The following is a 57,671-nucleotide window of genomic DNA, read 5'->3' as shown; positions in this document are numbered from 1 at the left end:
TGACGGATCGCCAGGTAGTCGGGGGTGGCGTAGTTCCACGGGGTCAGGAGCGGGCCGCCGAAGGCGAGCAGGAAGAGCAGCAGCACGATCGCGCCGCCGGCCAGCACGCCGCGCGAGGCCAGCATCCTGCCCAGCACCAGCCGCAGCCGGCCGGCCGGTGCGGCCTCCTCGGGCACCGGGGCCGGGAGGCCGTCGGCGATCAGCGCGGCCGTGGGGGGAACGGTGGGGGGAACGGCAGTCATACAGGTCAGCTCCTCAGGACCGTACGCGCGGGTCGAGCGCGGCGTTCAGCAGGTCCGCGAGGAAGCCCGAGGCCAGCACCACCACGGCGGCGAACAGGTTGACCGCGATCACCGAGTTGACGTCCTGCTCGTTGATCGCCTGGATGAACCACTCGCCCATCCCGTGCCAGCCGAAGATGGTCTCGGTGAAGGTGGCGCCGGTGAAGATGCCCAGGAAGCTGTAGGCGAACATGGTCGACATCGGGATGATCGCGGTCCGCAGCCCGTGCTTGAGCAGTGCCCGGTTGCGGGTCAGGCCCTTGGCCTCGGCGGTGCGCAGGTAGTCGGAGCCGAGGACGTCCAGCATGGTGCCGCGCTGGTAGCGGCTGTACATCGCCAGTCCGCCGAGGGCCAGCGAGAGCGTGGGCAGCAGCAGGTGCAGCGCCCAGTCGCCGAGGTGGGCGCCGATCCCGCCGGACAGCCCGGGGGTCTCGTACCCGGTGAACGGGATGACCTCGTGGCCGACGGCGTCCTTGGCGGCGATGGCGCCGTTCTTCAGCAGCAGGGCGAGCAGGAAGACGGGAGTCGAGAGCAGCACGAACGAGACCAGGGTCAACACCCGGTCGGATATCCGGTACTGGCGAATGGCGCTCCAGGCGCCGCCCGCCACCCCGAGCAGCATGCCGAGCAGACTGCCGATCAGCAGCAGGCGCAGGGACACCAGAATTCGGCGCCCGAACTCGGCGTTCACCGAGGTGTTGTGGATGGTCCGGCCGAGGTCACCGTGCAGGACCAGATCGCTCGACCAGGTGCCGAAACGTTCCACCACCGGGGTGTGGTCGTTGATGTTCAGCGCGGTCAACTGCCGGTCCACCGAAGCGGCGGACGGACGGGGCTGCTTGGCCTCGAAGTACGTCCGGGGGCCGAGCGCGGTGCTGGAGAGCGCGTACGCCAGGAAGACCGCGACGACCAGCAGCGCGGCGTAGTACGCCAGGCGCTTGGCCAGATAGCGGATCACCGCCCACCACCGGGGAAGCTGTTCGGGTGCCTGCTGAGCATGATCAATGGCCTTCGGTGAGGGGGTACTTGACGCACTTTCGCGCAGCAGTTCTACGGCACGAGCGGACGGCCGTCCAGGGGTTGCGGCGCCTGCGTTTCTTCCCGGGTGGGGGAAATCGCAGGTCAGAGTCTTTCAGTCGGGTACTTACGGAGTATTGCGCCGGTGTTTCGTCCTGTTGCGATTCGATCAGGTGCGAACACCTGCCCCTGGTGGCAGAACTGATCCGCTGTTACGTTCCTCCTCGCTGGGCACCCGAATTGGCTGCCCACGCTCAAGGCTTGCCATGCCCGGCGGCCGGAATCTGTCGAAGACTCTCCGGGGGAACCCCTCATGGACGCATCCAGCACAGCCCGCGGCCTCGGCCGGGCCGCCGTCGTCGCGATCGCCCTGGCGCTGACCGTCACCGGCTGCAGCTCCGGCGGCTCGGGTTCGACGGGTGATGTGGCCAAGACGGTCTCCCCCGTCCAGGATGCCGACGACATCAACGCCCAGCCGCTGGACAAGGTCAAGGACGGCGGCGAGCTGCGGGAGGCCCTGCAGCAGTGGATCACCCAGTGGAACCCGTACCAGGTGGACGGCCGCTACGGCGACGCGGTCGACATCATGGGCTATGTCGAGGCGAAGCTGTTCCGCACCGACGCCAAGGGTGTCTTCCATCCGGTGCCGGAGTACCTGACCTCGGCCGAACTCACCTCCACTTCGCCGCAGGTGGTCACGTACAAGATCAACCCCAAGGCCAAGTGGTCCGACGGCAAGCCGATCTCGTACGAGGACTTCAAGGCCGTCTGGCAGTCGACCAACGGCAAGGCCGCCGGTTACAACATCGCGGACTCCTCCGGGTACGACCAGATCTCCAGCGTGGCGAAGGGCGCCGACGACCAGGAGGTCAAGGTCACCTTCGGCAGCCCGTACGCGGACTGGCGGAACCTGTTCAACCCGCTGGTGCCGGCTTCCATGCTGGCCGACGCGGATGTGTTCAACAACGGCTCGGTGGAGAAGGTCTCGGTCTTCGGCGGTCCGATGAAGATCGGCGGTATGGACAAGAGCGCGCAGACCATCACCCTGGTGCGCAACCCCGACTGGTGGGGCACCCCGGCCAGGCTGGACAAGATCACCTTCCGGGTGATGGACCTGCCCGCGATGACCCAGGCGTACCTCAACAACGAGATCGACGAGGCCCCGGCGAGCAACACCACCGCCTACAGCCAGCTCAAGGACGCCAAGGACACCCGGATCAGCACCGGCACCCCGTGGGACGAGGTGCACATCTCCTTCGGCGGCAACGGCGCACTGGCCGACCAGACGGTCCGCCAGGCGATCGGCCGGGCGATCGACCGCGACGCGCTGATCAAGGTGGTCAACCAGGGCATGCCGATCCAGTTCAAGAAGCTGGACAACCACCTCTACATGACCAACCAGTCCGGCTACCAGAACAACTCGGGCGACTGGGCCAAGTTCTCGCCGGACGTCGCCAAGCAGCTGCTGGACAAGGCCGGCTGGAAGGAGGGTGCAACCGGCCAGCCGCGCACCAAGGACGGCCAGTCGCTGGAGCTGCACTTCGTGGTCAGTGACGGCACCACCCAGCAGCAGCTGGACATGGTCGCCGCCGTGCAGAACATGTTGCAGCAGGTGGGGATCAAGATGGACATCGACAAGGTGTCCAGCAAGGAGTACTTCACCAAGTACATCAACCAGGGCAAGTTCGACCTGGCGAGCTGGCGGAACACCGACTCCTTCCCGCTCTCCCAAACGGTGCCCAACTTCCGTGCGCCCGAAGGCGACAACGTGTTCGGGAACTTCTCGAAGCTCAGCACCCCCCGAGATCGACTCGCTGCTGAAGAAGGCCGCCGCCACCCTCGACAAGGCCGAGGCCGACAAGCTGTACAACGAGGCCGACGCCAAGATCTGGGAACTCGGCCACACCATCGAGATCTACCAGCGGCCCAGCATCCTGGCCGTCCGCAAGGGCCTGGCCAACGAGGGGGCCAGCAGCCTCGCCAACCCCGACATCACCAAGATCGGCTGGCTCAAGTGACCCGGAGTGCCCAGGCGGGCTGAGGGTATGACGAACAGCAGGCGGCGCTGGCGAGCAGCGCGGTGATCACGAGGCCGGTGGTGTGGACACGGGAGGGCGGTGGATCCGCCCCCTGTCCCACCATCGGCCTTGACCTTCCGCGTTGCTCGCAGACCGCCCGTGTCGTCTCTTTCCAACGTGGGAGGGAATCTATCGGGCCAATCGGGGCGGACAGGACGGCTTCCACAGGGCACGCCCGGGAGCGGTCGAGCTGTCACCCGGTTCGCGCACTGCATCGTCAACTGTCGTTGACGGGTGCGCAAAACGGTTGGAACCGGCCCATACGGCGTGCCGCAGCGGTGCGTGCGCCGGGGGTTTCGGGGTGCCAGGATCGCGCTGACGCGCCCACCCCCGCGCCCACCCCGAGCAAGGCGGAGTCATGAGCAGCGAGACAGCCCCCGAGCCGCCGTCCCAGGCCACGCCGAGGTCGGTGCGGCGGATGGCCAGGCGCAGTCGCGACGAGGCCCACCGGACCGCCACGCCATTGGAGTTGTTCTTCGACCTCTGTTTCGTGGTGGCCGTGGCGCAGGCCGGCCGGGAGCTCGCCCACGCGCTGGCCGAAGGCCACTACGGCATGGGGCTGGCCGGCTATCTGATGTCGTTCTTTGCGGTTTGGTGGGCGTGGACCAACAGAGCAACAGGTCGCTGACCTGTCCAGATCTGATAGTCCACGGGTGGGCCTGGATGAACTTCACCTGGTTCGCCTCCGCCTACGACGTGGACGACGTCCCGTACCGGATCACCACCCTGGTCCAGATCGCCGGTGTGCTGATCGTCGCGGCCGGGGTGCCGCGCGCCTTCGAGGACCGGAACTTCGTGCTGTTCGTGGTCGGTTACGCCGTGATGCGGGTCGCGCTGATCACCCAGTGGCTGCGCGCGGCGGCGGGCTGCACCGGGGCCGAACGCACCATGGCCCTGCGCTACGCGGGCGGCATCGCCCTCTGCCAGCTCGGCTGGTGGCCGGCGCTGCTGGTGCTCGACGGGACGGCCAGGACGGTCGCCCTGGTCGTGATGATCGTCGCCGAGCTGTCCGTCCCGGTTTTCGCCGAGCGCCTGGTCCAGACCACCTGGCATCCGCACCACATCTCCGAGCGCTACGGCCTGTTCACCGTGATCGTGCTCGGCGAGACGGTCTCCGCCGCAACCGTCGCCGTCCAGTCCGGCCTGGACGAACACGAGGCCCTCGCCCGGCTGCTGACCGTCGCGGCGGGCGGCCTGCTGCTCTGCTTCGGCGCCTGGTGGATCTACTTCGCCGAGCCGATCCACGACCATCTGCGATCCAACCGGCAGGCCTTCGTCTGGGGGTACGGGCACTACCTGGTCTTCGCCTCGGCGGCGGCGATCGGGGCCGGCCTGGAGGTCGCGGTCGAGTACGCCGTCGGCCGGGCGCACGTCTCCGGGGCGGCCGCGACCGCCGCACTGACCGTACCGGCGGCGCTGTACCTGTTCACGGTCTGGCTGCTGCACGCCCGGCACGTCAAACACGGAGCGGCCCAACTGGTCCTTCCCGTCACCGCGTTGGCGACCCTGCTGTGCACCCTGGCCGGCGCGAACGGCGTCCTGCCGGCCGGACTGGTGACGGCCGCCGCGGTGGCCGCCGGGATCACCCTGCGGGCCCGCCGGGGCTGAGCGGGCACGCCGCCGGCCGGGCGCCGGCGCTGCGGGTGCTCGGCGCGGGCGCTGTCGGCGGCCCGTGCGAGCATGACCTCCGCCGACCCGAGGAGAAGAGCAGCCGTGCCATCCGCCTACGAACAGATCTCCGACCTGCCCTACGGCCACCTGCTCCGCCCGCACGCCGGCCCGCTGCGCAAGGACGAGCGCTACGACACCGTCCACTTCGACGGCGGCAGCTACCAGGACCAGGCGGCGAACGGCGCGAGCTTCCTGGAGTGCGCCTTCACCGGCGTCGAGCTCGGCGGCGTCAAGCTCCGCCAGGCCAGGTTCAACGAGGTCTGGGTCCAGGGCAGCCGCTGGGTCGCGGTCGCCGCACCCGAGAGCGAGTGGCAGGACGCCCAGCTGCTCGGCACGGTGCTCGCCGGGGTCTCGGCGTACGGCTCCGCGCTGCGCCGGGTGGTGCTGCGCCACTGCAAGCTGGAGTCCGTGAACCTGCGCGGCGCCCTGCTGCGCGACGTGGTCTTCGAGGACTGCCTGCTGCGCGACATCGACTTCGGCGACGCCAAGTTGACGGAGGTCTCGTTCCCGGGCAGCACCCTGGACGAGGTCAGGTTCGGCACCGCGCAGCTGCGCCAGGTGGACCTGCGCGGCGCGGTCCGGCTCGGACTGCCCGACGGGCCGCAGGGGCTGCGCGGCGCGGTCATCTCCACAACGCAACTCTTCGAGCTGGCGCCGCAGTTCGCTCACGCCCTCGGGATCACGGTCCAGGACCGCTGACATTTCGTTCATCTGGCAGCAGAAAGGCTAAGTGCGTCTGAACAGTCCGACAATCCTTACTGCATAGCCATGGCATACCGCCCGGACCTGCGCAAAGATGCTGCGCGATCGGTGGCGTGGACACAACGTGTGTGCACAACATCGCGACTGAAGGGACGGTCGGCCCGAGATGGCTGAGCTGAGTCGTAGGAAGTTCATGTCGCTGTCCGCCAGCGCGGCGGCGAGTGCGGCGGTCGCCGGGTCGGTGGCCGGCGGCGCCGCGTCCGCCTCGGCGGCCGGCGGCGGTGCGGGTCTGGGCAGCACCGGTACCATCACCGACGCCCGGCACATCGTGATCCTGATGCAGGAGAACCGCAGCTTCGACCACTACTTCGGAACGCTCAAGGGCGTCCGCGGGTTCGCCGACCGCAGTGCCATCCAGATCGCCGGCGGCTACAGCGTCTTCAACCAGCCGAACGGCCTGTTCTCCCGCCAGTACCCGTGGGCCTTCAACCCCGCCAACTCGGGCCCCTCCTCCGGTGCGGAGATCAAGGCCCAGTGCAACGGGGACCTCTCGCACGCCTGGTCCGACCAGCACAAGGCGTGGAACGGCGGCAAGATGGACTCCTGGGTGTCCGCCAAGGGCACCGTCCGCACGCTCGGCTACCTGCAGCGCTCCGACATCCCGTTCCACTACGCGCTGGCCGACAACTGGACCATCTGCGACGCCTACTTCTGCTCGGTGCTCAGCGCCACCGGTCCCAACCGCACCTACCACTGGAGCGGGATGATCGACCCGGCCGGCAGCGCCGGCGGGCCGGCGTACGACGGCGGCGACGAGAAGGGCCTGCGCTGGCAGACCTACGCCGAGGCGCTGGAGAACGCCGGGGTGAGCTGGAAGGTCTACCAGAACGCCGCCGACAACTTCGGCGACAACGCCCTCGCCTACTTCAGCCAGTTCGCCAACGCCCCGGCGGGCAGCGCGCTCGCGGTCAAGGGCATGGGCTCCGTCCCCAAGGCCACCGGCAGAACCCCGGACGACATCGCCGCCGCCATCAAGGCCGACGTCCTGGGCGGCACGCTCCCGCAGGTCTCCTGGATCGTCGCCGACCAGCAGTCCTCCGAGCACCCGTACGCCACGCCCGAGGACGGCGCGCACTTCGTGCACATGGTGATGGACGCCCTGAACGCCGACCCCGACGTCTTCAACTCCACCATCCTGCTGCTCAACTACGACGAGAACGACGGCTTCTTCGACCACGTCCCGCCGCCCACCGCCCCCGCCGGGACGCCCGGTGAGTTCTACAACGGCACCAACATCGGGCTCGGCTTCCGCGTCCCGCTGATAGCCATCTCGCCCTGGAGCCGGGGCGGCTGGGTCAACTCCGAGGTCTTCGACCACACCTCGGTGCTGCGCTTCCTGGAGCAGTGGACGGCCGCCATCGGTGCGCCCGCCAAGTGCGCCAACATCAGCGACTGGCGCCGGAAGGTCTGCGGCGACCTCACCGGCGTCTTCGACTTCGCCAACCCGGTGTACGGGATGCCCGCACTGCCCGACACCTCGCAGACCATCGGCCTGGCCACCTGCGGCCCGCAGTTCAACCCGTCGCCGAGCAACAACGCGTTGCCCCTGCAGGAGCCCGGCAGCCGTCCGGCCCGCGCCCTGCCCTACCAGCCGAACGCCAACCTCGACCACCTGGAGTTCGGCTCCGGCGGTGTGATGAAGGTCTGGTTGAAGATGGCCAACGAGGGCGCGGCGGCAGTGAACTCGGCGCACTTCGCGGCCTACGCCAACGCGTACCGCAGCGGCGGCCCGTGGCAGTACACGGTCGACCCCGGCGGCAACCAGAGCGACTTCTTCAACTGCGGCACCAACTTCGGCAACGGCCCGTACGACCTGAGCGTCACCGGACCCAACCGGTTCCTGCGCCGCTTCAAGGGCGACGCCACCAAGCCCGGCAAGTCGGTCACCGTCACCGCGTCCTACGCGGACGCCCCGGACACCGGCCTGCCCGCGATCTGGTTCAAGCTCGACAACGCGGGCAGCGCCCCGGTCACCTTCACCGTCGCGCCCAACGCCTACCGCACCGACGGCCCCTGGACCTACACCGTCCCGGCCGGCGGCAGCACCAGCGACTACTTCAACGCCGTTGCCTACACCAACGGCTGGTACGACCTCACCGTCACCGTCAGCTCCGACCCGACCTTCTCCCAGCGCTTCTCCGGCCACCTGGAGACCGGCACGCCCAGCGTCTCCGGTTGACCCGCACCGAAAGCGGCCCCACCCGGGTGCACCGGAAGCCCCCGACCCCAGGGACGGATGTCCTCGGGGCCGGGGGCGCCCGTCGTCGTGGGCGTCCAGGGCTCCGGGTGCCGCAGCGTGGTGACCATCTCATGATCCGTTCGTTTGCCACCGGGGCGGACTCCGGTCCGCCGGACAGCATGAGCCCCCGGGACGGACCGGGAGAGTGGGGTGGCCCGGTGGCCGGTCGGACACGGTTCGAGGAGCAGCGGACGGACGGTGCGCCGCCTTCGCCCCGCCGACCGGGGTGTCCGGCCACCCCTCGTCACGAGAGAACCGCCATGCCCGGTATCCGCACCGCCAAGTTCGCCGCGCTGCTGGCGGGCGGCGTCCTCGCCCTCACCCTCGGTGCCTGCGGCGACACCGTCTCGTCCGGCCGCACCGGTTCGCCGTCGACGGCCGAGCCGACGGTCCCGACGGCGGCGTCCGCCCCGGAGCAGCCCTTCGGGCCCGCCTGCCCCGCCGAAGCCGGGAGGGGCGGCGCCGGATCGGACCCGGTGGTCACCGCCGCATCCCACATCCCGCAGCTCTCCATCCTGGTCGCCGCCATCGGGACCGCCGGACTGGCGAACACCCTCGACTCGGCCCAGGCGGTCACGCTCTTCGCGCCGACCGACGACGCCTTCGCCAAGCTGTCCGAACCCGAGCTGGCCGCGCTGCTCGCGGACCGGGACGAGCTGGCCAGGGTCGTGGCCTACCACGTCGTCCCCCGCCGGGTCGCCCCGACCGCGCTCGCGGGCGCCCACCCGACGCTTCAGGGCGGTGATCTCGTGGTGACCGGCGCGGTCGACGACTTCACGGTGAACGGCGGTGCCCAGGTGGTCTGCGGTGACATCGGGACCGCCAACGCCACGGTCTACCTCGTCGACACCCTGCTGGTGCCCCCGGCGCGCTGATCGCCAGCGCCCCGAGGCCCCCGCGCCCCGCGCCCTCCGACATGCGCCCCCGCAGCCCCGGTGCCACAGTGGTCGCAGCCCATCGTCCATCGCATCCCGAGGAGGAGACATGGGCCTCAGGGACAAGTTCCACGACAAGGCGCAGGAGCTGAAGGAGCAGGCGAAGGCCGCCCTCGGTGACAAGCCCGAGCAGGCGTCGGACGCGCTGTCCGACAAGTCCGCGAAGGCCAAGCAGAGCGCCGAGGACACCGTCGAGCAGGGCGAACAGGACCTGAACGACACCGACAAGCCGTGGTGACCCGAGTTCGCCGCGACGGCCGGGGCGGTCCCGTTCCGGGGCCGCCCCGGTGGCATGCGCGGCGGCGTAGTGTGACAGTGAGGGAAGCCCATCGTCCGATCGGACGCTAGGAGGAGACATGGGCATCTTGGACAGGCTCCGTGGCATGGCCCACCAGCATCACGAGGACCCGGCGCAGCGCGCTGCCATTGCCCACGACGAGGCCGCCGACGCCTACGGCGACAAGGCCGAGAAGGCCCGCGAGCAGGCCCGGCGGGCGGCCGAGCTCGAAGAGCAGGACGCCAGGCGGGCGGCGGACATGACCGCCGAGGGCGATCCCTGGGACTGATCGGCCCACGGGACTGATCAACCGGCGCGCAGCGGGGCGTGCCCCACCGGACAGGGCACGCCCCGCTGCGCTGTGCGCTGCTCAGCGCGGCGGCAGGGGCGGTCGGCGCAGGTCGGGCCGTGCGACGTCGGGCGGCGGCGGTACGGAGGCGGGGGCGTCCTCCAGCAGGTCCATCGCCAGCCGGACGGCGGTGACCAGTTCGGTGTGGTTGCCCCTGGCCCAGTCGTGCGGGGAGCGCAGCACCTGGACGTCCGGGTCGACCCCGTGGTTCTCCACCGAGAAGCCGATCCCGCCGGTGAACCAGGACGCGTTCTTCGGTACCGAGATCGCCGTCCCGTCGCCGAGCACATGCCTGCCGGTCATCCCGACCACCCCGCCCCAGGTGCGGGTGCCGACCACCGGGCCGATGCCGAGCAGTTTGATCGCGGTGATGATGACGTCGCCGTCCGAGCTGGTGGCGTGGTCCGCGAGCGCGACCACCGGCCCGCGCACCGCGTCCCTGGGCCAGCGGACCGGCTCCCTGCCCCGGCTGAAGTCCCAGGCCATGACCCGGCGGCGGAGCTTCTCCAGGACGAGTTCGGAGACGTTCCCGCCCGCGTTCCCCCGGACGTCCAACACCACGGCGGGGCGGTCGAGTTCGCGCCGCAGGTCGCGGTTGAACTGGGCCCAGCCGGAGCCGCCGAGGTCCGGGATGTGCAGGTAGCCGCACTTGCCGTCGCTGAACTCCCGTACCAGGTAACGGCGTTTGATCACCCAGTCCTGGTAGCGGATCGGCCGCTCGTCGGACAGCGGGGTCGCCGCGATCCGCCGCACCCGTTTCTGCGGGCCGCAGCGGAAGGTGAGTTCGACGGTGCTGCCGCCGGTGCCGGCCAGCAGCGGGCCCACGCCGCGCATCGGGTCGGGCGGCCGCCCGTCGACGGCCAGGAGCTCGTCGCCGTCGCGCAGGCCGAACCCGGCGAGCGGGGCGCGCGCCCTGGGGTCGGAGGACTCACCGGGCAGGATGCGGTCCACCAGCCACCGTCCGTCCGGCGCGCGGTGGACGTTGGCGCCGAGCAGGCCGAGCGGCTGCTGGACGGGCGCGGGGCCCTCGCCGCGCCGTGCCGGGGTGACGTACGCGTGCGAGGTGCCCAGCTCGCCGGCGAGTTCCCGCAGCAGGTCGGCGAAGTCGTCCGGGCTGGCGATGCGGTCCAGCAACGGCTCGTACTGCGCGACCAGTTCGGGCCAGTCCAGGCCGCACATCCCGGCGTCCCAGAACTGGTCGCGGACGATCCTGGCCGCCTCGTGGTACGCCTGCCGCCACTCCGGTCCCGGGTGCACGGTGTGGGTGATCCTGCGCAGGTCGACGTTCAACGGCGGGGCCGGTGATCCGATCTGGTGCAGGGTCAGCGCCCCTCCCGAGTACACCGAGACGGCGCTGCCGTCGCCGGAGACCGAGAAGCCGTCCAGCCGGTCCACCACGGTGCTGCGGGTGCCGTGGGCCAGGTCGAAGTACTCCAGTGCCGGCCGGCCCGAGAGATCGGCCGGATTGGTGAAGGTCTGCCCGAGTGCCCCGGAGATCGGCCAGCGCAGCCAGACCACGCCGCCGCGCACCGCCGCCGTGGCCGAGTACTTGGAGGCGATCACCGGGAACGGCACCAGCCGGGAGGCCAGCCCCGACGGGTCCACCCGCACCGTGCCGTCGCCCTGCGCCAGGTCCGGGTCGAGCCCGACCGGGGGCCGCCCCTCGGCCCGCGAGGCGAACGGGGACGGGGTGTCGGCCGCCAGCGGCACCAGGTAGGGGCGGCAGCCGAGCGGGAAGGACATGTCGCCGGTGTGCACGTCGTGCACCGGGTCGAAGCCGCGCCAGGACAGGAAGACCAGGTAGCGGCCGTCCCGGGTGAACGCGGGGTGCTCGTCCTCGAACCGCCCGCCGGTCACGTCGATCACGTGCTCCGGCGCGTCCACCCGGGCCAGCTTGATGCTGCGCAGCGAGCGGCCGGCGGCCGGCTGCGACCAGGTGAGCCAGTGCGAGTCCGGCGAGAAGGACGGGCTGCTCACCGGCCCGTACGAGGAGGCGGCCACCTGGCGGACGGTGCCGTCGGCGGTGGTGACCAGCAGCAGCCGCCCGTCCGAGGTGGCCACCGCCAGGGTGTGGCCGTCGGGGGTGGCCGCCAGTTCGATCACCCGGCCGATCCGCCCGGCGGCGATCCGGCGCGCCTCGGCGGTGAGCGGTCCGTCCGGTCGGTCCGGGCCGTCCGGCCCGTCGGGGCCGGCCGCCGTGCCGCCGCGCGTGGGCAGTGCGGCCAGCTCGACGGCGTCCGCGCCCTCGGCGTCGGTCACCCAGGCGACCTGGCCGGTGTGGCCGAGCAGGACCGGCAGCCTGGTCCGGACGCCCGGCGTGTCGGCGAGCACCCTGGTGGGACCGTCCCGGTGGCTCAGCCAGTACTGGCTGCCGCGCACGGTGATCACCCCGGCCCGGCCGGTGGTGTCGCAGACCAGGTCCTTCACCTGGGTGGCGGTCGTGACCTGGTAGGGGCGGCGCCCGGCCCGCGAGCCGCCGAGCGGGACCTCCAGCCGGCGCGGCTCCGGGGTGTCCAGGCTGTCCAGCAGCCAGAGGTCGCCCGCGTGCTGGTAGACGATCCGGGCGCCGTCGGTGGCGGCCTCGCGGGCGTAGTAGGTCGCGTGGTCCGTGTGGCGGCGCAGGTCGGAGCCGTCCGGGCGGCAGGAGTAGAGGTTGCCGACACCCTCGTAGTCCGACAGAAAGGCGATTCTGGGGTCGTCGGGCCCGCCGACCGGCATGGGGGAGGCGAGGTGGCCGGGGTGGTCGGGCAGCAGCTGGGTGCGGTCCAGCCAGAGCCGGCCGGTGGCGCCGCCCCGGTAGCGCTTCCAGGCGGCGGGTTCGTGCGGGGCGGCGGCGGTCAGCAGCACCGTGTGCTCGCCGCTCACCTGGGCGTCGTTGACCGGGCCCCAGGGCATCCGGTGGCCAGGTGAGCCGTCCGGTGGCAGCGCGTGCGCCCAGGTGTAGTGGCCGAACGGCTCGTGGTACGAGGTCACCGCGAGGATCTCGCCGTCCGGCAGCCAGCCGCGCACCCGGGTGTCCTGACTGCCCCAGTACGTCAGCCGGACCGCCTCGCCGCCGGTGGTCGGGGCGGTCCAGACCTCGGGGGTGAGGGTCTGCCAGCTGGTCCAGGCGATGGTGCCGCCGTCGGGGGAGAGCCGGGGGTGGCTGACCCTGGTCCGGTCGCAGCTGATCCGCCACGCCCGGCCGACCGTGCCGTCGGCGAGGAGCGGGGCGGCCCAGACGTCGTCCTCGGCGGTGCAGGTGAGCAGCCCGCCGCGCAGATGGGGGTACCTCAGATAGCCGGGCGCAGTCACCACTCCATGCTTCGGTGGGCTGCGGCGGCCCGCAACCCGGGCTGCTCCCCGTGCCCCGCCGGGTGGACAGAGTGCCAGAACGCCACCGCGCCCCGGCCATTGACACGTGATACGGGGCTTCGCTTCAGTGGTCTAGTCCACACGGGAGGCGATGCGCTCCCCGCCGACCCCACCGGCGCACGGACACCCCCACGTATCGAGGCAGGAGCATCCCCCACATGCGAACTCCCCGAACCACCCGCCCGCCGGCCGGCCGGCGCCTGGTCGCGGTCGGCACCGCCTGGGCCCTCGCCGCAGCCGGTGCCGTCGCAGTCGGCTTCGGCCTGGCCCCCTCCGCCGCAGCGGGCGAGTACCTGGCCAACGGCGGCTTCGAGAGCGGCGCCCTCGCCCCCTGGAGCTGCACCGGGAACACCGGCAGCGTGGTCACCGGCCAGTCCCACAGCGGCAGTTACGCCCTCGCGGGCGCGGCCTCGGCGAGCGACACCGCGCAGTGCTCACAGACCGTCGCCGTGCAGCCGAACACCACGTACACGCTCAGCGCCTACCTCAAGGGCTCGTACGTCTACCTCGGGGTGGACGGCGGCACCAGCACCTGGACGCCGGGGACGGGCGGGGCGTACCAGCGGCTCTCGGTCGGCTTCACCACCGGCGCCGGCCAGACCAGTGCGACTGTCTACACCCACGGCTGGTACGGCCAGGGCACCTACTACGCCGACGACGTCTCCCTCGACGGGCCGGGCGCCCCGAGCCCGCCTCCGACCTCCCAGCCGCCCACTTCGCAGCCTCCGACCTCCCAGCCCCCGACGTCCCCGCCGCCCAGCACGCCACCGCCCGGCAGCGGTCTGCCGCCGCACGCGCTGGTCGGCTACCTGCACGCGAGTTTCGCGAACGGCTCCGGCTACCTGCGGATGGCCGACGTACCGGATGCCTGGGACGTCATCGACCTCGCGTTCGGCGAGCCGACCTCGGTGACCTCCGGGGACATCCGCTTCAACCGCTGCCCGGCCACCGAGTGCCCGGGGGCCGAGTCGGATGCCGACTTCAGGGCCGCCATCGCCGCCAAGCAGGCCAAGGGCAAGAAGGTCCTGCTCTCCATCGGCGGTCAGAGCGGCGAGGTGCGGCTCACCACCGCGGCCGCCCGCGACACCTTCGTCAGCTCGGTCTCGGCGATCATCGACAGGTGGGGCCTGGACGGCCTCGACGTCGACTTCGAGGGGCACTCGCTCTCGCTCGCCACCGGTGACACCGACTTCAAGAACCCGACCACCCCGGTGATCGTCAACCTGATCTCGGCGCTGAAGACGCTCAAGGCCAAGTACGGCCGGCAGTTCGTCCTGACCATGGCCCCGGAGACCTTCTTCGTCCAACTCGGCTACCAGTACTACGGATCCGGTCCATGGGGCGGCCAGGACCCGCGGGCCGGGGCCTTCCTGCCGGTCATCTACGCACTGCGCGGCGACCTCGACCTGCTGCACGTCCAGGACTACAACTCCGGCTCGATCATGGGCCTGGACAACCAGTACCACTCGATGGGCGGCGCCGACTTCCACGTCGCGATGACCGACATGCTGCTCAAGGGATTCCCGGTGGCGGGGAACACCGGCAACATGTTCCCGGCCCTCGCCCCCTCGCAGATCGCCGTCGGGATGCCGGCCAACAGCTACGCGGGCAACGGCTACGTCAGCCCCACCGAGGTCGACAAGGCCCTCGACTGCCTCACCAAGGCCACCGACTGCGGCAGCTACGTCCCCCGCAGCGGTACCCAGCCCGACCTGCGCGGCCTGATGACCTGGTCGATCAACTGGGACCAGTACGGCGGCCAGGAGTTCTCCCGGAACTTCCACGGCTACTTCGGCTGAGCCGCAACGACCGAAGGCCCCTCGCTGCTGCGAAGGGCCTTCGGTCTGTCGGTGCGCCGCCAGGGACTCGAACCCCGGACCCGCTGATTAAGAGTCAGCTGCTCTAACCAACTGAGCTAGCGGCGCCTGCTGACGAAGAGAACATTACCTGGTCAGCGGCCGAAATCTCCAATCGGCCCGACGCGCCCCGCCTGCCCGGAGACGCCCGACCCGAGACACCCGCCCGGCCGCGTCCAGCTCGAAGATCGATGCCGGCAGCTCCGTCGTCCTCGCCTCTCGGCCGGCGGTCGGTCTGCAAGGTGAAGCGGACTTGAGATCAAGCGCGAATCCCGGCCGGACGAACCGGCCCGACGAACCAGCCGGACGATCGGGAACGACGGTTTGTCACATTTATGCTGAGTCGGTGACCCAACTGTCGCTGCTGTTCGTGGTCCTGCTCGCCTCGGTCGTCACCATTCCGCTGGCACGGCGGACCGGCGTGCCGCAGCCCGTGCTGATGACGGTGATCGGGCTCGTGATGGCCCTGGTGCCGCAGATCCCCAATGTGAAGGTCGAGCCGGAGCTGATCCTGCCGCTGGTGCTGCCGCCGCTGATCTTCGCGGTGGCCAGACGCTCCTCGGTGCGCTACTTCAAGGCCAACATCCGCTCGATCCTGCTGCTCGCCGTCGCCCTGGTGGTCGTCACCACCACGGCCGTCGCGGGCGTCTTCCACTGGCTGGTGCCCGCCCTGCCGGTGGCCGCCGCGGTCGCGCTCGGCGCCCTCGTCTCCCCGCCCGACCCGGTCGCGGCGGTCGCCGTCGCGGGCAGTATCGGCCTGCCCCGGCGACTGGTGGCGGTGCTGGAGAGCGAGGGCCTGTTCAACGACGTCACCGCGATCGTGATCTACTCGCTGGCCATCGAGGCGGTGGTCAGTGGCGACTTCTCGCCCACCCACGCGGCGCTGCGCTTCGTCCTCTCCGCCGTGGTCGCCGTGATCGTCGGCATCGCACTCGGCTGGCTCAACACCAAGCTGGCCGGCATGCTGGCCGACCCCACCCAGCAGGTCGCGCTCAACCTGCTGGTCCCGTTCGCCGCGTACGTCCTGGCCGAGGCGGCACACGGTTCCGGCGTGCTGGCCGTGGTGGTCTGCGCGCTCTACCTCGCCGACCGGGCCGCCGACGCCGACGAGGTCGCGTACCGGCTGGTCGGCAACGCCTTCTGGGAGATCGTCGAGATCCTGATCACCGGGGTCGCCTTCGGCCTGATCGGGCTCGAACTGGCCACCGTGCTCGCCGACGTCAGGGGCAGCTGGCGCGGCATGCTCGGCGACACCGCCTGGGTGATCGCCACCGTGGTCCTGGTCCGGCTGATCTGGCTGCTGCCAGCCGCCTGGATCTCCCGGCGGGTCAGCCACGGCGAGGAGGACACGCCGATCAGCTGGCGGGAGACCGTGGTCCTCTGGTGGTCGGGGATGCGCGGGGTGGCCACCGTCGCGCTGGCACTCGGTATCCCGCTGCTGCTGAACGACGGCCGGGACTTCCCCGGACGCAGCGAGATCGTCTTCGTCGCCTTCGGCGTGGTCCTGTTCACCCTGCTGGTCCAGGGCCTCACCCTGCCGGCGCTGGCCCGGCTGCTCAGTCTGGACGCCGGCCACGACCGGCACGAGCAGGCGGTCAGGGAGATGTGGTGGCGGGCGGCGAGGGCCGGCCTGCACCGGCTGGCCGAACTGGAGGAGGAGCGCCGGCTGCCGCCCGAGATCACCGAGCGGCTGCGCGAGCGCCAGCACGACCGGCTGGCCAGGCTCTGCCCGGAGAAGTACGAGCAGGAGGAGGCCGCCGAGTCGCAGCTGCGGCTGAGCCAGTGGCGGGCCGCCGCCGAGGTCGAGCAGGAGATGATCGCCGCCTCCCGCCGTGAGGTGCTGGCGGCCCGGGGCGAGGTCGGCGCCGATCCGGAGATCGCCGACCGGGTGATGCGGGGGCTGGACCTGCGCTCCCGGAGCACCTGAGGGCGTGGCGGACGGCGCAGGTGACGCTGTCCGGGACGGTGTGGCCAAGGCGCAGGTGACGCTGCGCCAGGCGAGTGGGCCGGACGCGTAGGCTTTGCCGGGGCAGGCCGTCAACGGAGTCGGCGCACAGCACCCCGTACCGCCAGACCCTCGCGCAACCCTCCCCGCTGGGCCCTGCCGGTATCTGAGAAACCGGATGAGTCAAGGAGCAACCAATGACGGAGAACCCTGTCGGCGGCCGTACCCCGCTGGACCGGCTGCCGCAGTGGGCGGCGCTGGCCAAGCACCGGGAGGAGATCGGGCAGCAGCACCTGCGCGGGCTGTTCGCGGCGGACCCGGAACGCGGCAAGCGCTACGCGCTCCAGGTCGGTGACCTTCGGGTGGACTACGCCAAGCACCTGATCAACGACGAGACCCTGCGCCTGCTGCGGGAGTTGGCCGAGGTCACCGGTGTCGCCGAGCTGCGGGACGCCATGTTCCGCGGCGAGAAGATCAACATCACCGAGCACCGTGCCGTCCTGCACACCGCCCTGCGCGCCCCGCGCGGCGCGGTCATCGAGGTGGACGGCGAGAACGTCGTCCCGGGCGTGCACGCCGTGCTGGACAAGATGGCCGCCTTCGCCGACCGGATCCGCTCCGGCGCCTGGACCGGCCACACCGGCAAGCGGATCAGGAACATCGTCAACATCGGCATCGGCGGCTCCGACCTGGGCCCGGCGATGGCCTACGAGGTCCTGCGCTCCTACGCCCAGCGCGACCTGACGGTCCGCTTCGTCTCCAACGTGGACGGCGCCGACCTGCACGAGGCGGTGCGCGACCTGGACGCCGCCGAGACCCTGTTCATCGTGGCCTCCAAGACCTTCACCACGATCGAGACCATCACCAACGCGACCTCGGCCCGGAACTGGCTGCAGACCGAGCTGCGCAGCGGGCTCGACGCGGTCGCCAAGCACTTCGTGGCCCTCTCCACCAACGCCCAGGGCGTCGCCGACTTCGGCATCGACGTGGAGAACATGTTCGAGTTCTGGGACTGGGTCGGCGGCCGCTACTCGTACGACTCCGCGATCGGCCTCTCGCTGATGATCGCGATCGGCCCGGACAACTTCCGCCAGATGCTGGACGGTTTCCACCTGGTCGACGAGCACTTCCGTACCGCCCCGGCCGAGCAGAACGTCCCGCTGCTGCTCGGGCTGCTGGGGGTCTGGTACGGGGCGTTCTTCGACGCCCAGTCGCACGCCGTGCTGCCGTACTCGCACTACCTCTCCAGGTTCACCGCCTACCTCCAGCAGCTGGACATGGAGTCCAACGGCAAGTCGGTGGACCGCCAGGGCAACCCGGTGGCCTGGCAGACCGGCCCGGTGGTCTGGGGCACCCCCGGCACCAACGGCCAGCACGCCTACTACCAGCTGCTGCACCAGGGGACGAAGGTGATCCCGGCCGACTTCATCGGCTTCGCCAAGCCGGTCGCCGACCTGCTGCCCGGCTTGGTCGCCCAGCACGACCTGCTGATGGCCAACTTCTTCGCCCAGACCCAGGCGCTCGCCTTCGGCAAGACCCCGGAGGAGGTCGCGGCGGAGGGCGTCCCGGCCGAGCTGGTGCCCCACAAGACCTTCAGGGGCAACCACCCGACCAGCACCATCCTGGCCGCCGAACTCACCCCGTCGGTGCTCGGCCAGCTGGTCGCGCTGTACGAGCACAAGGTCTTCGTCCAGGGTGCGATCTGGAACATCGACTCCTTCGACCAGTGGGGGGTCGAGCTCGGCAAGGTCCTCGCCAAGCGGATCGAGCCGGTGCTGCTGACCGGTGAGGGCACGGAGCAGCTGGACAGCTCCACCGCAGCCCTGGTCGAGGGCTACCGTTCGCTGCGCGGGCGCTGACGGACCGTTCCGGGTGGGCCGTCCACAGCGGGCGGCCCACCTCGGGGCACCGTGCAACCGGAGAAACGCCGAAGGCCCCTCGCTGCTGCGAGGGGCCTTCGGCCGTCTGTGCGCCGCCAGGGACTCGAACCCCGGACCCGCTGATTAAGAGTCAGCTGCTCTAACCAACTGAGCTAGCGGCGCCTGCTGACAGAGAAGACTCTAGCAGTGCCCTCGGGTGGAACCAAAATCGAATACGGTCCCGGGCCGGGTCGAGACCGCGGCTCGGCACCGCCCCCCGTGTGCCGGTGGCCTCAGGCGGAGGGCAGCGGCTCCAGCGGGCTCTCGGCGCCCGTACCGGCGGAGGACCACGGCTCACGCCCGGTGTGCGGGCTGCGTGACCGTGGCGGCACCGAGAGCTGTGCGTGGGCCGGCGGGCGCGGCGGGGCGGCGGCGACGGCCGCCGGGCCTCTGGAGGCGCGGACGCAGGCCCAGAGCACCGTGGGGGCGCCGGGCAGCCAGGGCTCCCGGGTGTCCGGCGCCACGATCCAGCGACCGGCACCCTGGCCGGGGGAGTCGGGCGCGTCGACCATCCGCTGCACCGGCGGGACCGTCACCGCGTCGCCCGCGCCGTGGCAGAGCAGCGGCGGTACCTCGCGGGCCCACTCCTCCCAGGCCAGCAGCGTCCGCAGCCGGGCCGCCGCGCCCGGCTGGACGAAGACCAGAGTGCGGCCCCGGTACAGGGCCACCGGCCCACAGCCCGGGCCGGACGCCCACAGCTCGTCCAGGACCTTGCGGCCGAACAGCGACGGCATGCTGATCACGTCGAAGACCCGGCCGCAGGGCAGCACCGACGGCGCCCACGGCCGGGACTCCCACAGCGCACGCATGCTGCTCGGATACTCGCTCGCCGAGGCCAGCCACGCCTCGCCGGCGACCGTGACGTACTCAACCGATTGATAGGTCCAGATGTCCACGTGCAGCAGCGTGGCGCGCGGCCCGTGCCGTACGGAAGAAAAGCCGCATTCACCGGACAGCTCCGAGACCGGGGGCGTACCCTTCCCACCCGCATATGCCACTGGCGACCCGCGGACCCGCCCGGCGGGCGTCTGCCCAGGGGTGCGCGGAGCCGTGCGCGCCGCCGCCCAGCAGGGCGGAGTCCGGGCCCGCCGCCCCCGTGCCCCCGCAGGGGTCAGTGCTCGCCGACGGCCTGCTGCCGCAGCAGCGTGCGCCCGTACTCGACCATCCGGGCCGCGTAGTCCGGCGTCCAGTCGGCCCGGTCGGCGATCTCGACGGGGGAGAGCGCGTCGAAACGGCGGGTGTCGGCGAGCTGCGCCGCCGCTATCGCCTGGAAGTCGGTGGCGCGTTCGGCGGCGACTCGGAACGCCAGGGTCAACTCGGTCGAGCGGCGCAGCAGTTCGGACGGGTCGTCGATCGACTCCAGGTCGAAGAAGCGCTCCGGTTCGGGCTCGTCTGCCTGCGGCTCGAAGAGCAGCTGGGCCGGGCGCAACCGGCGGACGGGGGTGCCCGGACCCGGTGCGGCCGATTCGGCGGGGCCGCTCGGGGAGTGCTGGCCGCTCTGGCCGGAGACCGGCGAGTGGCGATCGGGCATGGGGGGACACCTCCGGGGTGACGGGGTCGGTTGCTGCCTCGGGGCATGGGCGGCCGGTATGGGCCACCGGTATCGGCCGCCGTCCATTGTCACTCGGCGGCGGCCCGTAGCGGAACGGTGTGAGAGCAGAGCGCTATTCCCGGCCCGCGCGCCGGGGTGGCGGACCAGGGGCGGCAGGTCGGACGGTTCACCACGGTGTGCGTCCGCCCGGCCACGCTGCGCCGCAGCGGCCCGAAGCGCCGGCCGCGCGCAGGGCGGCGGAGCCGGTACCCGCAGAGCACCGCCCGGTGGCAGGTCCGGTTCACAGCCGGACCCGGTGCTCCTCCAGGTGTTGCAGCATCCGGTAGTTGGCCTCCCAGCCGTCCGGGAACTTGACGGTGACGCCGAGCTGGACCGGCTCGGTCGCGGGGTGCTCGTCCAGGACCTCGGCGATGCCCGCGCGGGCGACCACGATGCAGGCGTGCCGGTGCCGGGAGGCGAGCACGCACAGTCGACCGGTCTCCAGGTGGAAGGCGGTCGCGTCGGGCCGGCCGGAGAGCGGGTGGAGTACGACGGTGACGTCGTACTCCCGGCCCTGCAGCCGGTTCGCGGTGTCCACCGTCACGGCGGGCCCGGCGGCGGGGTCCACCGGCACACCGAGCCCGGCCAGCGCTGCGCGGACGGCTGCGGCCTGGTCCCGGTGCGCGGTGCCGACCGCGATCCGGCCGGGGGTGAGCGGAGCGGTGCCCTGCTCGGAGTGTGCGGTGAGGCCACGCTCCAGCAGTCGCCCGACCGTCGAGGCCACGGCGGCGACGGCCTGCGGGTCCGTCCGCACGGTGTGCCGGGCGGGCAGCTCCAGCAGCGCCCAGCCGTGCTCGGCGGCCTCGTCGATCGCCTTGTCGAACGCCGAACCGTCCGACGCCGCCGATGCCGTCAGCCGCCGCTCGCCGGGCCCGGTACCCGAGCGGAACGGCGCGTACGGGTAGAACGCGGAGGAGATCAGCGGCGCCGCCGAGGCGGGCAGCCGCCAGGAGACCGGCAGCCGGTGCGGCTCGATCTCCGGGTTGTGCGCGAGCAGCGTGACCACCGCGCTGCTGGACGGGTCGTACGAGAGCCCCGCCCACTGGTCCGTGCCGACCACCGTGAACGGGTCCAGCTGACCGGGGTCACCGACGAACAGCGCCCGCTCGAACAGCCGGGCCACCGCGAGCAGGGCGTCCGAACGCATCTGGTACGCCTCGTCCACGATCGCGTGCCGCCACGGCGCCTCCGCCTTCACCCACTGCCACTTGGCGGCCGTGGAGATCACCACGTCGTGCTCCAGCAGGGCGCCCACCTTGTCGGACGGGGTGACGTTGGCGTGCCGCAGCGCCTCGGGCGAGGGGCGGGAGTCGCTCGCGTGCAGGCGGCCGATGCTCAGCTCGGGGCCCTTCTCGGCCAACCTGGCGACCAGGTCGTCCACCTGACTGTTGGTCTGGGCGACGATCATCAGCCGCTCGCCCGCGCCGACCAGCTCCTTGGCGGCCTTCACCACCAGCGTCGACTTTCCGGCGCCGGGTGGCGAGTCCACCACCACGCCGCGTGGCGCACCGGGAGCCGGGCGGACGGTGGCCGCCAGGATCCTGGCCACGGCGGCATCCGCGGTGGCGCCGGGGGAGGCGGGCGGTGTGGTGGGGACGGTTGTGGTTGTGGTGGCGATTGCGGGGGCCGGGTCGAAGGCGCTCGGGTCGAAGGTCATGGTGCTGGTCATTCCCACTCTTCGGCAGCGGTGAGCGAATGATCGGCGGCGCCCGGCGGGCCACCGTGTGTCCAAGGGGTGTCGTCCGGCTCGGGCAGCGGGGCCGACTGACGCGGCGTCAACTCGAAGAGGGTGAAGACGATCCGGTCGCCGGGCTCCGGCAGACTGCCGGGCTCGGGCTCCTTCTTCCGGCCCATCCCGGACAGCAGCCGGACCGTGACGGTGCCACCGGCCGGATCGGATTCGACGATCACGGCCTTCTGTGCGGATGGCCCTCCCCCAGCCTCCGGCCGGGGGGACCCCCCTGCCCGGTGCACCTCGCGGCCCGGATCGGCGTGCGGGCGGTCGGCGGTGCGGACGGTGACCAGCGGGCGGGGCTTGGGCGAGCGGCCGGAGGTGTCGTAGTCCGGCGTCACCTCGACCACCGTCCCGGCGAACGCCTCGCCCGCCAGCCGGTGCTCGGCCATCGCGAGCGGATCGTCCAGCGCCTCCTGGACGTCCAGCCTGGCCTGCTCACGCTCGCGCTGGGCCAGCTTGCGGGCGGCGGTCACCGCGTCGTCCTGCTTCGGCTGCGGCGGCTCCCCGGCGGCGAGCCGGTCCCGGTGGCCGGTGTAGGACCAGCGGTCGGACTCCCAGCGCTCGCCGAGATGGGCGGCCGGCGGCAGCGCGTACAGCAGGTCGAGGCCGCGCCAGACGTCCTCCCAGGTGGGCAGCAGTGCCTGCGAGAGGACCGTGTGCAGCTGCTCTGACGCCTCGTCGGCCTGGAGCCTGGCCTGCTCGACCCGGGCGGCGTGGTCGGGGTGCTCGGCGTGGGCCGGCCCCTCCTGCAGTGCGGCCAGCGCGGCGAGGGCGGCGTCGTGGCGGGTGATGGCAGGGGCGAGCAGCAGTTCGTCGAAACGCGGATCGGTGACCGGGCCGGCCGGCGGGTGGGTGAGCCGGCCCTGTGCGTCGCGCTCGGTCTCCGCCAGCAGGGCGGTCTCGGTGCCGGTCAGGCCGGGGCGCGGGAAGTGCCAGGCCAGCTGGGCGGCCAGGTGCTGGTCCTCCAGGTGGCTCTGCCCGGTCGCCCAGTGGCGGGCCAGCAGCGCCGTCATCGGCAGCAGCAGGCTGGACCCGGGCACCTGGGCCCGCTCGGTCAGATGCGTCAGCCAGCGCCCCAGCAGGGGAACCCGGGTCGGCGCCGGGTACGGGCCCGGGTCGGCGTCCTCGGCGGTGCGGCGGAACCGGGTGGACCGGCCGAGCAGCGCCAGATGCCGGACGGACGAGCCGTTCGGAACGATCAACTGGGGAGCGTCCGCGCAGAGTTCACGCAGGACCTGGGTCTTCTCGCCGGTCGCCGGGTCCGTCGTGGAACCCTCGATCTGCTCGACCTCGCCGCCGAAGGACTCCAGGTAGGGGAGCAGGTCGGCGGCGACCCGGGCCAGGAAGTCGAAGCGCTGGGTGCGGTTCAGCGGCTGCGGCACGATGTGCAGCCGCGGCGCCGACCGGTCGGTGCCGAGCAGCACGGCGAGCGGCGCGCCCGACTCGCCGGCCGCGGCGAGCGGGACGACCACCATGGGCCGCTCCGAGAGGTGCCGGTGCCGCACCGTCGCGAGCGGCTCGGCCCGCCCGCTGCGGACGGCCTCCAGCCGGGCCAGGGTGCTCAACAGGCTCATCGGACGGACTCCCCGGCGGCTCCGGCCCGGTACCCGGACGGGGGCGTGGACGAGCGGCGGGCGGACGGGTGTGCGGGCGGGGGCGGCGACGGGGTCATCCGGTGCTCCTGCCCAGGGCCTCGGCGCGCAGCGCGGCAGCGTGTGCCAGCCGGGCGGCGGCCTCGGTCTCCTCGGCGCTGTCGGCGTCACCGGCGGGGCCGGGGCCGCCCGTGCCGCGTCGGGTCGCTGCGGCCAGCGCCTCGGTGACGGTACGCAGGCTGCCGAGCTCGCCCCGCACACCGCGACCGAGCTGCTCGACCGAGCCGGCGCAGCGGGCCTGCGCGCGGCAGTGGAAGCCGAGTTCGCAGCTGGAGAGGCAGTCCGGGCGGTAGGTGGCGGGCAGCGCCTCGACCGCGATGGCCAGCTCCTCGGTGGGGCGGGTGGGGCTGCCCGCCTCGTCCGGCTCCAGGTCGAAGGTGAGGCCGGGCGGCAGCGCGGCCAGCAGCTCCTCGATCCGGGTCAGCCGGGCGAGCTGACGGCGGGTCGTGGCCACCTCGCGCCGGACGTCCACGGCGACGGCCGTCGGCCGGTTGCCGAAGTCCTTCGGGCAGACCAGCAGCACGCTCGACTCCGGGCTGCCGGGCAGCCGCTGCTCCGCGTACGGCGAGTCGGCGGCCGGCCGGCCGGCGGCCGCAGCCGCCGCCTCCTGGAGCGCCAGCACGTACACCGCCGCCTGCCTGGCCGCGGCCCCGACCTTCGCCGGGTCGGCGGAGCCGTCCAGCACGGGGAACGACTTGATCTCCACGACGGTGCACCGGCCGTCGTGGACCACCACGGCGTCCGGCTCCAGATAGGTCGGGCTGCCCGCCACGGTGAGGCGCAGCATCGGGTGGTCGAGCAGGGTCCAGACGCCCGGCGCGGCCGCCGCCTCGGCCAGCACCTCCCGGGTGCGCTCGGCCCGTACGGCCGGGGCGGACCGGGTCAGCAGGTCGGGCACCGCGAGCGCGGTCGCCTCCGGCAGCAGCCCGAGGTGGCGGCGCAGCGGCTCCAGCAGCGCGGCGTAGCCGTTCTCCTTGAGCCGGGCCTCGAAGACATGGCCGCGCGCTATCGCGAACGGCGACTGGCCGAAGGGGGCGGGGTGGCCGAGGCGACCGGCGACGGCCGCCTTGTCCACCCCGGCGGCGTCCAGTACGGCGCGGCGGCGGCAGCCCGGGTTGGCGGCGAGGGCGGCGAGGGCGCGGGCGTCGAGGCTGCGCTGCGGCGCCCGGCCGCGCAGCTCGGAGAGCCGCTGCACCGGCGACTCTGCGTGCCCGATGGTCGAGACGTTCATGGTGCGGCCCAGTGTCGCATCCGGGTCCGACAATTCGGCGCGGCCGGCTGTTCCCGCCCGCCCTCCCGGGCGCACCGCACCCTCGGCGCGGGGTGGCGCGGCGCAGGTCGCGGGCCGGTGCCGGGAGGGCACGAGGCAGTGGGGGATCATGGTTCTCGGCGACTCGATGGTGAGCCCGGCCCGCACCCCACCCTGGTTATCCGCCACCCCAGCTGCGAGGAGTTCCCCCATGCCCGCTCGAATCGTGCTCGTCCGGCACGGCGAGACCGAGTGGTCGGCCACCGGCCGGCACACCGGCCGCACCGACATCCCGCTCACCGAGGAGGGCCGCGGGATGGCGCGCGCGCTCGGGGTCCGGCTGGCGAAGGCGCCGTGGAACGGCCTGCCGGACGCCATCGTCTACACCAGCCCGCTCTCCAGGGCCAGGGAGACCTGCGAACTGGCCGGGTTCGGCGACCGCGCGGTCGACCGCCCCGAACTGATGGAGTGGGACTACGGGCAGTACGAGGGCCGCACCGGGGCCGACATCCGGGCCACCGACCACCCCGGCTGGCTGATCTGGCGGGACGGCGTACCCGGCGGCGAGAAGCTCTCGGACGTGGCCGCCCGGGTCGACGGCTTCCTCGCCGGGCTCAACGACGAGCACGGCACCCCGCACCCCGACACCACCACCATGCACTGCGCCGACCGTGACGTGGTGCTCTTCGCCCACGGCCACCTGCTGCGCATCCTGACGGCCCGTTGGCTCGGCCTGCCGCCCGAGTACGCCCAGCGCTTCAAGCTGGGGACGGCGGCGCTCTCGGTGCTCTCCTGGGAGTACGGGCTGCCCGCCGTGGAGGTCTGGGACGACCTGAGCCACCTCCCGGGCCACTGATCCCTGGGCCGTCGGCCTCCAGGGGCCGCGGCTGCCCCGGATGCGGCTCTTCCGCCGGTCATCGGTGGTGGGAGCGCCGCATCCGGTGAGGGGCCGTGCGACAACCCGCTGCGGAGGCGGGCCGGCGGTCGCGCGGTCCCCCGGCGCCGGGAGTGGCCCCGATCGGCTGGGTGCCCGGGCTCAGGCCGCGACCGCGTTCCGGTACGCCGTCAGGAACTCGGCGACCTCGGCCACCGACCGGTGCGGCCGCAGGTGTTCGGCGGTGTCGGCGAGCATGCTCCGGATCCGCGCGGAGCGGACCTCGCCGAGCAGCGCCACGGCGGCCGAGCCGTGGTTCGCCGCCCCGGCCAGATCCCCCCGGCCGAGCCGGTCGTGGGCCAGCTCGGCGGTGTACAGCACACGGTTCCGGACGAAGTGCGGGTCCTGAAGCGCTATGGCCCGCCCGGCCCGCTCGCTCGCCCGGTCCCACTCGCCCAGGGCGGACCAGCACTGCGCCTCAAGACCGGCGATCTCGGCCTCGCCGAAGAACGACATCCACTCCGGGTCGGCCTCCGACTCGCCCCGGTCGAACAGCGTGTACGCGCGCGCCAGCGACCGCTCGCAGGCCGCCCGGTCCTTGAGCTGGGCCCAGCCGCCGGCCTCGCGCATGGCGAGCAGCGAGAGCAGCCGGTCCGAGTCCAGCCTGCGTGCCGCGGCCTGGCCCGCCTGCGCGGCGCGCAGCGCCTCGCGCGGCCGTCCGGCGTCCCTGGCGAGGAAGGCGCTGTTGCAGAAGACGTGGGCCTCCAGCGATGCGTCGTCGGCCATCCGGGCGGTGGCGAGCGCCTCGGAGTAGAACGACCTGGCATCGGCCAGCCGGTTGGAGTCGTGTGCCAGCCAGCCGACCGAGATGGCCAACTCCCCGGCCCCGGACTGCAGTCGGCGCTCGGTGTCGGCGTTGTACTCACCGTCGTTGAGCAGGACGTACGCGTTCCGCAGCGACTGGCCGGCCAACTCGAAGAGGGTGTCCGCGCCGTGTGCGTCGTCCAGCAGCCGGATGTTCCGGACCGCCTGCTCGACCCCGCGCACCTCGGCGGCACCGACCCTGCGCGGCGGCGGGAGCTGGGTCACCTGCCGGGGCAATCCGCTCTGCGGGAAACCGAGATGGGAATGGCCGGCGAGCTCGGGCCCCGCACCGGTGAGCTCGACGCCGGTCGGCCCGGCGGACATCGACCCGCCTCGGTCGAGAAGCGACCGGGCCCCGACGGAGGCCACGGCCGCGGACGCGGGGGACGTGGGGGGTGCGGGGGATGCGGCGTGGGCCGGCCGGTCAAGGCCGAGCGCTGCCGCCAGGGCGGTCGAGCCGCCGCTCAGGAACGTACGGCGACGCACGTCGTCGTTCTCCTCGTGGGGATGATGCGAATCGGTGAGCAGGAGCAGGCCGTTGGCACCGGGGGCGGGCGGTCGCGGTGCCGCCGCGCCGACGGTGCGGCGGCGGACCGCCGTCCGTGGGGCGAAGCCGAGATCCTGCAGTGAGCGGTCCGGCCACATGTGCCGGAACACCCGCTCGTACGCGTAGTTGGGGCAGCGGATCTCACCGGACTCGACCCGCCCCACGTAGCGGGCGTCGCAGGACACGTGCTCGCCGATCTCCCGGGCGGCCCGCCGGATCGCGGTGGCGAACTCGCCGGGGGAGCGGTCGCCCCGCAGGGTCCGCATCACGGCGTTGGGAAAGGCGGCGTTGGGAACGGCGGTGCCGGGGAGGGTGACGTGGGGCGTGGCGGCGGCAGTCGGCGTGGACTGCGGCCCGCCGGGTCGCTTGGCTGCCATGGTCTGCGCTCCGAGCTCGTGCTGTGGATGTCGCTGTGGGTGTCGCGGCGGGGTGCTGCTGTGGGGTGTTGCTGGGGGATACTGCCGCGGGCTGTTGCCAGGGTGGTTGAGGGGCGGTGGAGTTGGGCTGTTCGGGGCGTGAACTGCGATTGGTGCGAGTCCGGTTGGTGTCGCGGGTGGCCGTTGTGATGGCATGGGGTCGTGGGTCGGACGGGGTGCCCCAGACAGTACCCGGAGTTATGTGGCGGATACGGTGAGTTGCCGGATGATGTACCCTCAATTCCCCATATTTCGGACGTCATTGCCGAGTTCTGCCATGAAATGCCATGGCTTGCTGTAGGCGGCCCCGTGGCCTCGGGTGCACTCTTCGCGTTGTCCTGATACTTGGAAACCCCGGTCCGCGCCCCCACCTGACCCAGCGGCCCGGCTTCCGAACCTGACGAGGTGACAGGAGGGCCGCCATGGCCATCGGATTGCCGCAGTACCGACGGACGGTCGCCGGCGGGGTCGCCCAAGGCCTCGCGCCCGCCCTGCTTCCGGACGGCCCGCGTGGTGCCGAAGGGGCCCGGGGAGCCAGGGCCGCCGAGGGTGTCGAGGGCGGGCTCTCGACCTTCGCCGGGGGTGGCGGCGCGACCGCACCACCCCCCGCGCCGGTCGGCTACGACACGGTCACCGTCGCCGTCCGGCACGGGCTGGAGACGGTCGACATCCTGCGGCTCCGCCGCGCCTGCGGGGCGGTGCTCCAGACGGCGGGCGGCTCCGCGATCTCCTTCCTCGTCCCGGCCGGCACCGCCGATCTCTGGCACCTGCCCGGCAGCAGCTGTACAACGGGGGCCGTGCTGTACCCGCCCACCGATCCGCGCTGGGTGATGCCACCCTCCGGCCCCGACTCCGTGGCCCGGCCCACGGACGCGTGGGTGCTGCGCTCAGCACTCTGCGAAGCCGCCTGCACGCTGACCGCAGGCGGCTTCGGGCCTTTCTGAGGCCGCCCGGCCTCGTGCCGTACCCGCGCCGCGGTGCTGCGACCGCGCTCGCGTCGGAGCCGCTCCACCCGCGTCGCGTCGGTCGCGCGGGTCGTGGACCGAGCGGCCGCCGCCCGGACCACCGCTGCACCACCACTGCAGAGCTGCGCCGCTGCCCGTAGCCCCGGCGATAATGGTCGCCATGGGACGCAGCAACAGGGCCGGCAGGGCTCGTACCGAGACCGAGCCGACCCCCGCCGTCCCCGGCGGATCCTCCGGCTCCGCCCGGACGCACGCCCAGGGCCCGCTGGCCCGCCGGGTGGACTCCGGACTGGCCGAACTGGTACCCGACCGGGACCGTCCGCAGGCCTGGACGCTGCTGGTCGACGGCGCGCCGCAGTCCCTGGTGGACCTGGCCGACCCCGGCTACCTGGGTTTCGAGTACCAGCGTCGGCTCGGCCACCTGATCGACCTCGCCGCCGCTCCCGGAAAGCCCGTCACCGTCCTGCACCTCGGTGGCGGCGCCCTCACCCTGGCACGCTACGTCGCCGCCACCCGGCCCCGCTCGCGTCAGCAGGTCGCCGAGATCGACACCGCGCTGACCGAACTGGTCCGGGCGGAACTGCCGTTGGAGCGCAGCTGGCAGATCAAGGTCCGTGGCGCGGACGCCAGGTCCGTGCTGGAGCGCACCCCGGAGGGTGCGGTGGACCTGGTCATCGCCGACGTCTTCGCCGGAGCCCGGGTCCCAGCGCACTGCGCGACGGTGGAGTTCGCCACCCTCGCCGCCCGGGCCCTGACCCCCGGCGGACGGTACGCCGTGAACATCGCGGACGGTTCGGCACTGCTCTTCGCCAGGTCCCAGGTGGCCACGCTGCGCGCGGTCTTCCCCGAGGTCTGCCTGCTGGCCGACCCGGCGGTGCTGCGCGGCAAGCGGTTCGGGAACCTGATCCTCGCAGCGGCGCAGCAGCCGCTTCCGCTGGACGAGTTGAGCCGCCGGGTGGCCTCGGACTCCTACCTCGGCCGGGTCGAGCACGGCCGGTCGCTGGCCGACTTCACCGCCGGTGCGGTACCGGCCACCGATGCCACGGCAGCCCCGTCGCCCGCCCCACCACCCGGCGTGTTCCGCTGAGCCCCGGCGCGCGCCGATCCCCGGCCGGACCGGCACCGCCGGCCCGGGCCCTGGGCTGCGCCCCCGGCTGACCCCGAGCCGCGCTCAGTGTCCGCGCGGCAGTCCCCGGTGCTTGTACATCGCGGCGCCGGTGAGCAGCATGCCCCCCGCGATCGGGACGAGTACGGCGGTGAGTTCGTCGCCCGCCTCGACAGGGGCGGCGGCGGTGAGCGCGAGCCCGTCGTCGGTGAGCGGCTGCGCCGGATCCCGGAGCTGTTCGGAGAGCGGGCCGGCCTCGTCGGCGGGCCAGGCCGCGCCGGGGGCGAGCACCGCACCTGCCGTACCGGCGCCACCGGGTGCGACCGGCGACGGCACTGCGGCGGGGTCGGCGGCGAGGGCGGCGGCCTGCTGGGCCGGTACGCCCGTCCCGACCGCGGGCCGGGCCTCCGTCTCGGCCGGGTTAGACCGCGAGGCGCGCGGGACGCCGTCCCCGCGAGGCTGCGGCGGGACGGCGGGCAGCAGCACGGCGGCGATCGCGAAGGCGTCGGGCACGGTGGTCGCCTGTCCCGGAAGCGGCAGCCCGCCGGCCCTGATCCGGTCCTGGAGCACCTGCTCGACGGGCGCGGTCGGATGCTGCAGGACGGGTGCGGCGGTGCCGGTCAGCCCGTCCAGCAGGGCGGGGGCGTCGGCCCTGCTGACCAGGTCGGTGTCGGGCTCGGCCGTCGCCGCGTACGCACTGGTGACGCCCAGGCCCAGACCCCACACCTGGGCGAGCATCGCGCCGCCCGCGGCGAGGGCGCGGGGGCGAGGCAGCCGCCCGCCGTACTGCCGCGCACCGCGGCCCGGGCCGGCGGGCCGGACGGGGGAGGCTGCAGGCTGCGCTGGGATCGCGTGATTGGCTCGCATGTGATGGGAGAACGAGCACCGAGGGCGTTTGGTCACGCACCGTGGTGACATTCCGTCATCGCGGCGGACCGGTACGGAGGTGCCTGCCGCAGCCCGGCGCTCCGGCCAGGCGGAGGCGCCGACCGCTCCCGGCCCGGGGGCGGAGGTGGTCCGGAGGGCGGCTTTCAGCCGATCTGACGGCGCTTCGGATGGGCGGCGTACTTCCCGGTTCCGATGCCTCGGAAAGGTCCGGCACCAGGACTCGCCGGAGCGCCCCGTCCGGGCTCGGGCCCGGAGCCGGACGGGGCGCCCGCCGCGTCGTCCGCCCCGGCCGGCCCCGCAGAACCCGCGGGGGCCCTGGGGCCGGGCTGAGGGGACGTTCGGAGCCGCAGGCTCAGGAGTTGGGGCGCAGGGTCCAGGTGATGGTCATCACGCCGGTGACGGCGCCGTCGGCGCGGGTGATCTCGACGGTCACCGGGAACTCGGGGCGCTCGCCCTTGTCCAGTTCGGCGACGATGTCGGCGGCCGGTCGGCCGAGCGTCGCGGTGGCGGTGACCACGCCCATCGCCAGCTTCTTGTAGGAGATCTCGGCGTTCACCGCGAGCGGCACGGCACGCGACAGCTGGTCGCTGAAGGCCGCGAGGACGATGCAGCCGCTCGCCGACTCGGCCAGGGTGAACATCGCACCGGCGTGCGGGCCGCCGACGTGGTTGTGGAACTCCGGCTGGTCCGGCAGCCGGAGCACGGCCTGCTCGGGGCTGGTCTCCAGGTACTCGAGCTTGAGGGTGCGGGCCATCGGCACGGTGGAGTCGAGCAGCTGGCCGATCGAAGGTGTGGTCATGGCGATGATGTTACTAGTGGGTAGCTTGTTCGGGGAGGGGCACCGGAAATCTTTCCCGCCCCGTGCGGGCCGGCTGCGGCGCGGGCGGTGGGAGAGCAACGGGAAAGCGGACGGCGGGAAAGCGGGCGGTGGGCGGCGGGAGGGCGCGAAAGTCCGCAACGCAGAAACGCCTTGAGGGGCAGATCTCCAGGAGATCTGCCCCTCAAGGCTGTTGGGGTGAGTGACGGGACTCGAACCCGCGGCCACCTGGACCACAACCAGGTGCTCTACCAACTGAGCTACACCCACCATCTGTCCGGCGCTTTCCCGCTTTCGCGTTCCCGCTCCGACACAGAGAACTCTACAGGATCCGAGAGGGTGCTCGCGCCAGGGTTGATGTTCGGGTCGTGAGGACGGGCGGCCGGACCTCGGTCACTCGGTCGGCAGCTGGTACTTCGCCGCGATCGCGCGGGCGGCGTCGGTGTCGGGGCCGGGCTGTTCGACGAACACGGCCTCGCGGTAGTAACGGAGTTCGGCGATGCTCTCGCGGATGTCCGCGAGCGCCCGGTGGCTGCCGCCCTTCTGCGGGCTGTTGTAGTAGGCGCGCGGGTACCAGCGGCGGGCCAGCTCCTTGATCGAGGAGACGTCCACGATCCGGTAGTGCAGGTGGCCTTCGAGGGCGGGCATGTCGCGGGAGAGGAAGCCCCGGTCGGTGGCGACCGAGTTCCCGCACAGGGGGGTCTTGCCGGCCTCCGGGACGTGCTCCCGGACGTAGGCGAGGACGCGCTCCTCCGCCTCGGCGAGCGTCATGCCGTGCTCCAGCTCGTCCAGCAGCCCGGACGAGGTGTGCATGGTGCGCACGATCTCGGGCATGTTGGCCAGCGCCTCGGCCGGCGGGCGGATGATGACGTCCACTCCCTCGCCGAGGATGTTCAGCTCGGAGTCGGTCACCAGGGCGGCGACCTCGACCAGGGCGTCCCGGTCGAGGTCGAGCCCCGTCATTTCACAGTCGATCCATACCAAACGGTCATTCACGCACCTCACCCTACGGCGCGATCACGCGAGCCGGACAGTTGACGGCCCGCCTCGGCGGAGCGTGCCGTGCTGCCGGTCTCGGTGCTCCCGCCCGGGGCGTCGGCCGTCCGGTCGGCGCCGTGCTCCCCGCGGTGTTCGGCGCCGGCGCCGCCCGCATGACCGCTGTCGGGATCGGCGTCCGCGAAGCCGCCGCCCGGACGATCACCGGCCAGGTGCCTGCCGGGCGCCGGGATGCCGGACGTGTGGGCGTGCGGAAGGGCGGTGCCGTCGGCGCGGTGCCGCTGGCCGAGCCCCCGGGCGGCGGGGCGGCCGTGCGCCTCGTCCTCCGCGACCGCGTGCTCGACGGCCCGTTCCGACGAACGGTCCGACAGACGCTCGGTCAGCCGCTCGCCCTGCCGTCCTTGTCGTTCCGAGGGACGGTCGACCGACCGCTCCGCGGGCCGCTCGCCGGGCCTGGCCGGCCGGCCGCCACCCGCGCCCGGCTGCGGCGGAACGACCGGACGGAACCGCCCCCTGGCGGGTGGCATGGCGGAGGCCGCGGCCGTTCCGGCACCCGGCAGGTTCGACGACGGGTACCCGGAGGGCGAACCCGTCGCGGACCCGGCCGGTGAGTTCCCGCCCGCCGGACCGCCGGCCGCCGCAGTCCCGGTCGCCCCTGCGGCGGCTGCGCCGACGCCGCCCGCGGCTCCGGCGAAACCGGCCGACCCGGAGGCGGGCCCGCCCGCCGCTCCGGCGGCCGTGCCGGGCGAACCGGCTGCCCCCGTCAGGCTCGACAGGCGCTCCGCCGGGTGGCCGCCGGTCGCCGGGTAACCGCCCGACGCCGGATACCCCGGTGTCGGGTGCCCCAGCCCCGGGTGCCCCTGCGGCGGTACGGTGGCGGTGGCCGGCATCGGCCGCCGGGCGCGGTAGCCCGTCCGGTACGCGGCCGGTGAGACCCCCAACTGACGGCGGAAGTGGCCCCGCAGAGCGACCGGGGAGCGGAAGCCGCAGCGGCGCGCGACATCGTCCACGGACAGTTCGGAGGTCTCCAGCAGCCGTTGCGCCTGCAGCACCCGCTGGGTGATCAGCCACTGCAGCGGCGCACTGCCGGTGAGCGTACGGAAGCGCCGGTCGAAGGTCCGGCGGCTCATGTAGGCGCGGGCGGCGAGCACCTCCACGTCGAACTGCTGGTTGAGGTTCTCGAGCGCCCAGGTCACGACCTCGGCGAGCGGGTCGTTGCCGATCTCTTCAGGTAATGACTGATCGATGTACTGGGCCTGTCCGCCGCCGCCGCGACGGCTCGGCACCACCAGGCGGCGGGCCAGCGCATTGGCCGCCTCGGCGCCGTGGTCGGTCCGGACGACGTGCAGACAGAGGTCGATCCCGGCGGCTGTACCGGCGGAGGTGAGCACGTCCCCGTCGTCCACGAAGAGTTCGCGCGGGTCGACGTGCACCCGGGGGTAGCGCTTGGCCAGCGTCGGGGCGTACATCCAGTGCGTGGTGGCCGGACGGCCGTCCAGCAGGCCCGCCGCCGCCAGGACGAACGCGCCCGTGCACAGCCCGATGATCCGGGCGCCCTCGTGGTGGGCCTTGCGCAGCGCGGCGATGGCTTCGACCGGCGGCGGCTGGGAGATGGAGCGCCAGGCCGGTACGACGATCGTCCCGGCCCGGGCGAGTGCCTCCAGACCGTACGGGGCTGTGAGGGTGAGGCCGCCGGTGGTGGCGAGCGGACCCTCCTCGCCTGCGCAGACCAGCAGGCGGTACCGGGGAACCCCCGCGTCCTGGCGGTCCACGCCGAAGACCGAGAGCGGGATGGAACTCTCGAAGATGGGAGCGCCGCCGAAGATCAGCACGGCGACCGTCTCGCGCCGCCGACGACCCGACAGTTTCCTTGGCACAGCGGCCAGGACGGCCGTCGACGAGCCTGCGGAACCGGCGGCGGCAGCGGCAGCTGCGGCGGCCGCCGCGGCGACCACCGTGACCGTCGCGGCGGTGCCGGTCGCGGCCGTGGTGCCGGCCGCCGCGCCGTGCTGACCGGTGTGCTGATTCCCGTGCTGACCGGTGAACTGACCCGCGCCGGCCCCGGGAGCCAGCAGCGCGGTGCCGTCCGACGCCAGCTCCACCGGCGGGCCCGCAGTCGCGTACGAGGGCGCGGGGACCGGGTAACCTGCCTGTCCCACGGGAAGGTTGGTGAACGCCGTAGTGCCCGGACGGGACACGAGCGGGCTCTGCGGCCCGTAGTACGGCTTCGCGGGCTGGGGAGCGTTGGCGGAGCGGGGAACGGCGGTGTGCGGGCCGGTCTGCGGCACCCGGGGCAGTCTGGTCGTCGGACTCGACATCGGCGGCTGCGCGGGCACGTCGCCTCTGGCGGCCCGGCTCGTGCGACCGGTCGGCGACTGGCCGCCGTCAGGACCCGCGTCGCTCCTGCTCACCCTGCTCAAGGCGCTCCAGCCCCCTCGGTGGTGTGGTGTGGTGGTGCCGCACTGTTCGCCAAGATCGAATCTACTGGGTGGACCGTTGCCGTTGTGACAAGTTCACCATCCGACGCTATGTCGACATGGCAATTTGGCGTGATGCATTCGATCACGAAGCGTGGCATCCCGCGACCCCTCTGGGAAGGGGGCGGGGGGAACGGTGGCTTGTTGTTGCACGACCCGTTGTCGGGGATCAAGGCGGGCGGCGCGGCGCCGAGCGGTCTGGGCTGCGGCTTTGCCCAATGGGTAGGGGGTGGGCCGAGATTGACTGAAAACAGACGGTTGGAGAAGGGGGCGCGTGACCTTTCGCCGTGCGCTGCCGCGAGCCCATTGCGCGGCCCACTCCCCAGCCTTCAAGGGCCTGACCGGGATTTTGTGACGGGTGGTTAGGGTCGACTCATGAGATCCACCTCGGAGCTGCGGAGCAGGCTCGAACAGGCCAACGACAACGCGGCGGACTTCTGGTCCGCCCAGGCGCGGGCACGTGGTTGGGATCACCTCCGCAGGCCCGGATTCACCGCGGTGCGCTGTGCCCGCGACGGCGCCGATCTCCCCCGGGTCGTGATCACCCGCCCGTACCCGGATCCGCAGAAGCTGACTGCGGAAATACGCACTCTGCTCCGTGAATGGGACACCGGACGGTGCTGCCTGGAGGACCCGTACCAGGGTCTGGAACTCGCTGCCTCCGGGCTCGAACCCTCGCTGCCGATGCCGGTGATGACGCGTGAACCCGATGCGGTGGCGGACCGGCCGAGCCCGCGCCACACCGGGGCAGCCCGGCCGGGCGCGGTGGTCGGCGCCCCCGCAGTGCTTCTGACGGTAGGTGAGGAGACCGACGCCGACGGCCTCGCCGAGGTGGAACGGACCGTGGTGGACGGCTTCCCGGTGGCGGGTGGACAGCCCGGCAGCCGGGGCAGGCTGCTGCCGCCGGAGCTGCTGGAGCAGCCCGGCTTCCGCTTCTGGCTGGCCCGGGTGGGCGGAGTTGACGGACTGTACGAAGTTGACGGAGCTGACGGAGCTGACCAGCGGTCGGCCTCCTTCGGTCGGGGTGTAAACGGGCAGCCGGCTGCCGCCTGTGTGACGTACGACAACGGTGAGACGGTGGGCGTCTACTGGGTCGCCACCCTGCCGGCCCACCGCTCGAACGGTCTCGCCCGTGCCGTGCTCTCACAGGCCTTGGAGGCCCACCCGGGGCGGCTGGCGACGCTGACGGCCACGCTGCTCGGTGAACCCCTGTACCGCAGACTCGGCTTCACCGAGCAGGGCCTGGCGCGCTGGTGGCGTTCGCGGTAGCACTTCGGTCGGCCCACTGCGGACCAGTTCGGGGGCCGGCCCGTCCGCAGCTCTCGGCCAGGCCGTTCCCGGTACTCCCCGGCCTGGTGTGCCGCTTTCAGTGCTTCCCCACTCCCTGCGCCTGTGGCCCTGTGGCCTTGTGCCGCCGGCTCAGCCGGTCGCGCCGTCGGTGAACCGGGAGACGGTGGCGTACCGATGCGGCGACGGCGCAGCGCCGACGCCCAGAGTCTGCCGCTCCTCCGGAACTCCTCTCCGTGGGGCGAGGCTTGACGCTGCGGTGGCGAACCCGGCCCGGGTGGTGGGTCGTTGGCGCGGCTGGGAGCCGGGGGCGGTGCGGGCGCTCAGGACCAGCCCGACGGCCTCCGGCAGGCCGGCCGCGCTGATGGTGGGACGGTAGCCGTCCTCGGCCCAGGGGCGGCCGTGGTGCAGCCAGACGCTGCGCAGCCCGGTCACCTCGGCGCCCGCGATGTCGGCGGGGCCGTAGTCGCCGACCATCCAGGTGTGGGAGGTCCAGTCGCGGGTCGGCATGACTCCGCAGCGCCTGGCGGCGATCTCGAAGATCTGCGGGTCCGGCTTCACGCAGCGGGCCTCCTCGGAGATCACCCACCCGTCCACCAGGGGGTCGAGACCGGTGCGGTGGATCTTCTCCAACTGCGGCTTGGTGCTGCCGTTGCTGACGATCCCGAGTGTCCAGCCTGCCGCCCGGGCGGACTGCAGTGCCGCTATGTGTGAGGCGGGGCAGTGGATGTGGGCGTTGATGCCTCGCCGGTAGTGCGCGAGGAGGAACTCCAGGGAGTGGTCGAGCCCGTAGCGGCGCTTGGCCGCCCCGAGGACGGTACTGCGCGGCACGTAGCCGCCGCCGTCGATGGTGGCGAACCAGCTCAGGTCGCCGGCGGGCAGTCGGTTTTCGTCGAGGAAGTCTTGGGCCCAGGCCAGGAAGGCGGCATCTCTGGGCAGCAGGGTGTTGTCGAGATCGAACAAGAGCAGCGGCATGCGCTGCATGCTGCCAGGACCCCGGGGTATGCATGAGGCAATTGCCAGACGTAGGCCCGAACCGGATGTAATTGGCTGAAACCGGAGCGTCATGGACCAACGGGACAGCTGGGGCGCATGGGGCGGTACGGGTACTCGGCCGACCAACCGGCCCGGGAAGCGCCGACGGAGCGAAGCGCTCGATGACAGTCGGGTCACGGTGTGCGGGGGCGCTGTTGCATCGGCGCCCCTCCTCGGCGAAGCTCCAGGGAACCTCTTTCTCGGCAGGCGCGAAACTGCCGAGTGGGGGCGTGAAACATCGGCGCACGCATCGCCCGTTAGCGGGATCGTCGCCGTTTCGAGGCTCTGCTGCTGGGCCGGGCCTCGTACCCGTCGTACTCTGAAAGGAACAGGTCACAATCGGTGCTGCTCTGCGGAGACCGAATCGGTGTGATGGGCGGACCTGTTGCCTCGACAACCACGTCCTTTCCTGTTGGCCGACCCCACTCGAAGAGCCTTGAGCCATGGCTGGTTTTGAGTCCTCCAGATCTGCTGACGCAGGTGTTGCCGCGCGGCCGGCGGACGCGGTCCCGAACGACCCCGCGCCCCCAGCATCAGGTGAGCCCGCTGCGCATGGTGCGGGCGCCTTTGAGCGCGGTACCGCGACCGCACCTGAGCATGCCGCATCGGCCGTACCGGACAGTCGGCGGCCTGCGGCGGCCGCAGGCCGGGACACCGACCGCAAGGGCTGGCCGAAGCCCCGGCAGCGGAGAGGCGATCACCGGGGAGAGCAGATGGGGGATGCCGTGACGGACGGTGCCGGTGTACCCGTCGGCCGACCGCGCGGTGCCCGCGCAGCAGGCAGCGCCGACAGTGAGAGCGGCCCGACGCCGCAGGAGCAGCCCGTGCGCCCCTGCGACCCGGCCTTCCAGCACGGTGTCGTGGTCGGTTTCGACGGCTCGCTCTCCAGCGAGCGCGCGCTGGCGTACGCGGTCGGTATGGCGCGTCGCTCCCAGTGCGGTCTGGTGATCGTCCACGTCGCCAACCGCCTGCCGGCCACGGTCTGGGCCGGCTGCGAACCCCCCGTCTTCGTCGACCTCCCGGATCACCGTACGGAGATCCTCGGCCTTGAACTGGCCTGCGCGGACTTCCTCGCCGGGGTGCCCTGGATCCTGGTGGAGCGCGGCGGCGACATCTGCCACGAGATCGAGGAGGTCGGCCGGGAGTACGCCGCCGACGCGATCGTGGTGGGAAGCACCCACGGCCTGCTCGGCAAGCTCTTCGGTTCGGTCTCCGGCAGGCTGGCCAGGCGGGCCAACCGGCCGGTGATCGTGATTCCCTGACCTGCTGTCAGGTGGATCGGTCCGGGCTGGTCCGGGGCCCGTTGCCGGATCGATCGATGTCGGGATCGTCCTGCGGCAGCCCGAAGCTCGGGTTGCCGCAGGACGCGGTCTCGGAACCACCGGGTGGTCGTTGCGGCGCAGCCTCAGGAGGTGACGCCCAACTCCCTTGCGATCAGCATCCGCTGGACCTCGGAGGTGCCCTCGCCGATCTCGAGGATCTTGCAGTCGCGCCAGAACCGTGCGACCGGGAACTCGTTCATGAAGCCGTACCCGCCGTGGATCTGGGTGGCCTCCCGCGCGTTGTCGACGGCGGCTTCGGAGGAGTAGAGCTTGGCGATCGCCGCCTCCTTCTTGAAGGGCTCGGAGTGCAGCAGCCGGGAGGCGGCGTCCCGCCAGGCGAGGCGGGAGGTGTGGGCGCGCATCTCCATGTCGGCGAGCTTGAACTGGATGGCCTGGTTGGCGCCGATCGCCCGGCCGAAGGCCCGGCGGGTACCGGCGTAGAGGACTGACTGGTCGACGCACCCCTGGGCCAGACCGGTGGCCAGGGCTGCGATGGCGATGCGGCCCTCGTCGAGGATCCGCAGGAACTGCGCGTAACCGCGGCCACGCGCACCCAGCAGGTTGGCTGCCGGGACTCGGCATTCGGTGAAGGACAGTTCGCGGGTGTCGGAGGCGTTCCACCCGACCTTGGAGTATTTCTTCGAGACCGTGAAGCCCGGGGTTCCGGTGGGGACGATGATGGAGGAGATCTCCCGCTTTGGCGAGGGCTCCGAGCCGTCTTCACTCGAACGGGCGATCGGCTCGGTCAGTGCGGTCACGGTGACCAGGCCGGTGATCTCCGTGCCGGAGTTGGTGATGAAGCACTTCGTGCCGTTGATCACCCACTCGTCGGTGGCCTCGTCGAAGCGTGCTGTGGTCCGCGTGGCGCCCGCGTCCGAGCCGCCCTCCGGCTCGGTCAGCCCGAAGGCGCCGAGCATCTCGCCCGAGGTCAGCCGGGGCAGCCACTCCTGCTTCTGCTCCTCCGTCCCGAAGCGGTAGATCGGCATTGCGCCGAGCGAGACCGCCGCCTCCAGGGTGATGGCGACCGAGGAGTCCACCCGGGCCAGTTCCTCCAGCGCGAGGCAGAGCGCGAAGTAGTCGCCGCCCATGCCGCCGTACTCCTCCGGGAACGGCAGGCCGAAGAGCCCCATCCGCCCCATCTCGCGGACGATCTCGTACGGGAACTCGCCCTGCTCGTAGAACTCCCCGATCTTCGGGGCGACCACATCCTGGGCGAACTCGGCGACCGTGCGCCGCAGTTCCTCGTATTCGTGGTCGAGGCGGTGGTCGAGCATGGTGATCCTCCTGGGTCGCGGCTCGGAAGGCCGACGGTGTCGACTGTGGGGCGGCCGCAGCGGCCGGTGGTCCATGGGTGGGAGCCCCGGGGAGAAACCCGGGTCCGGAGCAGCCCCGGTCCGGTACGCCCGGAGACAGGACGCCCGGAGACAGGACGCCCCGGATCAGGGCGGCCCGGGGCGGGTGCGGGCCGGGACGGTCAGGCCGGTTGGTGGAACAGGGCCTGGACCGCGCGGGACGGGCTCGGACGGCCGAGCTGCCGCGCCATCCAGCCGCTGGTCGCGACCAGGGCGCGCAGATCGACACCGGTCTCGATGCCGAGCCCGTGCAGCATCCAGACCAGGTCCTCGGTGGCGAGGTTGCCGGTCGCGCTCTTGGCGTAGGGGCAGCCGCCGAGACCGCCGGCCGAGGCGTCCACGACGGTCACCCCGCTGCGCAGCGCGGCCAGGGTGTTGGCCAGCGCCTGGCCGTAGGTGTCATGGAAGTGGACGGCGATCCGCTCGATGGGCACACCGGCCCGGACGAAGCCCGCGAGTAGGGTGGTGACCTGCCCGGGGGTGGCCACGCCGATGGTGTCGCCGAGGCTCAGCTCGGTGCAGCCCAGGTCGAGCAGGCGCAGACCGAAGTCGATCACCTGCGCCTGCGGGACCGGCCCCTCCCACGGGTCGCCGAAGCACATCGAGAGGTAGCCCCGGGTCGGGACGCCCGCCTCGGCGGCTCGGCCGACGACCGGCCGGAACATCTCCAGGGCCTCGTCGGCCGACCGGTTGAGGTTGCGCCGGGCGAAGGTCTCGGTGGCGCTGGCGAAGACCGCGATGTCGGTGGCGTGGTGGGCGAGGGCGCGGTCGAGACCGCGCTCGTTGGGGACCAGCACCGGCAGCCGAAGGCCCGGGTGGCGGTCGGTGAGCCCGGCGAGCCCGGGCATCAGCTCCTCCGCGTCGGCCAGCTGCGGAACCCACTTGGGGTGGACGAAACTGGTGGCCTCCACGGTCCGCAGTCCGGCGGCGGCGAGCCGTTCGATGAACTCGGCCTTCACCTCGACCGGCACGAGCGACTTCTCGTTCTGCAACCCGTCGCGCGGGCCGACCTCGTGGATGCGAACCCGGGCGGGCAGCGCCGGGTCCCGCACGGCGTCCGGCAGACCCAGGTCGACGGCGTCGGGCTCCCGCCCGGCGGGCGGGCTCGGGCTCGGGGCCGGGTTCTGGCCCGGGGTCGAGGACGTCATGACGTCACCTCGGCGGACTGCTCGTCGGAAGGCGTCACCACGGCCAGCAACTCCTCCATGGCAACGGTGGTTCCGGCGGTGGCCCGCAGCTCGCTGACCGTGCCGTCGTGCGGTGCGGCGATCACGTGTTCCATCTTCATGGCCTCCAGGACCAGCAGTGGCTGGCCGCGTCTGACCTGTTCGCCGACGGCGACCTTGACCACCGTCACGGTGCCCGGCATCGGTGCGGTGAGCGCGCCGTGATGGGCGGCGGAGGCGGAGGTCCGGTCGGCTACCGGGTCGTAGGGGTGGAGCGGCCAGGCGTCGCCGTCGATGCCCAGCCAGGTGACCGGTCCGGCGGCGTTGCCGGGGCCGTTGTCAGTGGTGTGTGCGAAGGTGCTCTGCAGGCCGTCCACGGTGAGGTGCACCCGGCCGACGGCCCGGGCCGCGCGGGCGAGTCGGATGGGGCCCTCGTCCAGGCGGATGTGCAGGTCAGGGGTGCTTTCCTGAGGCTTGTCAGTGGTGTCGGGTACGTTGCGGTCGACGACGGGGCGGACAAGAACGGAGACGGGTTCGTGCCCCGGGAGCCGGAGCCGGTGGGTGGTCCAGGCGGCCTCGCCGCCGAGGCGCCAGCCGGAGGGGACGGAGAACGGGTCGGTCCAGCCGTTGGAGGCGACGGCGGGTGCCAGGCCCAGATGCCGGGTCAGCGCGGCCGCGTAGTAGAGCGTCTCCGCCGGGGAGGCGCCGGTGACGGAAGGGGGCTCACCATCGGTACGGACGTCCGAACTCCCGTGCTGCACGCGCTCTGACGGTACGTCGGCAGCGGTCGGCCCATCGGTCGGTCCATCGGTGGGCTCGTCGACCGGCTCATCGAACGGGCGCGCAGCGTAGGGGGAGGCCAGCAGTTCGGGATGCTGCTCGGCGGTCCGTTCGACCAGGCCGGTGTCGAGCCGTCCGGCTGCGACATCGGGGTGGGCGAGCAGCCGCCGCAGGTAGCCGGTGTTGGTGGTGACGCCGAGGATCCGGGTCTCGGCGAGCGCGGCCCGCAGGCGGCGCAGCGCGGTCGGGCGGTCGGGCCCGTACGCGATGACCTTCGCCAGCATGGGGTCGTAGAGGCTGCCGATCTCACTGCCGGGGCCGACGCCGGAGTCGACGCGGATGCCGGGGCCGTGTGGCTCGTCCAGCAGCAGGATCCGGCCGCCGGTGGGCAGGAAGTCGCGGTCCGGGTCCTCGGCGCAGATGCGGGCCTCGATCGCGTGGCCCAGGAAGGAGATGTCGGGCTGGGTGAACGGCAGGGATTCGCCTGCGGCGACGCGGAGTTGCCACTCCACCAGGTCGAGCCGCTCGGGCTGGCCGGTGTCCGCGCCGACGGCGATGGCCAGTTCGGTGACGGGGTGCTCCACCTGGAGGCGGGTGTTCATCTCCATGAAGAAGAAGTCGAGGACGCCGTCGGGGGCCGGCCCGTCGGGGTCCACGCCCGGCACGATGAACTCCACCGTGCCGGCACCGGTGTAGCCGCACGCCTCGGCGGCCCGAACAGCGGCTGCTCCCATGGCGGCCCGGGTCTCCGGGTTCAGCAGAACGGAGGGTGCCTCTTCGATCAGTTTCTGGTGGCGGCGCTGCAGGCTGCACTCGCGCTCGCCGAGGTGCACGGTCCGGCCGTGGGTGTCGGCCAGGACCTGGACCTCGATGTGCCTCGGCCGGTCCACCCAGCGCTCGACCAGCAGGGTGTCGTCGCCGAAGGCGGTGCGGGCGACCCGGCGGGCGGCGGCCAGTTCGGCGGCCAGGTCGTCCGGGTCGCGGACCAGGCGCATGCCCTTGCCGCCGCCGCCGGCGGAGGGCTTGAGCAGCACCGGGTAGCCGATCTCCGCTGCCGCTGCGGTGAGTTCGGCGTCGGTCGGGTTTCCGCCCTGGCTGCCGGGGACGACGGGCACTCCGGCGGCTCGGACGGCCTCCTTGGCGTTGATCTTGTCGCCCATCAGCTCCACCGCGGTGGGGGGCGGGCCGACGAAGACCAGGCCGGCCTCGGCGCAGGCGCGGGCGAAGGCCGGGTTCTCGGCCAGGAAGCCGTACCCGGGGTGGACGGCCTGGGCGCCGGTGCGCCGGGCGGCCGCCAGGATCTGGTCGGTCCGCAGGTACGTCTCGATGGCCGAACTGTCGCTGTGCCCGGCTGGGCCGAGCCGGACGGCGACATCGGCCTCGCGGACGTGCGGCGCGTCGGCGTCGGCGTCGCTGAAGACGGCGACCGAGCGGATGCCGAGCGTCCGGAGGGTACGGATCACCCGTACCGCGATCTCGCCTCGGTTGGCGACCAGAACTGTGTCGAACATGGGAGGAGTTCCTCCGGGTCGAGGGGAGCCGTGGTGGGGCAGTGGGGTGGGCCGCAGGCGGTCGGCCCGGTGCGCGGGTGCGCGGATCGAGGCCGTGGCCGCCGGCTCACATACGGAAGACGCCGTACGGACGGGGGTCGGCGAGCGGGGCGTTGGCACAGGTGGTGAGGGCGAGACCGAGCACGGTACGGGTGTCCATGGGGTCGATCACACCGTCGTCCCAGAGCCGGGCCGTCGAGTAGTAGGCGTTGCCCTGCCGCTCGTACTGCTCCCGGACGGGCCGCTTGAACTGCTCCTCGGCCTCGACGGGCCACTCCTCGCCCTGTGCCTCCAGCTGGTCCCGGCGCACGGTGGCCAGGACGGAGGCCGCCTGCTCACCGCCCATGACCGAGATCTTCGCCCCGGGCCACATCCACAGGAAGCGGGGCGAGTAGGCGCGTCCGCACATCGAGTAGTTGCCCGCGCCGTACGAGCCGCCGATCACCACGGTCAGCTTCGGGACCCGGGTGCAGGCGACGGCCGTGACCATCTTGGCGCCGTGCTTGGCGATGCCGCCCGCCTCGTACTGCCGCCCGACCATGAAGCCGGTGATGTTCTGCAGGAAGAGGATGGGGATGCCGCGCTGGTCGCACAGCTCGATGAAGTGGGCGCCCTTGAGGGCGGACTCGGCGAAGAGCACACCGTTGTTGGCGACGATCCCGACCGGGTGGCCGTGGATCCGGGCGAACCCGGTGACGAGGGTGGCGCCGTACTCGGCCTTGAACTCGGCGAACCGGCTGCCGTCCACGATCCGGGCGATCACCTCGCGGACGTCGTACGGGGTCCGGGGGTCGACGGGCACGGCGCCGTACAGGCTCGCCGGGTCCACTGCGGGTGGCTCGGCCGGAGTCAGCGGCCAGGGCTTTCCGGGCCGGGCGCCGAGCTCGGAGACGATGGTCCGGACGATGGAGAGCGCGTGGGCGTCGTCCTCGGCCAGATGGTCCGTCACGCCCGAGGTGCGGGAGTGCAGTTCGCCGCCGCCCAGCTCCTCGGCGGTGACGACCTCGCCGGTCGCCGCCTTCACCAGCGGCGGGCCGCCGAGGAAGATGGTGCCCTGGTTGCGGACGATCACCGCCTGGTCGCTCATCGCCGGGACGTAGGCGCCGCCCGCCGTGCACGAGCCGAGCACCGCCGCGATCTGCGGGATCCCGGCGGCGGAGAGGCGCGCCTGGTTGTAGAAGATCCGTCCGAAGTGGTCGCGGTCCGGGAAGACCTCGTCCTGCATCGGGAGGAACGCGCCGCCGGAGTCCACCAGGTAGATGCACGGGAGGCGGTTCTCCAGGGCGACTTCCTGAGCCCGGAGGTGCTTCTTGACCGTCATCGGGTAGTAGGTGCCGCCCTTGACGGTGGCGTCGTTGGCGACCACCACCACCTCGCGCCCGGCCACCCGGCCGATCCCGGCGATCACGCCCGCCGCCGGGGCGGCGCCGTCGTACAGCCCGTCGGCTGCCAGCGGGCTCAGCTCCAGGAAGGGGGAGGCGGGGTCGAGGAGCGTGTCCACCCGGTCGCGCGGCAGCAGTTTGCCCCGGGAGGTGTGCCGGGCCCGGGCCTTGGCGCCACCGCCGAGTGCGGCGGCCCCCAGCTTCTCCCGCAGCTCGGCCACCAGGGCCTGGTGGGCGGCGGTGTTCGCGCGGAAGGCGGCCGAGCCGGCGTCCACCGAACTCTCCAGCCGGGGTGCGGGCGCAGCGGAGGCCGGCGAGGCGGCTGCCTCGAACGGGCCCGTGTGTGCGTCGGTGAACAGTCCCGGTGCCGTACCTGCGGGTGAGGCGGCGGCCGGGCCGACGGTTGAGAAGACCATCCCAAGAGCTCCCTTGCCCTCGGAGCCGGGTATGCGGACAGGTGAGTCCGCCACCCTGTTAATGAGCGTTAACTCCTGCCGCCCAGGTTAACCGTCGATAACTCGACTGTCTACGATGGACGTCATGTCGAACGCCCAGGCTCCCTCCGCGCTCTCACGCCGCGACCAGATCCGGAAGGAGGCCGCGCGCCTCTTCGCCGCACGTGGATTCCTCGGTGTCGGCGTCGACGAGATCGGCAAGGCGGTCGGCATCAGCGGCCCGGGTCTGTACCGGCACTTCTCCGGCAAGGACGCCATGCTCGCCGACCTCCTGGTCGGCATCAGCGAAAGGCTGCTGGACGAGGGCCGTCGCCGGGCCGGTGACGCGCCGGACGCGGCCGGTGCGCTCGACGCTCTGATCGGCGGACACGTGGACTTCGCGCTGGACGACCGCGACCTGATCACCCTGCACGACCGTGAACTGCTCCATCTGAAGGAGGAGGACCGACGGCGCGTGCGGCGCCTCCAGCGCGGCTACGTCGAGCTGTGGGTGGAGGTGGTCCGCGAGGCGTTCCCGGCGCTGGCCGGGTCCGGCGGCGAGCAGACCGCCAGGGCGGCGGTCCACGCGGTCTTCGGGCTGATCAACTCGACCCCGCACAGTGCCGGTCCCCAGCCGGCGCAGGGCGAGCGGTCGGGCTTGACCAGGGACGGAATGGCGGCGCTGCTGCACAGTCTGGCGCTGGGTGCGTTCGCGGCGGCCGCCGCCACCGCCGGGCCCGGCGAGGACTGAGCCCGGCCGGGCGTCCGGCATTCGCAGCCGGGTGGCCCACGGCCGGCCTGCGACCGGCTTGGGACCAATGGAGGTCGCGGTCGGGGCGCCAGACCGGTGTGCTGCGCCTGTGGGTTCATCCAGGCTGGTGAAAGCTGATGGAAGACGGGAAGCAGGTCGGCCCGCGCGCTGTTCCTGTCTCTGCAGGCCCGTCGGAATCTCGATGGACTCCCGCCCGACCGAATGGTTAGTATCCCTAAATATGCCTGAGACTCACGGATCCACAACGGAGCTTTCGCCAGGCGGCAGGGCAGACCGCGACCTGTCCGGCACAGGATCGGAGACCACCCGTTCGGCGAGCGGCCCCCACCCCGGGCCCGAGCCGACTTCGCAGCCGCAGCCGCAGACTGGGCCCCAACCGCAGGCCGAGCCGGGCTGGCTCACCAGGCTGTCGCGCTACTGCTGGCGCTACCGCCGGAACGTACTGCTGTCCTTCGGAGCTTCGCTGGTGGGGATGGCCATCACGGCCGTGGTCCCGCTGATCACCAAGCTGATCATCGATGACGTCATCACCGCCCACACCCGTTCACTCGCGCCGTGGGCGGCGGCGCTGCTGCTGGCCGCCGTCCTGGTCTTCGTCTGCACCCAGGTCCGCCGCTACTACGGCGGCCAGCTGGCTCTGGACGTCCAGCAGGATCTGCGGACCGACCTCTTCCGCTCGCTCACCAGGCTCGACGGTGCCCGCCAGGACGCGCTCGACGTCGGTCAGGTGGTCGGCCGGGCCACCTCCGACCTCCAGTTGATCAACGGCCTGCTCTCCATGCTGCCGATGATGACCGGCAACTTCCTGATGTTCGGCATGTCGATCCTGGTGATGCTCTGGCTCTCCCCGCCGCTCACCCTGGTCGCGCTGGTGATGGGTCCGCTGCTCTGGTGGATCGCCACGCTCAGCCGGAAGCGACTGTTCCCGGCCACCTGGGCGGCGCAGCAGGAGGCGGCGGCCGTGGCGGGCGTCGTGGACGGCGCCGTCGGCGGTGTCCGGGTGGTGAAGGGCTTCGGCCAGGAGGCCCAGGAGCGCGGAAAGCTGGAGCAGGTTTCGCGCGGTCTGTTCGGTGCGAGGCTCCGCTCGATCCGGCTCAACAGCCGCTACACCCCCGCCATGCAGGCGGTCCCGGCACTCGGGCAGGTCGCCGTGCTCGCCCTGGGCGGCTGGCTCGCGGTCCGCGGCCAGGTCTCGCTGGGCACCTTCGTGGCCTTCTCCGCCTACCTCGCGCAGATGACCAGCCCGGTCCGCATGCTCACCATGCTGATCACCGTCGGCCAGCAGGCCCGTGCCGGTGTCGAGCGGGTGCTCCAGCTGGTGGACCAGCAGCCCGTGATCCACGAACGGGCGGACGCGGCCGAGCTCACCTTCCGCACCGCGGACCACTCCACCGAGGACCACTCCACCGCGGGCCGGCCCACCGCGGACCGCTCCGGCAAGCCGGACCGCCCGGTGGTCTCTCCCGTCCCGGGGGCACCCGCGCTCCAGCTCGACCGGGTGGACTTCCGCTTCGGCGATGCGCAGGACACCGACCTCGTCCTCAGGCACCTGAGCATCGAACTCGCCGAGGGCGAAACGCTGGCGCTGGTCGGCACCTCCGGCTCGGGCAAGTCGACCGTCGCGCAGCTCGTGCCGAGGTTCTACGACCCGACCGCGGGCGCGATCCGGCTGTACGGCCACGACCTGCGCGAGCTCACCCTCGACTCGGTGCGCGGCACGGTCGGCATCGTCCCCGAGGACAGCTTCCTGTTCTCCGAGAGCGTCCGGACCAACATCGCGTACGGGCACCCGGACGCGACCGACGAGCAGGTGGCGGCAGCGGCGAGGGCCGCGCGGGCGGACGGCTTCATCGCCGAGCTGCCCGAGGGCTACGACACCAGGGTCGGGGAGCAGGGGCTCACCCTCTCCGGCGGCCAGCGCCAGCGGATCGCCCTCGCGCGGGCGATCCTCAGCGACCCGCAGGTGCTGCTGCTCGACGACGCGACCTCAGCGGTCGACCCGCAGATCGAGGCCGAGATCCACGAGGCGCTGAGGGGCGTGATGGCCGGCCGGACCACGCTCCTGATCGCCCACCGCCGGTCCACCCTGCACCTGGCCGACCGGATAGCTGTGCTCGACCACGGCCGCCTGATCGACCTCGGTACCCATGAGGAACTCGAAGACCGATGTCCTCAGTACCGGGCGCTGATCACCGACCCCGATGCGGCCGACCGTCCCGCTCCCGACACCGCCGCCGTCCGGGCCGGGCAGCCGGAGGTGCCGCGCGACGGCGCCGAGCGGCCCGGTGAGGGCAGGCAGGCCGAGTCCGCCGACCGCGACAAGGCGGAGCTGCTCGCCAGGGTGGCCGCCCTGCCACCGGCCACCGACACCCCGGACGTCCTGGTCCCCGCAGCCGAGGCCGGTGACCCGGACTTCAGCCTCGGCCGCCTGCTGAAGCCCTTCCGCCGCCCGCTGGCCGTCGCCCTCGTGCTGGTCGCCCTGGACTCGGCAGCCGGGCTCGCCCTCCCGGTGCTGATCCGGCACGGGATCGACGACGGCGTCAGCAGGGCCGCGATGTCCGGCGTCGCGGTCGCCGCCCTGGCCGCCCTCGCGGTCGTGCTGCTCGACTGGCTGGTCCAGAGCGCGGAGACCAGGGTCAGCGGACGGACCGGTGAACGCGTCCTCTACACCCTGCGGCTCAAGATCTTCGCCCACCTGAACCGGCTGGGCCTGGACTACTACGAGCGCGAGCTGTCCGGCCGGATCATGACCCGGATGACCACCGACGTGGACTCCATCTCGAGCTTCCTGCAGACCGGTGTGGTCACGGCCGTGATCAGCGTGCTGACCTTCTTCGGGATCCTCGGTGCGCTGCTGGTCATCGACGCCAGCCTGGCCCTGGTCGTCTTCACGGTGCTTCCGCTGCTGGTGATCGCGACCGTGGTGTTCCGCCGCAAGTCGACCACCCAGTACCAGATCTCCCGGGACCTGATCAGCACGGTCAACGCCGACCTCCAGGAGAACGTGGCCGGCATGCGGATCGTCCAGGCGTTCCGGCGCCAGGACGCCAACACCGCACGCTTCGTGGCCCGCGGAGTGGAGTACCGCGACGCCCGGGTCCGGGCGCAGCTCTACATCTCGCTGTACTTCCCGTTCGTGCAGTTCCTGTCCAGCGTGGCGGCCGCACTGGTGCTGATCGCCGGGGCCTCCCGGGTGGACGCGGGGACGCTCACCATCGGTGCGCTGGTGGCGTACCTGCTGTACATCGACCTCTTCTTCGCGCCGGTCAACCAGCTCTCGCAGATCTTCGACGGCTACCAGCAGGCGTCCGTCGGCCTCGGCCGGATCCGTGAGCTGCTGCGGACGCCGACCAGCACCCCCGACGCGGAACATCCGGTGCCGGTGTCGGAGCTGAGCGGCGAGATCCGGTTCGAGAACGTCAGCTTCGCCTACAACGGCGGCGGCGACGGGAACCCCGACGTGCTGTCCGCCGTCGACCTGCACATCCCGGCCGGGCAGACCGTCGCCCTGGTCGGTGAGACCGGCGCCGGGAAGTCCACGCTGGTCAAGCTGGTCGCCCGGTTCTACGACGCGACCGGCGGTACCGTCCGGATCGACGGTACCGACATCACCCGGTTCGACCTCGCCCAGTACCGGCACCGGCTCGGCATAGTCCCGCAGGAGGCGTACCTCTTCGCCGGGACGGTGCGGGAGGCCATCGCGTACGGCCGGACCACCGCCACCGACGCCGAGGTCGAGGCTGCCGCCCGGGCGGTCGGCGCACACGAGATGATCACCGAGCTGTCGGGCGGCTACGACCACGCGGTCGCCGGCCGGGGCCGGAACCTCTCGGCCGGGCAGCGCCAACTGATCGCGCTCGCCCGCGCCGAACTGGTCGCCCCGGACGTCCTGCTCCTCGACGAGGCCACCGCCGCGCTCGACCTGGCCACCGAGGCTGCGGTCAACAACGCGGCGGACCGGTTGAGCGGCGGACGGACCACCCTGGTCATCGCCCACCGCCTGACGACCGCTCAGCGCGCGGACCGGATCGTCGTCCTGGACCGCGGCCGGGTGGTCGAGGACGGCACGCACGACGAACTGCTGCGCCGCGACGGTGCGTACGCCGGTCTGTGGCGGGCCTTCGTCGCGGACGGGCACCCCACCCGGGAGCACCTGGAGCCGGCCCCGGCGGCAGGCTGAGCCCGTACTCGGCCCCAGGGGGGCGGGGCCGGGTCGGCTGCCGGCCTCGCTGCTCGGAGGTTCACGCGGCGAGCAGCGAGGTCAGCAGCGGGGATGCGTCGATACCGTGCGGCAGGCCGCTGACCTGGCCGTCGCCGACCTCGACCACCCGCCAGCCGGTTCCGTCCACCCGGCGGGCCAGGTCGGTGGTGATGAAACGGCAGCCCAGTGCGCGTACCAGCGGCTGGACGTCGGACAGGTCGGGGTCGACCTCGGACTGCGGGCTGTCGGGGTGCGGGCCGACCAGGACCGGTTCGCCGTCCACCCACCAGACCCGGGCCTCGACGGTGCGTCCCTGCGCGTCCTGCGCGAAGTCCTCGTACCGGCGCAGCACCACGCCACCGGCCAGGAACTCGCCCTGGAGCTCCACGAAACGGGACACCACCCGGGTCAGCCCCGGCAGATCGGCCAGCTCGGGCACGTAACACGCCTCGGCCCACTCGTCCTTGCGGGACTTGACGTAGTCCTTGACGACGGCCGGGCCGCGCCCGCCGATCCGGTGCGCGGCGTCCGCGAGTGCCTCGCGGTCCGGCGCACCACCCGGGATCCAGGCGCTCGGTGGCGTCGCGCCCTCGAAGACCGGGTACCAGCCGGGCAGTTCGTGGGCATCGGCGTAGGCGGCGGGCGAGGTCAGCAGGGAGCAGCCGCGTGCCGCGAGGGCGGCGGCCAGGGCGGCGTAGGCCGGTACGGGCACCATCCAGCCCCGGTACCAGAGCGGCCCGTACGCTTCGGGCACCCGGCGGACCGCCGCACCGGCCTCCCCGGCGAGCAGCGCGTCGTGGTCGACGAGCACGTACTCCCCGCCCAGCTCCCGCACGAGTTGGGCTTCCCAGACGAAATGCGGATCGGGCCGGCGGGGCGTCAGCGGATCGGAGGGCAGCAGGATCACAGGTCCGAGCATGGGCCCCAGCGTAGAACCGGGACGCCGCGCGGGGCAGGGGAGTTCCCGCGCGTCGTCGGCGCCGGGGCGCCGAACTCCCGCTCGACAGCAGCTCCGGCCGCTGCGAGGGTGATCCGATGCGTACTCCGAGGCAAGCGGCCCGAACCGTGGTAGTCGCGCCCGATGGCGCGGTCTTCCTCCTGAGGTCGGACAACATCGAGGTGGGCGTGCACTGGACCATGCCCGGCGGCGGGATCGAGGCGGGGGAGTCCCCGGCCGAGGGCGCGCGGCGCGAGCTGTGGGAGGAGACCGGCTGGACGGACCTCGCGCCCGGCCCGCTGCTCTGCACCTGGGAGCACGACTTCACCTGGCACGGCACCCCGGTCCGCCAGCACGAGCACATCTTCCTCACCCGTGGGCCCCGGCGCGGCCCGCTCGGCGACGTCAGCGCGGTGCATGCGGCGGACCGGATCCTCGGCTGGCGCTGGTGGACCCCGGCCGATCTGGCGGACGAGCACGCCGAGGCGCTCTGGCCACCGCAACTGCCCGAGCTGCTCGCCGCGGTGCGGGGGAATCCGGAGCACCTGACGGCCGACGCCGCGGTCCACCTGGGCTACGTGCCGAACAGCGGACCGTAGGCGCCTCAGCCGCCGGTGTCCGCTGCTCCGCGCTCCGCCTGCCAGCCGCGCAGGTCCAGCTCACGGTCGTGCAGCGCGTCCGGGTTGATCAGCACGGTGAGCCGGACCTCGGGCAGCTCCTGGAAGGCCAGCCCGGTCGCCGCGAGCAGCAGGTCGGTCGGGACCGACACCGCGATGGCGGTGCGCCAGGACGGCAGCACGGCCAGGCTGGTGCCCCGACTCAGCCGAACCAGTTCGACCGGCACCCGGCGTGGCGCCGAAGAACTCTGCGCGCTCGGCGGCTCGGCGTACGTCGGGGAGGCCCCGATCAGGATGCCCATCGGGGTCTGCGGCGCGTCCGGCGCGTCCGGCGTTTCCGGTGCCTGCGGCTCTCGCGGTTCTGGTGGTGCTTGCGGTGCCGGTGTTGCTTCCGGTGCCCGGCTGGGCTGTGGCTGTGTCGCGATCGGCGGCTCTGTCGACGGCGGGGCGCTCTCCGCAGCCGGTGCCGGGTCGTCGCTCCGGGAGAGTGGCACGGGTGCGGACGCCGGCCCGGACTGCGGCGTCGGCTCGCCGCGCGGGTGCAGCCGGCTCAACCGCCGGGAGGGTGCCGGACGACGGATCCGCCGGAAGTCCGGCCTCTCGGGGAACGGCGCGACCGGGCCCGCCGGGACGGTTGCCGGGCCGGTGAGCGGGAGACTGCGGGGCTGCCCGGCCGTCCCGGCGAGTTCCAACAACCGCAGTACCTCGGACTCCGGTTGACGGCAGGCCGCCGCCAGCATGCCGACGTCGGCACCCTGCTCGTACGCCGTGCGGAGTCTGCTCGCCAGTCCGGCAAGGAGCCAGGCCGCGGTGGTGGCTTCGGCGTCCGCTGCGTCACGGTCGGCCGCCGAGGGCCGGCCCGGGGAGTCGTCGGATGGTGACTGGTCGAGCGAGGTCATCAGTACGGGCCCTCCGAAAAGCTGGTCGGATGATCCTCCCGTACGAGCGCGTGAGCAGCCAAGGGGAAACCGAAGACTGACGGACCGTGACCCGAGCCGGCGGCCGGTGGGTCAGGGCTGCCGCCGACTCCGCCGCGGCCCTCCAGTCAGGCTCCCGGCGCCAGGAATCCCGTCAGGTCGGCCAGCACCGCGTTCGCCGCCGCGGCCCCGAGCCCGAGGAACCAGGTCTCGTCCGCCACCGGCCGCGCCTGCCCGGACTTCACCGCACCGAGGGTCTTCCAGAGCGCCCCGCCGAGCACCGTGTCCTGGGTGGTCGAGCTCGGCGAGCCGTACACGCCGTAGAAGATCCAGTCGGCGTCCGCCTTGTCGATCTGCTCGGGGCTGACCTCGACCGCGAGCTCCTTGACCTGCTCGATCTTCGGCTGGGGCAGCGGGATGTCGGCCAGCATGGTGCCGATGAAGGAGAGTTCGGCGTAGAGCCTGGTCCGGCCGGGCATGAAGCGGAGCGGGGTGATGGTCGGCAGCCGACAGCCGGCCGCCGGCCTTGGCGCTCAGCCTCCCGCCGATCCCGGTGTCGGCAGCCTGGTAGGCCGTCAGCCGCGCCTTCGCCGCCTCCTCCAGGCCGAACGGCGCGGCGTTGAGGACGAAGTTCTGCTTCCAGGGGTAGCCCGGACGGATCGAGAAGACGGTGGGCGCGATCTTCGAGAGCGCCGCGTACTGGTCCTGCGCCCGTAGCTGGCTGCCGAGGATCAGATCCGGCTTCAGGTCTGCGATCGCCTCCAGGTTGAGCCCGGTGATGGTGCCGACCCCGGCCGGGCTGCCCGCCTTGTCCTTGAGGTACGAGGGCATGGTCTTCGAACCGTCGGTGTACGCGACGCCGACCGGCTGGCCGCCGAGCGAGACCACGTTGTCGAGCTCGCCGGTGTCCAGCACGACGACCCGGACCGGCCTCTTCGGGATGACCGTGCTGCCCATCGCGTGCCTGACGGTGCGGGCGAAGACACCGGCCGCCGCGTCCGTGCCGAAGCCCTTCATCTTCTCGATCACGCCGGCGTAGTCGTCGCCACCCTGCTTGACCGCCTTCTGGTCGGTCTTCGCCGTGGCCGACGCGGCCCCGGCCCCGCTGTCGCCCGACCCGCCCGACCCACCGCAGGCGGTGAGCAGCCCGCCGAGGCCGACCACGGCACCCGAGGCCAGGCCGGCGGTGAGGAAACCGCGGCGGGAGGTGCGAAGGGCGTTTCGGCGGTCGGCGGAGGTGGGGGCCATGCGCTGCTCCTCATGTCGAATGCGGAGTCCGGTCTCAGGTTAGGCAAACCTTTGCCCACTGTCACGAGGGCGGGCGCTCCTGCCGCGAACTCCGCGGCAGCCTGCGTGACCTGGTGCTCAAGGGCATTACACCGCTGCTCGGCGGACTGCTGCTGACGTTGGTCCTCGCCCAGACGCAGGTCGACTCCTTCCGGAGAAAACCGGAGTGGCCGCCCACCGCGAGGCGCTACCCTCGGGGCCATGAAGCAGCTTCCGTGCCTGAGCTGGTGGCCGTCCTAGGACGGCCACCACCCCAGGCATGACCAGGGCCGTCCGGACGGGCGGCCCTGTTGCGTTCCCTTCCCGCGGGCCACACCGACGGACGCGCCACCACCGTCGGCGCACCGGTGCCGACACCCCGTCAGCCCGCCCGAAGGAGAACCCCGTGCAGACCAGCACCGCCCAGGTCCGGCAGGATCCCAGCCGCTACCGCGTCCTCACCGGGGACCGACCCACCGGACCGCTCCACCTCGGCCACTACTTCGGCACCCTGCAGAACCGGGTCGAACTGCAGCAGCTCGGAGTAGAACTGTTCCTGGTCATCCCCGACTACCAGGCACTCACCGACCGCGACACCGCCGACCGCCCCGCCGAACTGGCCGAGGAAATCGTCCTCGACTACCTGGCCGCCGGAGTCGACCCCGAGCACGCCACGATCTTCACCCACAGCGCCGTACCCGCTCTCAACCAGCTGCTGCTTCCCTTCCTCAGCCTGGTCAGCGTCGCCGAACTGCACCGGAATCCCACGGTCAAGGACGAGATCGCACACTCCCGGCAGAGCTCGGTCAGCGGACTGATGCTGACCTACCCGGTACACCAGGCCGCCGACATCCTGTTCTGCAAGGCGAACCTCGTCCCCGTCGGCCAGGACCAGCTGCCACACCTGGAGACCGCACGGACCATCGCCCGCCGCTTCAACGACCGGTACGGGGCCGCCGTCTTCCCCACCCCCGAGGCGCTGCTCTCCGCAGCCCCGATGCTCCTCGGCACCGACGGCGGCAAGATGAGCAAGAGCCGGGGCAACGCCATCACCCTCGGCGCGGACGAGGACCGGACCGCGCGACTGATCCGGGGCGCCAAGACCGACACCGAACGGCGGATCGGCTACGACCCCGAGCAGCGCCCCGAAGTGTCCAACCTGGTCCTGCTCGCCGCCCTGTGCGAAGGGCGCAGCCCGCAGGAGGTGGCCGAGGAGGTCGGTGACGGCGGATCGGCCGCGCTGAAGCGGCGCGCGACCGAGGCGGTCAACGAGTACTTCCGCCCGATCCGCACCCGCCGCGCCGAACTCGCCGCAGACCGGTCCCACCTGAGGGCCGTCCTGCGAGCCGGCAACGAGCGCGCCAACGCCGAGGCCGACGCCACGCTGGCGGAGGTGCGCGAGGTCATGGGTATGCGCTGAAGTCCCCACCCCCGGGTGCGGTCCGGGCCGGCCGGGCGCCGGACCGCTCACCCCGGCGTCCGCCTGCGCCCCCGTCTCCGCCGTCGTTCCCGCTGCGCTTCTGCTGTGCTTCTGCCGCGCTTCCGGTGAGTTCTGCGAGCGGTACGACCGGCACCCCTCGGGTGATCGGGGTCCATCCGAGCGGGCATACCGTTGGTGACCGATCACCACAGACCGTCCCCCGAGGGAGGATTCCGCCGATGGACCGACTCCAGCCACCCGACACGGACCGACGCCCACGCCGCCTGGTCCCGGGGGACCGAGTCGCACTGGTCGCCCTGAGCAGCCCGGTCGAGCCCGACCGCCTCTCGGCGGGCACGGAACTCCTCCGCAGCTGGGGGCTCGACGTCATACCGGCCGAGCACCTCCGCGACACCCACCCGACCCTCCGTCACCTGGCCGGCACCGACGCCGCCCGCGCCACCGACTTCCAGCGCGCCTGGCTCGACCCCACGATCGCCGCCGTCATCTGCGCCCGGGGCGGGTACGGCGTGCAGCGGATGGTCGACCTGCTCGACTGGGACGTACTCCGCGCGGCTCCCCCGAAGACGCTGGTGGGCTTCAGCGACGTCACCGTCCTGCACGAGGCCTTCGCCCGGCACCTGGGCATCCCTACGCTGTACGGGCCGATGGCTTCGGGCGCCACCTTCATCACGGACCGCCCCACGGCCGACCACCTCCGCCGCACCCTCTTCCACCCGGCGGACACGACGGTCCTCACCTCGGCCACCGCCGAACCCCTGGTACCGGGACAAGCCCACGGCATCACGGCCGGCGGCTGCGCCTCCGCCTTGGCCACGGACCGGGGCACCCCGACCGCCCGGACCTCCTTCGCAGGCACGATCCTGCTGCTGGAGGACGTCAACGAGCATCCGTACCGGCTCGACCGCATCATCACCCAGCTGATCCGCTCGGGTGCGCTCGACGGCGTGGCCGGCATCGCGCTCGGATCCTGGGAAGGCTGCGGTCGGATCGACCAGGTGCGCGAGGTCATGCTCGACCGGCTCGGCCCACTCGGCGTACCCGTCCTCTGGGAGCTCGGCTTCGGCCACGGCCCCACCAGCCTCACCATGCCGCTCGGCGTCCCCGCCCACCTCGACGCCGACGCGGGCACGCTCACCTTGGCGGCGCCGGTTCTCACGACCGGCACCGATGAGTAGGGTGCGGCCATGCACGTGGACGGCCGCAGCAGACGCAGCAACCCATCCGACGCCCCCGGCCCCGCCGGCCCGGGGCGAGTCGGCCGCCCGGCCACCGCGAACACGGCTCAACCCCTGATCAGCGGCCGCGCGGAACTCCTCGCATCGACCCTCGGAATGCTGCACGGCCGCACCCACACTGTCGGCCGGAGCATCCTCGGCCTGGCCGGCCCGCCCGGAACCGGAAAATCCACCCTGGCCCATTTCCTGGTCGAGGAGATCAACCGCCAGGCGGGCTCCGGCACTGCGGCCCACCTTCCGCTGGACGGCTTCCACCTCTCCAACGCCCAGCTCGAACGCCTCGGCCTGCGCGACCGCAAGGGCTCCCCGCCCAGCTTCGATGCCTGGGGCTACGTCGCCCTGCTGCGCAGAGTCCTCGCCGAGCGCTTCCAGGACGTGTACGCCCCCGGCTTCGACCGGGCACTCGACGAACCGGTCGCCGCGCAGCACGTGATCCGACCGCACACCCGACTCGTCATCACCGAGGGCAACTACCTGGTCGGCGCCGACGCCCCCTGGCCCGAGGCCCGCGCCCTGATGGGCGAGCTCTGGTACGTGGAGACGGACGACCACGTGCGGGACAGCCGGCTGATGCAGCGCCACACCGACGGCGGCCGGGCTCCCGACGCCGCCCGGCACTGGATCAGCTCGAACGACCACCCCAACGGCGAGTACGTCAAAGCAGGTCGTGCGGTCTGCACCCGGATCGTCGGCGACTGGGATTTGCCCCCGGTCCCCGATGGGGGTAGTGTTCTCTAGTCGCTCGGCAGGGAGCACCGGACACGCATCGGCGCGGACGGTCCCGGAGCGGCCAATCCTCTGAAACACCACTTCTTCTGTTCGAGCTGAGTCGTGCCCCGGCATGTCTCGGTTGGGATTGTTGTGTGCTTTTCTGGATTGCGGCCGGGTTCGCTTCTCGGAGCGGGGATCGGCTAAGGTTTGGGGCGTCGGACAGGCCGTCAGGTCGGTTCGACAAAGGCTTTTCCGAGAGCCGGGAAGCGTGAAAGACGGCCAGAGCGATCTGATAGAGTCTGGAACGCCGAAAGGCCGAAGGAAAGCGGATCGGGTGAGTGAAACTCCGGAAAACGGAGCGGAAAGCATCTGATAAGCTGGAAACACGAAAGAACGAAGCGCCC

Annotated in this window: 43 protein-coding genes, 3 tRNA genes and 1 pseudogene (1 of these 47 running past the window's edge); 22 read left to right on the top strand and 25 right to left on the bottom strand. The window is 72.3% G+C overall.

The window, feature by feature from the left end:
* Positions 1–242: the 5' portion of an ABC transporter permease gene (locus tag UK12_RS06985; protein ID WP_197084622.1), read on the bottom strand. The gene continues 730 nt to the left of window position 1, outside the view; 242 of the gene's 972 nt are visible here — the first part of the coding sequence; its start codon is at positions 240–242; its stop codon lies beyond the left edge, outside the window.
* A 13-nt stretch (positions 243–255) separates the two neighbouring features.
* Positions 256–1,239, bottom strand: coding sequence for an ABC transporter permease (locus tag UK12_RS06980; RefSeq protein WP_045300735.1), 984 nt, complete (start codon positions 1,237–1,239; stop codon positions 256–258).
* Between the two features lie 372 nt (positions 1,240–1,611).
* Here UK12_RS06980 and UK12_RS06975 point away from each other — a divergent pair, with 372 nt between their 5' ends.
* The 8 genes from UK12_RS06975 to UK12_RS06945 all read left to right on the top strand — a co-directional run bounded on the left by UK12_RS06975 (position 1,612) and on the right by UK12_RS06945 (position 9,549).
* On the top strand, positions 1,612–3,339 hold the full coding sequence (locus UK12_RS06975; RefSeq protein ID WP_052681660.1) for an ABC transporter family substrate-binding protein: 1,728 nt from the start codon (positions 1,612–1,614) through the stop codon (positions 3,337–3,339).
* Between the two features lie 395 nt (positions 3,340–3,734).
* Positions 3,735–4,004 carry a low temperature requirement protein A gene (locus UK12_RS40965; RefSeq protein ID WP_197084621.1) on the top strand — a complete coding sequence of 90 codons (270 nt, stop codon included), beginning with the start codon at positions 3,735–3,737 and terminating at the stop codon, positions 4,002–4,004.
* A gap of 35 nt (positions 4,005–4,039) precedes the next feature.
* The gene (locus UK12_RS06970) at positions 4,040–4,984 is read left to right on the top strand and encodes a low temperature requirement protein A (protein ID WP_197084620.1); all 945 of its coding nucleotides are present in this window, start codon (positions 4,040–4,042) and stop codon (positions 4,982–4,984) included.
* 105 nt (positions 4,985–5,089) lie between these two features.
* Positions 5,090–5,746 carry a pentapeptide repeat-containing protein gene (locus UK12_RS06965; protein WP_197084619.1) on the top strand — a complete coding sequence of 219 codons (657 nt, stop codon included), beginning with the start codon at positions 5,090–5,092 and terminating at the stop codon, positions 5,744–5,746.
* 169 nt (positions 5,747–5,915) lie between these two features.
* On the top strand, positions 5,916–7,988 hold the full coding sequence (locus UK12_RS06960; RefSeq protein WP_045300731.1) for a phosphocholine-specific phospholipase C: 2,073 nt from the start codon (positions 5,916–5,918) through the stop codon (positions 7,986–7,988).
* A gap of 320 nt (positions 7,989–8,308) precedes the next feature.
* Entirely contained in the window at positions 8,309–8,923 is a 615-nt protein-coding gene (locus UK12_RS06955; RefSeq protein ID WP_045300729.1) for a fasciclin domain-containing protein, read from the top strand.
* A 109-nt stretch (positions 8,924–9,032) separates the two neighbouring features.
* A complete protein-coding gene (locus UK12_RS06950) occupies positions 9,033–9,221 on the top strand; it encodes a hypothetical protein (protein ID WP_045300726.1) in 189 nt (62 codons plus the stop codon).
* Between the two features lie 145 nt (positions 9,222–9,366).
* Complete coding sequence (locus UK12_RS06945; protein WP_156178580.1) at positions 9,367–9,549, top strand: hypothetical protein; 183 nt, start codon at positions 9,367–9,369, stop codon at positions 9,547–9,549.
* An 81-nt stretch (positions 9,550–9,630) separates the two neighbouring features.
* Here the strand turns inward: UK12_RS06945 and UK12_RS06940 are convergent, their stop codons facing one another.
* The gene (locus tag UK12_RS06940) at positions 9,631–12,903 is read right to left on the bottom strand and encodes a S41 family peptidase (protein ID WP_045300722.1); all 3,273 of its coding nucleotides are present in this window, start codon (positions 12,901–12,903) and stop codon (positions 9,631–9,633) included.
* 218 nt (positions 12,904–13,121) lie between these two features.
* Here UK12_RS06940 and UK12_RS06935 point away from each other — a divergent pair, with 218 nt between their 5' ends.
* Entirely contained in the window at positions 13,122–14,762 is a 1,641-nt protein-coding gene (locus UK12_RS06935; protein WP_045300720.1) for a chitinase, read from the top strand.
* Positions 14,763–14,814: 52 nt separating this feature from the next.
* Here UK12_RS06935 and UK12_RS06930 read toward each other — a convergent pair.
* Positions 14,815–14,888, bottom strand: a tRNA-Lys gene (locus UK12_RS06930).
* 277 nt (positions 14,889–15,165) lie between these two features.
* Here UK12_RS06930 and UK12_RS06925 point away from each other — a divergent pair.
* Both UK12_RS06925 and pgi read left to right on the top strand, forming a co-directional pair.
* Complete coding sequence (locus UK12_RS06925; protein ID WP_045300718.1) at positions 15,166–16,746, top strand: Na+/H+ antiporter; 1,581 nt, start codon at positions 15,166–15,168, stop codon at positions 16,744–16,746.
* Positions 16,747–16,961: 215 nt separating this feature from the next.
* Positions 16,962–18,623 carry a glucose-6-phosphate isomerase gene (gene pgi / locus UK12_RS06920; RefSeq protein WP_045300716.1) on the top strand — a complete coding sequence of 554 codons (1,662 nt, stop codon included), beginning with the start codon at positions 16,962–16,964 and terminating at the stop codon, positions 18,621–18,623.
* Between the two features lie 109 nt (positions 18,624–18,732).
* Here the strand turns inward: pgi and UK12_RS06915 are convergent.
* The 6 genes from UK12_RS06915 to UK12_RS06890 form a co-directional block, all read right to left on the bottom strand.
* A tRNA-Lys gene (locus UK12_RS06915) sits at positions 18,733–18,806 on the bottom strand.
* A gap of 110 nt (positions 18,807–18,916) precedes the next feature.
* Positions 18,917–19,579: a bifunctional DNA primase/polymerase gene (locus UK12_RS06910; protein ID WP_197084618.1), complete on the bottom strand. Its 663-nt coding sequence runs from the start codon at positions 19,577–19,579 to the stop codon at positions 18,917–18,919.
* Between the two features lie 215 nt (positions 19,580–19,794).
* Positions 19,795–20,214 (bottom strand): hypothetical protein, encoded by a 420-nt coding sequence (locus UK12_RS06905; protein WP_231591078.1) that lies wholly within the window; start codon positions 20,212–20,214, stop codon positions 19,795–19,797.
* A gap of 301 nt (positions 20,215–20,515) precedes the next feature.
* Entirely contained in the window at positions 20,516–21,943 is a 1,428-nt protein-coding gene (locus UK12_RS06900; protein WP_082119382.1) for an AAA domain-containing protein, read from the bottom strand.
* The gene (locus UK12_RS06895) at positions 21,940–23,583 is read right to left on the bottom strand and encodes a membrane protein (protein ID WP_045300714.1); all 1,644 of its coding nucleotides are present in this window, start codon (positions 23,581–23,583) and stop codon (positions 21,940–21,942) included. The genes UK12_RS06900 and UK12_RS06895 overlap by 4 nt, the downstream gene beginning before the upstream one ends.
* 94 nt (positions 23,584–23,677) lie before the next feature.
* Entirely contained in the window at positions 23,678–24,892 is a 1,215-nt protein-coding gene (locus tag UK12_RS06890) for a hypothetical protein (RefSeq protein ID WP_045300712.1), read from the bottom strand.
* Between the two features lie 229 nt (positions 24,893–25,121).
* On the opposite strand from UK12_RS06890, the gene UK12_RS06885 reads away from it, so the two are divergent.
* Positions 25,122–25,766, top strand: a complete 645-nt coding sequence (locus UK12_RS06885) for a histidine phosphatase family protein (protein ID WP_045300710.1) — start codon at positions 25,122–25,124, stop codon at positions 25,764–25,766.
* A 180-nt stretch (positions 25,767–25,946) separates the two neighbouring features.
* Here the strand turns inward: UK12_RS06885 and UK12_RS06880 are convergent, their stop codons facing one another.
* Positions 25,947–27,572: a tetratricopeptide repeat protein gene (locus UK12_RS06880; RefSeq protein ID WP_197084617.1), complete on the bottom strand. Its 1,626-nt coding sequence runs from the start codon at positions 27,570–27,572 to the stop codon at positions 25,947–25,949.
* 461 nt (positions 27,573–28,033) lie between these two features.
* Here UK12_RS06880 and UK12_RS40960 point away from each other — a divergent pair, with 461 nt between their 5' ends.
* Together UK12_RS40960 and UK12_RS06870 are read left to right on the top strand one after the other, a co-directional pair.
* Entirely contained in the window at positions 28,034–28,555 is a 522-nt protein-coding gene (locus UK12_RS40960) for a hypothetical protein (protein ID WP_052681658.1), read from the top strand.
* A 181-nt stretch (positions 28,556–28,736) separates the two neighbouring features.
* Positions 28,737–29,663 carry a spermidine synthase gene (locus UK12_RS06870; RefSeq protein WP_197084616.1) on the top strand — a complete coding sequence of 309 codons (927 nt, stop codon included), beginning with the start codon at positions 28,737–28,739 and terminating at the stop codon, positions 29,661–29,663.
* 84 nt (positions 29,664–29,747) lie between these two features.
* Here the strand turns inward: UK12_RS06870 and UK12_RS06865 are convergent, their stop codons facing one another.
* From UK12_RS06865 to UK12_RS43040, 5 genes are all read right to left on the bottom strand, one after another.
* On the bottom strand, positions 29,748–30,419 hold the full coding sequence (locus UK12_RS06865) for a hypothetical protein (protein WP_045300708.1): 672 nt from the start codon (positions 30,417–30,419) through the stop codon (positions 29,748–29,750).
* A 502-nt stretch (positions 30,420–30,921) separates the two neighbouring features.
* Positions 30,922–31,368: a DUF4442 domain-containing protein gene (locus UK12_RS06860; protein WP_045300706.1), complete on the bottom strand. Its 447-nt coding sequence runs from the start codon at positions 31,366–31,368 to the stop codon at positions 30,922–30,924.
* Between the two features lie 212 nt (positions 31,369–31,580).
* Positions 31,581–31,656: transfer RNA gene (locus UK12_RS06855), tRNA-His, on the bottom strand.
* 123 nt (positions 31,657–31,779) lie between these two features.
* Positions 31,780–32,382: an oligoribonuclease gene (gene orn, locus UK12_RS06850; RefSeq protein WP_045300704.1), complete on the bottom strand. Its 603-nt coding sequence runs from the start codon at positions 32,380–32,382 to the stop codon at positions 31,780–31,782.
* Between the two features lie 5 nt (positions 32,383–32,387).
* Positions 32,388–34,670 (bottom strand): helix-turn-helix domain-containing protein, encoded by a 2,283-nt coding sequence (locus UK12_RS43040; RefSeq protein ID WP_231591077.1) that lies wholly within the window; start codon positions 34,668–34,670, stop codon positions 32,388–32,390.
* 564 nt (positions 34,671–35,234) lie between these two features.
* Here UK12_RS43040 and UK12_RS36360 point away from each other — a divergent pair.
* Positions 35,235–36,128 carry a GNAT family N-acetyltransferase gene (locus UK12_RS36360; RefSeq protein ID WP_052681655.1) on the top strand — a complete coding sequence of 298 codons (894 nt, stop codon included), beginning with the start codon at positions 35,235–35,237 and terminating at the stop codon, positions 36,126–36,128.
* 150 nt (positions 36,129–36,278) lie between these two features.
* Here UK12_RS36360 and UK12_RS06835 read toward each other — a convergent pair whose 3' ends face one another.
* Entirely contained in the window at positions 36,279–37,121 is an 843-nt protein-coding gene (locus UK12_RS06835; RefSeq protein WP_052681652.1) for an HAD family hydrolase, read from the bottom strand.
* 773 nt (positions 37,122–37,894) lie between these two features.
* Between UK12_RS06835 and UK12_RS06830 the strand changes: the two genes are divergently transcribed.
* Entirely contained in the window at positions 37,895–38,443 is a 549-nt protein-coding gene (locus UK12_RS06830) for a universal stress protein (RefSeq protein ID WP_197084615.1), read from the top strand.
* Between the two features lie 143 nt (positions 38,444–38,586).
* On the opposite strand, the gene UK12_RS06825 is transcribed toward UK12_RS06830, so the two are convergent.
* The 4 genes from UK12_RS06825 to UK12_RS06810 all read right to left on the bottom strand — a co-directional run bounded on the left by UK12_RS06825 (position 38,587) and on the right by UK12_RS06810 (position 45,149).
* Positions 38,587–39,777: an acyl-CoA dehydrogenase family protein gene (locus UK12_RS06825; protein WP_045300702.1), complete on the bottom strand. Its 1,191-nt coding sequence runs from the start codon at positions 39,775–39,777 to the stop codon at positions 38,587–38,589.
* Between the two features lie 200 nt (positions 39,778–39,977).
* The gene (locus UK12_RS06820; protein WP_082119380.1) at positions 39,978–41,003 is read right to left on the bottom strand and encodes a hydroxymethylglutaryl-CoA lyase; all 1,026 of its coding nucleotides are present in this window, start codon (positions 41,001–41,003) and stop codon (positions 39,978–39,980) included.
* Positions 41,000–43,312: an acetyl/propionyl/methylcrotonyl-CoA carboxylase subunit alpha gene (locus UK12_RS06815; RefSeq protein ID WP_045300700.1), complete on the bottom strand. Its 2,313-nt coding sequence runs from the start codon at positions 43,310–43,312 to the stop codon at positions 41,000–41,002. Before UK12_RS06815 ends, UK12_RS06820 begins: the two co-directional genes overlap by 4 nt.
* 106 nt (positions 43,313–43,418) lie before the next feature.
* Positions 43,419–45,149 (bottom strand): carboxyl transferase domain-containing protein, encoded by a 1,731-nt coding sequence (locus UK12_RS06810; protein WP_082119379.1) that lies wholly within the window; start codon positions 45,147–45,149, stop codon positions 43,419–43,421.
* 124 nt (positions 45,150–45,273) lie between these two features.
* Between UK12_RS06810 and UK12_RS06805 the strand changes: the two genes are divergently transcribed.
* The gene (locus tag UK12_RS06805; RefSeq protein ID WP_045300789.1) at positions 45,274–45,918 is read left to right on the top strand and encodes an SACE_7040 family transcriptional regulator; all 645 of its coding nucleotides are present in this window, start codon (positions 45,274–45,276) and stop codon (positions 45,916–45,918) included.
* A 301-nt stretch (positions 45,919–46,219) separates the two neighbouring features.
* Positions 46,220–50,119: an ABC transporter ATP-binding protein gene (locus tag UK12_RS06800; protein ID WP_442973778.1), complete on the top strand. Its 3,900-nt coding sequence runs from the start codon at positions 46,220–46,222 to the stop codon at positions 50,117–50,119.
* 61 nt (positions 50,120–50,180) lie between these two features.
* Here UK12_RS06800 and UK12_RS06795 read toward each other — a convergent pair whose 3' ends face one another.
* Positions 50,181–51,059: an ATP-grasp domain-containing protein gene (locus tag UK12_RS06795; protein WP_045300696.1), complete on the bottom strand. Its 879-nt coding sequence runs from the start codon at positions 51,057–51,059 to the stop codon at positions 50,181–50,183.
* A 116-nt stretch (positions 51,060–51,175) separates the two neighbouring features.
* Here UK12_RS06795 and UK12_RS06790 point away from each other — a divergent pair, with 116 nt between their 5' ends.
* A complete protein-coding gene (locus UK12_RS06790; RefSeq protein WP_045300694.1) occupies positions 51,176–51,676 on the top strand; it encodes an NUDIX hydrolase in 501 nt (166 codons plus the stop codon).
* A gap of 5 nt (positions 51,677–51,681) precedes the next feature.
* Here the strand turns inward: UK12_RS06790 and UK12_RS39450 are convergent, their stop codons facing one another.
* The 3 genes and pseudogenes from UK12_RS39450 to UK12_RS44965 all read right to left on the bottom strand — a co-directional run.
* A complete protein-coding gene (locus UK12_RS39450) occupies positions 51,682–52,593 on the bottom strand; it encodes a hypothetical protein (protein WP_156178579.1) in 912 nt (303 codons plus the stop codon).
* A gap of 146 nt (positions 52,594–52,739) precedes the next feature.
* Entirely contained in the window at positions 52,740–53,090 is a 351-nt protein-coding gene (locus UK12_RS43035) for a hypothetical protein (protein ID WP_231591075.1), read from the bottom strand.
* A gap of 139 nt (positions 53,091–53,229) precedes the next feature.
* Positions 53,230–53,568: pseudogene (locus UK12_RS44965) on the bottom strand (ABC transporter substrate-binding protein); the annotation flags it as partial.
* 715 nt (positions 53,569–54,283) lie between these two features.
* Between UK12_RS44965 and trpS the strand changes: the two are divergent.
* The 3 genes from trpS to UK12_RS06765 all read left to right on the top strand — a co-directional run bounded on the left by trpS (position 54,284) and on the right by UK12_RS06765 (position 57,294).
* The gene (gene trpS / locus UK12_RS06775; protein WP_045300690.1) at positions 54,284–55,297 is read left to right on the top strand and encodes a tryptophan--tRNA ligase; all 1,014 of its coding nucleotides are present in this window, start codon (positions 54,284–54,286) and stop codon (positions 55,295–55,297) included.
* Between the two features lie 239 nt (positions 55,298–55,536).
* Positions 55,537–56,496, top strand: a complete 960-nt coding sequence (locus UK12_RS06770) for a S66 peptidase family protein (RefSeq protein WP_045300688.1) — start codon at positions 55,537–55,539, stop codon at positions 56,494–56,496.
* Positions 56,497–56,505: 9 nt separating this feature from the next.
* The gene (locus UK12_RS06765) at positions 56,506–57,294 is read left to right on the top strand and encodes a nucleoside/nucleotide kinase family protein (protein ID WP_197084613.1); all 789 of its coding nucleotides are present in this window, start codon (positions 56,506–56,508) and stop codon (positions 57,292–57,294) included.
* The last annotated feature ends 377 nt before the right edge of the window (positions 57,295–57,671 follow it).

It is taken from the genome of Saccharothrix sp. ST-888, assembly GCF_000955975.1.
Lineage (GTDB): Bacteria > Actinomycetota > Actinomycetes > Streptomycetales > Streptomycetaceae > Kitasatospora.
This window is presented reverse-complemented; position numbering and strand designations above follow the sequence as displayed.

Coding starts and splice junctions, on each gene's coding strand:
- UK12_RS06975 (WP_052681660.1), top strand. CDS start 1,612: ATGGACGCATCCAGCACAGCCCGCGGCCTCGGCCGGGCCGCCGTCGTC.
- UK12_RS40965 (WP_197084621.1), top strand. CDS start 3,735: ATGAGCAGCGAGACAGCCCCCGAGCCGCCGTCCCAGGCCACGCCGAGG.
- UK12_RS06970 (WP_197084620.1), top strand. CDS start 4,040: ATGAACTTCACCTGGTTCGCCTCCGCCTACGACGTGGACGACGTCCCG.
- UK12_RS06960 (WP_045300731.1), top strand. CDS start 5,916: ATGGCTGAGCTGAGTCGTAGGAAGTTCATGTCGCTGTCCGCCAGCGCG.
- UK12_RS06955 (WP_045300729.1), top strand. CDS start 8,309: ATGCCCGGTATCCGCACCGCCAAGTTCGCCGCGCTGCTGGCGGGCGGC.
- UK12_RS06950 (WP_045300726.1), top strand. CDS start 9,033: ATGGGCCTCAGGGACAAGTTCCACGACAAGGCGCAGGAGCTGAAGGAG.
- UK12_RS06945 (WP_156178580.1), top strand. CDS start 9,367: ATGGCCCACCAGCATCACGAGGACCCGGCGCAGCGCGCTGCCATTGCC.
- UK12_RS06935 (WP_045300720.1), top strand. CDS start 13,122: ATGCGAACTCCCCGAACCACCCGCCCGCCGGCCGGCCGGCGCCTGGTC.
- pgi (WP_045300716.1), top strand. CDS start 16,962: ATGACGGAGAACCCTGTCGGCGGCCGTACCCCGCTGGACCGGCTGCCG.
- UK12_RS06905 (WP_231591078.1), bottom strand. CDS start 20,214: ATGCCCGATCGCCACTCGCCGGTCTCCGGCCAGAGCGGCCAGCACTCC.
- UK12_RS06900 (WP_082119382.1), bottom strand. CDS start 21,943: ATGACCAGCACCATGACCTTCGACCCGAGCGCCTTCGACCCGGCCCCC.
- UK12_RS06895 (WP_045300714.1), bottom strand. CDS start 23,583: ATGAGCCTGTTGAGCACCCTGGCCCGGCTGGAGGCCGTCCGCAGCGGG.
- UK12_RS06890 (WP_045300712.1), bottom strand. CDS start 24,892: ATGAACGTCTCGACCATCGGGCACGCAGAGTCGCCGGTGCAGCGGCTC.
- UK12_RS06885 (WP_045300710.1), top strand. CDS start 25,122: ATGCCCGCTCGAATCGTGCTCGTCCGGCACGGCGAGACCGAGTGGTCG.
- UK12_RS06880 (WP_197084617.1), bottom strand. CDS start 27,572: ATGGCAGCCAAGCGACCCGGCGGGCCGCAGTCCACGCCGACTGCCGCC.
- UK12_RS40960 (WP_052681658.1), top strand. CDS start 28,034: ATGGCCATCGGATTGCCGCAGTACCGACGGACGGTCGCCGGCGGGGTC.
- UK12_RS06870 (WP_197084616.1), top strand. CDS start 28,737: ATGGGACGCAGCAACAGGGCCGGCAGGGCTCGTACCGAGACCGAGCCG.
- UK12_RS06865 (WP_045300708.1), bottom strand. CDS start 30,419: ATGCTCGCCCAGGTGTGGGGTCTGGGCCTGGGCGTCACCAGTGCGTAC.
- UK12_RS06860 (WP_045300706.1), bottom strand. CDS start 31,368: ATGACCACACCTTCGATCGGCCAGCTGCTCGACTCCACCGTGCCGATG.
- UK12_RS36360 (WP_052681655.1), top strand. CDS start 35,235: ATGAGATCCACCTCGGAGCTGCGGAGCAGGCTCGAACAGGCCAACGAC.
- UK12_RS06835 (WP_052681652.1), bottom strand. CDS start 37,121: ATGCCGCTGCTCTTGTTCGATCTCGACAACACCCTGCTGCCCAGAGAT.
- UK12_RS06830 (WP_197084615.1), top strand. CDS start 37,895: ATGGGGGATGCCGTGACGGACGGTGCCGGTGTACCCGTCGGCCGACCG.
- UK12_RS06825 (WP_045300702.1), bottom strand. CDS start 39,777: ATGCTCGACCACCGCCTCGACCACGAATACGAGGAACTGCGGCGCACG.
- UK12_RS06820 (WP_082119380.1), bottom strand. CDS start 41,003: ATGACGTCCTCGACCCCGGGCCAGAACCCGGCCCCGAGCCCGAGCCCG.
- UK12_RS06815 (WP_045300700.1), bottom strand. CDS start 43,312: ATGTTCGACACAGTTCTGGTCGCCAACCGAGGCGAGATCGCGGTACGG.
- UK12_RS06810 (WP_082119379.1), bottom strand. CDS start 45,149: ATGGTCTTCTCAACCGTCGGCCCGGCCGCCGCCTCACCCGCAGGTACG.
- UK12_RS06805 (WP_045300789.1), top strand. CDS start 45,274: ATGTCGAACGCCCAGGCTCCCTCCGCGCTCTCACGCCGCGACCAGATC.
- UK12_RS06795 (WP_045300696.1), bottom strand. CDS start 51,059: ATGCTCGGACCTGTGATCCTGCTGCCCTCCGATCCGCTGACGCCCCGC.
- UK12_RS06790 (WP_045300694.1), top strand. CDS start 51,176: ATGCGTACTCCGAGGCAAGCGGCCCGAACCGTGGTAGTCGCGCCCGAT.
- UK12_RS39450 (WP_156178579.1), bottom strand. CDS start 52,593: ATGACCTCGCTCGACCAGTCACCATCCGACGACTCCCCGGGCCGGCCC.
- UK12_RS43035 (WP_231591075.1), bottom strand. CDS start 53,090: ATGCCCGGCCGGACCAGGCTCTACGCCGAACTCTCCTTCATCGGCACC.
- UK12_RS06770 (WP_045300688.1), top strand. CDS start 55,537: ATGGACCGACTCCAGCCACCCGACACGGACCGACGCCCACGCCGCCTG.
- UK12_RS06765 (WP_197084613.1), top strand. CDS start 56,506: ATGCACGTGGACGGCCGCAGCAGACGCAGCAACCCATCCGACGCCCCC.